This is a genomic window from Streptomyces sp. NRRL S-350, from assembly GCF_000719705.1.
Taxonomy (GTDB): domain Bacteria; phylum Actinomycetota; class Actinomycetes; order Streptomycetales; family Streptomycetaceae; genus Kitasatospora.
Genome location: NZ_JOHO01000042.1, coordinates 1 through 56,430, shown reverse-complemented (window position 1 = coordinate 56,430; position 56,430 = coordinate 1). Strand labels below are relative to the sequence as shown.

At 73.3% G+C, this 56,430-nt stretch carries 53 protein-coding genes and 1 pseudogene (1 of these 54 only partly in view); 33 read left to right on the top strand and 21 right to left on the bottom strand.

What is annotated here, in order from left to right; all coding sequences use genetic code 11:
• The 7 genes from IF30_RS0128805 to IF30_RS0128770 all read left to right on the top strand — a co-directional run.
• Positions 1-424: the 3' portion of a mycothiol transferase gene (locus tag IF30_RS0128805; protein WP_030243879.1), read on the top strand. Its footprint begins 83 nt before the window's first position; only the last 424 of its 507 coding nucleotides appear in the window; its start codon lies off the left edge, out of view; the stop codon is at positions 422-424.
• Between the two features lie 331 nt (positions 425-755).
• Positions 756-1,232 carry a hypothetical protein gene (locus tag IF30_RS0128800; protein ID WP_030243876.1) on the top strand — a complete coding sequence of 159 codons (477 nt, stop codon included), beginning with the start codon at positions 756-758 and terminating at the stop codon, positions 1,230-1,232.
• 53 nt (positions 1,233-1,285) lie between these two features.
• Positions 1,286-3,616: a hypothetical protein gene (locus IF30_RS0128795; RefSeq protein WP_051711435.1), complete on the top strand. Its 2,331-nt coding sequence runs from the start codon at positions 1,286-1,288 to the stop codon at positions 3,614-3,616.
• Between the two features lie 210 nt (positions 3,617-3,826).
• Positions 3,827-4,198 (top strand): effector-associated constant component EACC1, encoded by a 372-nt coding sequence (locus IF30_RS48125; protein ID WP_158835539.1) that lies wholly within the window; start codon positions 3,827-3,829, stop codon positions 4,196-4,198.
• A 2-nt stretch (positions 4,199-4,200) separates the two neighbouring features.
• Positions 4,201-6,156: a caspase, EACC1-associated type gene (locus IF30_RS44010; protein WP_051711431.1), complete on the top strand. Its 1,956-nt coding sequence runs from the start codon at positions 4,201-4,203 to the stop codon at positions 6,154-6,156.
• Positions 6,149-7,519 (top strand): protein kinase domain-containing protein, encoded by a 1,371-nt coding sequence (locus IF30_RS50365; RefSeq protein ID WP_051711429.1) that lies wholly within the window; start codon positions 6,149-6,151, stop codon positions 7,517-7,519. Before IF30_RS44010 ends, IF30_RS50365 begins: the two co-directional genes overlap by 8 nt.
• Before the next feature lie 249 nt (positions 7,520-7,768).
• Positions 7,769-8,689, top strand: coding sequence for an ATP-grasp domain-containing protein (locus IF30_RS0128770; RefSeq protein WP_051711427.1), 921 nt, complete (start codon positions 7,769-7,771; stop codon positions 8,687-8,689).
• Between the two features lie 42 nt (positions 8,690-8,731).
• Here the strand turns inward: IF30_RS0128770 and IF30_RS0128765 are convergent, their stop codons facing one another.
• Positions 8,732-10,066, bottom strand: coding sequence for an NAD(P)/FAD-dependent oxidoreductase (locus tag IF30_RS0128765; protein WP_030243856.1), 1,335 nt, complete (start codon positions 10,064-10,066; stop codon positions 8,732-8,734).
• Between the two features lie 221 nt (positions 10,067-10,287).
• A complete protein-coding gene (locus tag IF30_RS0128760) occupies positions 10,288-10,893 on the bottom strand; it encodes a TetR/AcrR family transcriptional regulator (protein ID WP_051711425.1) in 606 nt (201 codons plus the stop codon).
• 165 nt (positions 10,894-11,058) lie between these two features.
• On the opposite strand from IF30_RS0128760, the gene IF30_RS0128755 reads away from it, so the two are divergent.
• Entirely contained in the window at positions 11,059-11,985 is a 927-nt protein-coding gene (locus IF30_RS0128755; RefSeq protein ID WP_051711441.1) for an alpha/beta hydrolase, read from the top strand.
• Positions 11,986-12,178: 193 nt separating this feature from the next.
• On the opposite strand, the gene IF30_RS44005 is transcribed toward IF30_RS0128755, so the two are convergent.
• Positions 12,179-12,529: a hypothetical protein gene (locus IF30_RS44005; protein WP_051711424.1), complete on the bottom strand. Its 351-nt coding sequence runs from the start codon at positions 12,527-12,529 to the stop codon at positions 12,179-12,181.
• Positions 12,530-12,625: 96 nt separating this feature from the next.
• Between IF30_RS44005 and IF30_RS0128745 the strand changes: the two genes are divergently transcribed.
• The 4 genes from IF30_RS0128745 (at position 12,626) to IF30_RS0128730 (ending at position 15,602) form a co-directional block, all read left to right on the top strand.
• Complete coding sequence (locus tag IF30_RS0128745; RefSeq protein WP_030243846.1) at positions 12,626-13,222, top strand: helix-turn-helix domain-containing protein; 597 nt, start codon at positions 12,626-12,628, stop codon at positions 13,220-13,222.
• A 63-nt stretch (positions 13,223-13,285) separates the two neighbouring features.
• Positions 13,286-14,293 carry a signal peptidase I gene (lepB, locus tag IF30_RS0128740; RefSeq protein WP_078891797.1) on the top strand — a complete coding sequence of 336 codons (1,008 nt, stop codon included), beginning with the start codon at positions 13,286-13,288 and terminating at the stop codon, positions 14,291-14,293.
• A gap of 340 nt (positions 14,294-14,633) precedes the next feature.
• Entirely contained in the window at positions 14,634-14,849 is a 216-nt protein-coding gene (locus IF30_RS42120) for a hypothetical protein (protein WP_037901508.1), read from the top strand.
• A 93-nt stretch (positions 14,850-14,942) separates the two neighbouring features.
• Positions 14,943-15,602: a double zinc ribbon domain-containing protein gene (locus IF30_RS0128730; protein WP_030243843.1), complete on the top strand. Its 660-nt coding sequence runs from the start codon at positions 14,943-14,945 to the stop codon at positions 15,600-15,602.
• A gap of 116 nt (positions 15,603-15,718) precedes the next feature.
• Here the strand turns inward: IF30_RS0128730 and IF30_RS0128725 are convergent, their stop codons facing one another.
• A complete protein-coding gene (locus IF30_RS0128725; RefSeq protein WP_324605660.1) occupies positions 15,719-17,248 on the bottom strand; it encodes an LCP family protein in 1,530 nt (509 codons plus the stop codon).
• 481 nt (positions 17,249-17,729) lie between these two features.
• Between IF30_RS0128725 and IF30_RS0128715 the strand changes: the two genes are divergently transcribed.
• The 5 genes from IF30_RS0128715 to IF30_RS0128695 all read left to right on the top strand — a co-directional run bounded on the left by IF30_RS0128715 (position 17,730) and on the right by IF30_RS0128695 (position 22,866).
• Positions 17,730-18,140 carry a hypothetical protein gene (locus IF30_RS0128715; RefSeq protein ID WP_051711422.1) on the top strand — a complete coding sequence of 137 codons (411 nt, stop codon included), beginning with the start codon at positions 17,730-17,732 and terminating at the stop codon, positions 18,138-18,140.
• 125 nt (positions 18,141-18,265) lie between these two features.
• Complete coding sequence (locus IF30_RS0128710; RefSeq protein ID WP_078891796.1) at positions 18,266-19,498, top strand: trans-sulfuration enzyme family protein; 1,233 nt, start codon at positions 18,266-18,268, stop codon at positions 19,496-19,498.
• Between the two features lie 280 nt (positions 19,499-19,778).
• Positions 19,779-21,002, top strand: coding sequence for an ROK family transcriptional regulator (locus IF30_RS0128705; RefSeq protein ID WP_051711420.1), 1,224 nt, complete (start codon positions 19,779-19,781; stop codon positions 21,000-21,002).
• 236 nt (positions 21,003-21,238) lie between these two features.
• Positions 21,239-21,751 carry a hypothetical protein gene (locus IF30_RS42115; RefSeq protein ID WP_037901506.1) on the top strand — a complete coding sequence of 171 codons (513 nt, stop codon included), beginning with the start codon at positions 21,239-21,241 and terminating at the stop codon, positions 21,749-21,751.
• A 341-nt stretch (positions 21,752-22,092) separates the two neighbouring features.
• A complete protein-coding gene (locus IF30_RS0128695) occupies positions 22,093-22,866 on the top strand; it encodes a methyltransferase domain-containing protein (RefSeq protein WP_030243830.1) in 774 nt (257 codons plus the stop codon).
• Between the two features lie 144 nt (positions 22,867-23,010).
• Here IF30_RS0128695 and IF30_RS44000 read toward each other — a convergent pair whose 3' ends face one another.
• From IF30_RS44000 to IF30_RS43995, 3 genes are all read right to left on the bottom strand, one after another.
• The gene (locus IF30_RS44000; protein ID WP_158835536.1) at positions 23,011-23,382 is read right to left on the bottom strand and encodes a peptidoglycan-binding domain-containing protein; all 372 of its coding nucleotides are present in this window, start codon (positions 23,380-23,382) and stop codon (positions 23,011-23,013) included.
• A gap of 31 nt (positions 23,383-23,413) precedes the next feature.
• Positions 23,414-23,794, bottom strand: a complete 381-nt coding sequence (locus IF30_RS42110) for a hypothetical protein (RefSeq protein ID WP_051711416.1) — start codon at positions 23,792-23,794, stop codon at positions 23,414-23,416.
• A gap of 81 nt (positions 23,795-23,875) precedes the next feature.
• A complete protein-coding gene (locus tag IF30_RS43995; RefSeq protein ID WP_051711414.1) occupies positions 23,876-24,265 on the bottom strand; it encodes a peptidoglycan-binding domain-containing protein in 390 nt (129 codons plus the stop codon).
• Positions 24,266-24,842: 577 nt separating this feature from the next.
• On the opposite strand from IF30_RS43995, the gene IF30_RS0128670 reads away from it, so the two are divergent.
• Positions 24,843-26,009 carry a damage-control phosphatase ARMT1 family protein gene (locus IF30_RS0128670; protein ID WP_030243825.1) on the top strand — a complete coding sequence of 389 codons (1,167 nt, stop codon included), beginning with the start codon at positions 24,843-24,845 and terminating at the stop codon, positions 26,007-26,009.
• 144 nt (positions 26,010-26,153) lie between these two features.
• Here the strand turns inward: IF30_RS0128670 and IF30_RS0128665 are convergent, their stop codons facing one another.
• Both IF30_RS0128665 and IF30_RS49715 read right to left on the bottom strand, forming a co-directional pair.
• Complete coding sequence (locus tag IF30_RS0128665; protein WP_051711412.1) at positions 26,154-26,711, bottom strand: hypothetical protein; 558 nt, start codon at positions 26,709-26,711, stop codon at positions 26,154-26,156.
• A 157-nt stretch (positions 26,712-26,868) separates the two neighbouring features.
• A pseudogene (locus IF30_RS49715) lies at positions 26,869-27,071 on the bottom strand (TetR/AcrR family transcriptional regulator); the annotation flags it as partial.
• 280 nt (positions 27,072-27,351) lie between these two features.
• Here IF30_RS49715 and IF30_RS0128655 point away from each other — a divergent pair.
• Positions 27,352-27,945 carry a DinB family protein gene (locus IF30_RS0128655; protein WP_030243820.1) on the top strand — a complete coding sequence of 198 codons (594 nt, stop codon included), beginning with the start codon at positions 27,352-27,354 and terminating at the stop codon, positions 27,943-27,945.
• Positions 27,946-28,168: 223 nt separating this feature from the next.
• Here IF30_RS0128655 and IF30_RS0128650 read toward each other — a convergent pair whose 3' ends face one another.
• Entirely contained in the window at positions 28,169-28,744 is a 576-nt protein-coding gene (locus IF30_RS0128650; protein ID WP_063752815.1) for a hypothetical protein, read from the bottom strand.
• Positions 28,745-28,858: 114 nt separating this feature from the next.
• The gene (locus tag IF30_RS0128645) at positions 28,859-31,054 is read right to left on the bottom strand and encodes an MMPL family transporter (protein WP_037901503.1); all 2,196 of its coding nucleotides are present in this window, start codon (positions 31,052-31,054) and stop codon (positions 28,859-28,861) included.
• A 243-nt stretch (positions 31,055-31,297) separates the two neighbouring features.
• On the opposite strand from IF30_RS0128645, the gene IF30_RS0128640 reads away from it, so the two are divergent.
• From IF30_RS0128640 to IF30_RS0128620, 5 genes are all read left to right on the top strand, one after another.
• The gene (locus IF30_RS0128640) at positions 31,298-32,470 is read left to right on the top strand and encodes a sensor histidine kinase (RefSeq protein WP_199807945.1); all 1,173 of its coding nucleotides are present in this window, start codon (positions 31,298-31,300) and stop codon (positions 32,468-32,470) included.
• Between the two features lie 17 nt (positions 32,471-32,487).
• Positions 32,488-33,168 (top strand): response regulator, encoded by a 681-nt coding sequence (locus IF30_RS0128635; RefSeq protein WP_051711411.1) that lies wholly within the window; start codon positions 32,488-32,490, stop codon positions 33,166-33,168.
• 617 nt (positions 33,169-33,785) lie between these two features.
• The gene (locus IF30_RS0128630; RefSeq protein ID WP_030243811.1) at positions 33,786-35,183 is read left to right on the top strand and encodes a condensation domain-containing protein; all 1,398 of its coding nucleotides are present in this window, start codon (positions 33,786-33,788) and stop codon (positions 35,181-35,183) included.
• A gap of 229 nt (positions 35,184-35,412) precedes the next feature.
• Complete coding sequence (locus tag IF30_RS0128625) at positions 35,413-36,345, top strand: hypothetical protein (protein ID WP_051711409.1); 933 nt, start codon at positions 35,413-35,415, stop codon at positions 36,343-36,345.
• Positions 36,346-36,733: 388 nt separating this feature from the next.
• Positions 36,734-36,949, top strand: a complete 216-nt coding sequence (locus IF30_RS0128620) for a hypothetical protein (protein ID WP_030243808.1) — start codon at positions 36,734-36,736, stop codon at positions 36,947-36,949.
• An 18-nt stretch (positions 36,950-36,967) separates the two neighbouring features.
• Here the strand turns inward: IF30_RS0128620 and IF30_RS0128615 are convergent, their stop codons facing one another.
• Together IF30_RS0128615 and IF30_RS0128610 are read right to left on the bottom strand one after the other, a co-directional pair.
• Positions 36,968-37,498, bottom strand: coding sequence for a GNAT family N-acetyltransferase (locus IF30_RS0128615; protein ID WP_030243806.1), 531 nt, complete (start codon positions 37,496-37,498; stop codon positions 36,968-36,970).
• Between the two features lie 228 nt (positions 37,499-37,726).
• Positions 37,727-38,392, bottom strand: coding sequence for a TetR/AcrR family transcriptional regulator (locus IF30_RS0128610; protein ID WP_030243805.1), 666 nt, complete (start codon positions 38,390-38,392; stop codon positions 37,727-37,729).
• A 139-nt stretch (positions 38,393-38,531) separates the two neighbouring features.
• Between IF30_RS0128610 and IF30_RS0128605 the strand changes: the two genes are divergently transcribed.
• Positions 38,532-39,113 (top strand): NADPH-dependent FMN reductase, encoded by a 582-nt coding sequence (locus tag IF30_RS0128605; RefSeq protein WP_030243803.1) that lies wholly within the window; start codon positions 38,532-38,534, stop codon positions 39,111-39,113.
• Complete coding sequence (locus IF30_RS48795) at positions 39,062-39,472, top strand: MFS transporter (RefSeq protein WP_030243801.1); 411 nt, start codon at positions 39,062-39,064, stop codon at positions 39,470-39,472. The genes IF30_RS0128605 and IF30_RS48795 overlap by 52 nt, the downstream gene beginning before the upstream one ends.
• Before the next feature lie 106 nt (positions 39,473-39,578).
• Here IF30_RS48795 and IF30_RS0128595 read toward each other — a convergent pair whose 3' ends face one another.
• The gene (locus IF30_RS0128595; protein ID WP_051711407.1) at positions 39,579-40,178 is read right to left on the bottom strand and encodes a TetR/AcrR family transcriptional regulator; all 600 of its coding nucleotides are present in this window, start codon (positions 40,176-40,178) and stop codon (positions 39,579-39,581) included.
• Positions 40,179-40,428: 250 nt separating this feature from the next.
• Between IF30_RS0128595 and IF30_RS0128590 the strand changes: the two genes are divergently transcribed.
• Both IF30_RS0128590 and IF30_RS0128585 read left to right on the top strand, forming a co-directional pair.
• On the top strand, positions 40,429-41,601 hold the full coding sequence (locus IF30_RS0128590; RefSeq protein WP_030243798.1) for an FAD-dependent monooxygenase: 1,173 nt from the start codon (positions 40,429-40,431) through the stop codon (positions 41,599-41,601).
• Between the two features lie 721 nt (positions 41,602-42,322).
• Entirely contained in the window at positions 42,323-43,183 is an 861-nt protein-coding gene (locus tag IF30_RS0128585) for a PHB depolymerase family esterase (RefSeq protein WP_324605659.1), read from the top strand.
• 102 nt (positions 43,184-43,285) lie between these two features.
• Here the strand turns inward: IF30_RS0128585 and IF30_RS0128580 are convergent, their stop codons facing one another.
• The 3 genes from IF30_RS0128580 to IF30_RS0128570 all read right to left on the bottom strand — a co-directional run bounded on the left by IF30_RS0128580 (position 43,286) and on the right by IF30_RS0128570 (position 46,401).
• Positions 43,286-44,107: a 2OG-Fe dioxygenase family protein gene (locus IF30_RS0128580; protein ID WP_051711403.1), complete on the bottom strand. Its 822-nt coding sequence runs from the start codon at positions 44,105-44,107 to the stop codon at positions 43,286-43,288.
• Between the two features lie 124 nt (positions 44,108-44,231).
• Entirely contained in the window at positions 44,232-45,359 is a 1,128-nt protein-coding gene (locus IF30_RS0128575; RefSeq protein ID WP_199807944.1) for a carboxylate-amine ligase, read from the bottom strand.
• Between the two features lie 310 nt (positions 45,360-45,669).
• Positions 45,670-46,401, bottom strand: coding sequence for an SDR family NAD(P)-dependent oxidoreductase (locus IF30_RS0128570; RefSeq protein WP_030243790.1), 732 nt, complete (start codon positions 46,399-46,401; stop codon positions 45,670-45,672).
• A 95-nt stretch (positions 46,402-46,496) separates the two neighbouring features.
• On the opposite strand from IF30_RS0128570, the gene IF30_RS0128565 reads away from it, so the two are divergent.
• Positions 46,497-47,348 carry a LysR family transcriptional regulator gene (locus IF30_RS0128565; protein ID WP_030243788.1) on the top strand — a complete coding sequence of 284 codons (852 nt, stop codon included), beginning with the start codon at positions 46,497-46,499 and terminating at the stop codon, positions 47,346-47,348.
• Between the two features lie 201 nt (positions 47,349-47,549).
• Positions 47,550-48,056, top strand: coding sequence for a nuclear transport factor 2 family protein (locus IF30_RS0128560; protein ID WP_030243786.1), 507 nt, complete (start codon positions 47,550-47,552; stop codon positions 48,054-48,056).
• Between the two features lie 272 nt (positions 48,057-48,328).
• Here IF30_RS0128560 and IF30_RS42100 read toward each other — a convergent pair whose 3' ends face one another.
• A complete protein-coding gene (locus tag IF30_RS42100; RefSeq protein ID WP_051711396.1) occupies positions 48,329-49,009 on the bottom strand; it encodes a VC0807 family protein in 681 nt (226 codons plus the stop codon).
• A gap of 573 nt (positions 49,010-49,582) precedes the next feature.
• Here IF30_RS42100 and IF30_RS0128545 point away from each other — a divergent pair.
• Positions 49,583-50,038 (top strand): hypothetical protein, encoded by a 456-nt coding sequence (locus IF30_RS0128545; RefSeq protein ID WP_158835530.1) that lies wholly within the window; start codon positions 49,583-49,585, stop codon positions 50,036-50,038.
• Positions 50,039-50,152: 114 nt separating this feature from the next.
• Here the strand turns inward: IF30_RS0128545 and IF30_RS0128540 are convergent, their stop codons facing one another.
• From IF30_RS0128540 to IF30_RS0128530, 3 genes are all read right to left on the bottom strand, one after another.
• Positions 50,153-50,572: a hypothetical protein gene (locus IF30_RS0128540; RefSeq protein WP_030243777.1), complete on the bottom strand. Its 420-nt coding sequence runs from the start codon at positions 50,570-50,572 to the stop codon at positions 50,153-50,155.
• Between the two features lie 150 nt (positions 50,573-50,722).
• Positions 50,723-51,094 (bottom strand): hypothetical protein, encoded by a 372-nt coding sequence (locus IF30_RS0128535; protein ID WP_030243775.1) that lies wholly within the window; start codon positions 51,092-51,094, stop codon positions 50,723-50,725.
• A gap of 222 nt (positions 51,095-51,316) precedes the next feature.
• Positions 51,317-52,498, bottom strand: a complete 1,182-nt coding sequence (locus tag IF30_RS0128530) for a cytochrome P450 family protein (protein WP_030243772.1) — start codon at positions 52,496-52,498, stop codon at positions 51,317-51,319.
• A gap of 290 nt (positions 52,499-52,788) precedes the next feature.
• Between IF30_RS0128530 and IF30_RS0128525 the strand changes: the two genes are divergently transcribed.
• Positions 52,789-54,873, top strand: a complete 2,085-nt coding sequence (locus tag IF30_RS0128525; protein ID WP_037901500.1) for a SpoIIE family protein phosphatase — start codon at positions 52,789-52,791, stop codon at positions 54,871-54,873.
• A gap of 195 nt (positions 54,874-55,068) precedes the next feature.
• Positions 55,069-56,430, top strand: a 1,362-nt coding sequence (dnaK, locus tag IF30_RS0128520) for a molecular chaperone DnaK (RefSeq protein ID WP_030243768.1), incomplete at its 3' end; no start/stop codon positions are given.

Sequence of the window (56,430 nt, the reverse complement as noted above, 5' to 3'; positions counted from 1 at the left end):
GCAGCTGGCGTTCCGGGTGCAGGACTCCGCCAACTCGATCGCCTGGCTGGTCTGGCACCTCACCCGGGTGCAGGACGACCACCTCGCCGACGCGGCCGACCGGGAACAGGTGTGGACCGCCGACGACTGGGCGGGCCGGTTCGCCCTGCCGTTCGCCGCGTCGTCCACCGGCTACGGGCACCGGCCTGCGCAGGTCGCCAAGGTCACCGCCACCGCGGACCTCCTCGTGGGCTACCACGAGGCCGTCCACGCACGGACCGTCGGCTACGTGCGCGGCCTCGACGACCGGTCCCTCGCGGAGATCGTCGACGAGTCGTGGCAGCCCCCGGTCACCCTGGGGGTGCGTCTGATCAGTGTGATCGCCGACGACCTCCAGCACGTCGGCCAGGCGGCCTACGTACGAGGCCTCCTGCCCCGCCGCTGACGCCCCGGCCCCCGAGGCCTGCTGCCCCGCCGCTGACGCCCCGGCCCCGAGGCCTGCTGCCCCGCCGCTGACAACCCGCGCCGCGAGGCGGGCAGGGTGCGCGACGGGCCGCCCGACAGCCCGAAGGCCTCGAACCCGGCGCCGCTCCGTCGGAGCCCGGCCGTGCGCGACGGTGCGGCATGTCGCCTTCAGGGTGACGACTCGTCCCGCAGCGGCTGACGGCCGGTCACGCTCCTTCACCCGCAGGCACGTCTGCGTGAAAATCCGCCTGGGCACGGTGCCCGGCTCGCGGTACGGTCGGGGTCACGGTTGTCGACAAGGGGGATTGCGCATGCTGCCCGAGGTGCTGAGCGCGCTGGCCATGTCCGGCGGGACGGCGGTGATGACCGCGGCCGGGACCGAGGCCTGGGAGGGGTTCCGAGGCCGGGTGGCCGCCTGGTTCGGGCGGGGGAACGCCCAGCGGGAGAGTGCCGAGCTGGAGCGGCTGGCCCGTACCGCCGCCGAGCTCGCGGCGGCCGAGGGCGGGCAGCTGGAGCGGCTCCGGATCCGCCAGGAGGCCTCCTGGCAGGCCCGGTTCGAGGCGTTCCTGGAGGACCTGCCGGAGGGCGAGCGCGAGCGCGCCGGCGAGGCGCTGCGCGAGCTGCTGGCTGAGAGCGCGGCCCAGGCCCAGGTGTCGGCCGGGGACGGCGGGATGGCGGTCGGCGGAAACGTGCACATCAGCGCCCAGGAAGGTTCGGTCGCCGCCGGTGTGATCCACGGGGGCGTGCAGATCGGCCACCCTCAGGTGCCGGATCCGTCCAAGGGCTGAACGGACCGGCCGCGCAAGGCCCGTCACAAACCTCGCCGCCGCCTTTCTCCGGGGTGCGGGCGAGCAACCACAGTTTCGCCGTCGGCCACGCCGACCAGGTGGCCTACTACGCCGGCCGACGTGCCCCGGCCGCCTGGCCGCACCAGGTCGGGGCGGTCCCGAACACCGCGCACTGCTTCCAACGCCGGGCCGTTCTCGATACTCCCGGCACTCCTGCGCGCTGCCGGATCCTGGTCGGTTCCGCCGGGGTCGGCAAGACCCAGCTGGCAGTGCACGAGGCCCGCACCGCCTGGCAGGCCGGGGAACTCGACCTGCTGGTCTGGGTCACCGCCGGCAGCCGTGCGGCGATCCTGGCCGCCTACGCCCGGGCCATCGCCGAGATCACCGGGAGCGAGCCGGCCGATCCGGAGCAGGGCGCGCGGGAGTTCCTGGCCTGGCTGCGCCCGGGCGGGGCCGGGGAGACGGTTCGCCGGCTGATCGTCCTGGACGGTCTGGTCGACCCGGACGACCTGCGCGGCCTCTGGCCGCCGGACCAGCCCGCGGGGCGGACCCTGGTCACCACCTGGCGCCGGGATCTGGCCCGTGAGGGGCTTGGCCGACAGGTGGTCACCGTGCCGTCGTTCAGCTCCGCCGAGGCTTTCGGCTACCTCACGGCGGTGCTCGCCGCGTCCGGCCGGTTCGAGCCGCCCGAGCGACTGGAGGCCCTCGCCCGCGAGCTGGGGCACCTGCCGCTCGCGCTCGCGCAGGCGGCCGCCTACCTGGGCGGTACCGGTCTGAGCTGCGCCGACTACCTCCGCCTGCTGAGCGACGCCGGTCGACGGCTGGCCGACCTCGTGCCGGATCCGGGTGGACTGCCGGACGGGCAGAGCCTGCCGCTGCCGTACGCCTGGGACCTCGCGCTGGAGCGCGCCGACGCCCTGGCACCGGTCGGGACGGCGCGGAGGCTGATGGAGCTGGTAGCGCCGCTGGCTTCCGACGGCATCCCGGCCGCGGTGCTGACCGCGGCGGTCGGGTACCTGGACCAGCAGCGGATCGACCGCCCGGCCGACGATGTGGAGCCGGACGGGCGCGCCGCCCGGACGCTCGCGCTGCTGCACCGGTGGAGCCTGCTCGACTACGACCCGGCGGACCCGCACCGGTCGGTGCGCGTCCACCCGATGGTGCAGCGAGCCGTCCGGGAGGGCGTGCCCGCGAGTCGGGCCGCAGAGCCGGTCGGCGTGGCCGCCGACCTACTCCTCGTCGCGTCCAGGAAGTCGGCGGACGAGGCGAACTCGATGGCGTTCTTCCTGGTTCCCCCGCGGGAGCAGGCCCCGCACCTGCGTTCGCGCGCCCTCGATTTCCCTCCGGACGTGCTGCGGTCCAACGTCGAGGCGCTGACCCGCAACGACCCGGCCCTGATGCTGGGCTCCGGCGAGCCCGGGGTCCGGTACGGGTGGAGTACCGGTCGGGAACTGCACGGCCTCGTGTTCCGGGTGGGCGACACACTGGCGGACGACGGCCGGCCGCAGGCCGCACTGGACTACTTCGAAGCACTGCTGCCGACGACGGCCGACCGGCTGGGAGCCCGGCACGAGTCCGTGACGAAGCTGCGCGGCCGGATCGCGAGGCTGCGGGCGGAGTCCGGCGACCCCACCGCCGCGATCACCGGGTACCGTCGGATGATCGACGACCAACTGGCGCTGCTGGCACCGGAGTACGAACTGTACCCGGCCCAGCGGATCCGCCTGGTCGAGGAGGTCACCGAGCTGCGCTACCGCCTGGCCCACTGGCTCGAACAGGCCGGCGACGTGCCGGGCGTCGCACGCGTCTACCGCGACCTGCTCGCCGATGACGGCTACCTCGCGGCCGTCGGCGGACGGTCGGGCCCGCCCGACTTCACGCTGCGCCGCGACGCCGCCGAGTGGCGGGGAAAGGCGGGCGACGCGGCCGGGGCGGTGGTCGCGTACCGCGGGCTCGTCGACGAGCAGTTCCGCATGCGCGGGCGGGAGGACCCGGGCACCTTCGACACCCGGTTCCGCTTCGGCCACTGGCTGGGCGAGTCGGGCGACGCGCGAGGGGCCGTGACCGTCCTGACCGACCTGCTCGACGACCAACTCCGCCTGGAATCGCGGGAGATCGCCCAGGGTGCGCGGGACACGAGGTCCAACCCGTACGCGGTGGCCACCGACAGCGACCGGTCCGCGATCTTCCGCACCCGCGCCGCCCTCGCCCGCCGGCGCGGCCAGTCCGGCGACCCTCGCGGCGCAGTGGCCCTGCTCTCCGACCTGCTGAACGAGCAACTGCGCGTCCTCCGCCCGGACCATCCCGACCTCGCGGCCACCCGGCAGGCGCTCGGGTACTGGCAGGAGCAGTCCCGGAGCAGGAGGTGGCGACGAGGGAGGTAGCCCTGGCCGGCGGCCTGCCACATGACGGCCGTGGCGGCCGGCGTCGCCCTGGTGGGCGGACTCCGGACCGGGAAGTAGATCTTCCCGGCAGCACGGACCTGACGTACGGTCATAACATTTTGAGTGCACGGGGAACAGGTCACGTCGCGCCGTCGTCCTATCGGATACCGAGCGCCTGAGTCGGTTCGATCCCGAGGGGGAATCACTGTGGTGGAATCCTGGCTCGCGGTGGAAGCGGGCGGTCCCGACGCCGTCCTCGACCTGCGCGACTGGCTGGCCGACGAACCGGTGCTCCGCGGCCGGGTCCGCGTCACGGCGACGACTCCCCACCAGGGTGAACTCGGATCCTGGTCCGACACCCTCGTCGTGGCGCTGGGAGCAGGAGGCGCACTCACCACGCTCGCCGCCTCGCTGAAGGTGTACCTGAGCCAGCCCCGCACCAGCACGGTCAGGCTCAAGACCGTGAAGCCGGACGGCACCCGTACCGAGGTGACCGCCGAGAACGTCGCGCGATCCGATGTGGAGACGGTGCTCAGGGCCGCCCTGCACACCGACCCCCGGACCGACGGCGTCGCGGACTGACCGTGTACCGGCTTCCAGACGCCTCGCGCTCGTGGGCCGTTCTGATCGGTACCGCCCGCTACTCGCACCAGGACGGCCCCGCAGACGTACCGTCGATCGAGAACAACGTGCACGACTTCCGCGACGTCCTGATCGACGGACAACCGGGCGCGTTCGCCCCCGAGCGCAGCATGACCGTCCTGGACCCGCGACAGCCCAGGGACTTGGGGCTGCCGCTGCTGAAGGCGGCCGCAGCCGCCGAGGACGTGCTCCTCGTCTACTACTCCGGCCACGGCCTGATCGGCTCCAAGAAGGGGGAGCTCTACCTCGCCCTCACCGAGACCGACCTGAGCATGCCGTCCCTGACGGCCTGCCCGCTCGACGTCATCCGGGAGGCCTTCCAGGCGAGTCCGGCGCGCGTCCGGGTGCTCATCCTCGACTGCTGCTTCTCCGGCCGTGCGGTCGCGGGCGGACTGTCCGGGAGCCCCCCACCCGTGGCCGAACAACTGGAGATCGCCGGCGCGTACACGCTGGTCTCGTCGCCGCCCAACTCGCCCTCCCACTTCGAGGAGGGCAAACGGCACACCGCCTTCACCGGCGAACTCCTGCGCGCGCTGCGCAACGGCGTCGAAGGCGCCGGCCCCGAGGGCGTGTCCCTGGGGGTGCTCTTCCCCCACCTGCGGCTGGCGCTGCGCTCGCGGGGGTGGCCGGAGCCCGAGCAGTGCGGTACCGACACCGCCGCCTACCTGATCCTGAGCCGCCCACGGACCAGGCGCCCCACCCGGGTGGGGCGCGAGGAACCCGCCCGCACCGATCAAGGGCCGGCCACGGAACGGGAGCGCTTCCACGCCCTCGTGGAGGCCGGACGGCAACTCGGCCGGGGCGGCCACGCGCGCTCCGCCGCATCGGAGTTGGGCACCGTCCTCGACCGGATGACGCAGGTCCTGGGCTCGGACGACCCGGACACCCTGGCCGGAAGGATCGAGTACGCCCAGTGGCTGGGTGCCGCCGGGCAGGTCCGCGAGGCACTCGACCTGTCCACGGCGGCAGTGGGCGCGCTGACCCGGGTGCTCGGTGCCGACAACCGGGTGACCCTCGTCGGCCGTGCCCAACTCGCCCACTGGACCGGGGAAGCCGGGCAACCCGGGGAGGCGGTCCGGCTCACCGGCGAGGTGGTCACCGACCTGACCCGTGCCCTCGGGCCGGACGACCGCGAGACCCTGCTGGGCCGAGGCCGACTCGCCCACTGGATCGGGGTCTCCGGCGACACCGGATCCGCCGCACAGCTCACCGACCTCCTGGTGACGGACCTGCACCGGGTCCTCGGCGCGGAGGACCGCGACACCCTGGTCGGACGCATCAACCAGGCCCAGTGGAGCGGCCGGGCCGGCCGGACCCGGCAGGCCGTCCGCCTCCTCGACTCCCTCGTCCCCGACCTGTACTGGCTGCTCGGTGCCGACGACCTGCACACCTTGATCGGCCGCGCCAGGCTCGGCCAGTGGACCGGGCTGTCCGGTTCGCCCAAGGGCGCCCGCGGACTGTTCGCCGCCGTGGTGCCCGATCTGAGCCGGGTGGCCGGGCGGGACGCCCGCGAGACGCTCCTCGCGCGCAGCCAGTACGCCCACTGGACCGGCGAGGCCGGCGACCCGCGGACGGCGATCGCCCTGTGCAGGCAACTGCTCGACGACCTGGACTGGATCCTGGGCGAGGAGGACCAGGTGACCCTCGTGAACCGGGCTCGACTCGCCCACTGGACCGGAGCGGACGGGGACGTCCGCACCGCCCTGCGCATCTTCCACGAGGTGCTGCCGCAACTGCGCCGAGCCCTCGGACCCGACCACCCCGAGGTCCGCGCGAACGAGGCGCTCCTGGCCCGCTGGCGCCGCCGGGCCGACCGGCGGCTGCGGCCGGAGATCCTCTTCGGGCGCGGGCACCGGACCACCGACCGGCGGGGCTTGGGGAAGTGGAGCGATGGGTGAACCCGAGGACCGGACCGGCGTACCCGACGGGCTGGAGCCCCTCTCGTCCGGCGACCGCCGCGAGCTGGGCGGCTACCAGCTGCTGGGCCGCCTCGGCTCGGGAGGCATGGGGATCGTGTACCTCGCGCGCTCCGCCACGGGACGGACCGCGGCGGTCAAGGTCCTGCGTCCGGAACTGCTGAGCGAGCCGGAGGCGCAGGAACGCTTCCGGCGCGAGAGCGCCGTGGTTTCCCGGATCCCCCGAAGGTTCACCGCGCCCCTACTGGACACGGACGTCGGCGAGAACGGCGTCTGGATGGCCACGGCCTTCATCCCGGGGCTCTCCCTCCAACAGAGCGTCAACGCCTTCGGCCCGTTCCCGGCCGACTCGCTGTACGCGCTGTGGTACGGACTCCTCAGGGCCCTGCACTCCGTCCACTCGGCCGGCGTGGTCCACCGGGACCTCAAACCGTCGAACGTCCTGCTCACCGCGCAGGGCCCGCGGCTCATCGACTTCGGGATCTCGCTCGTGGCCGGATCCACCAGGCAGACATCGACCGGAGCGATCATCGGGACGCCGGGCTACCTCGCCCCGGAACAGGTCACGGGACAACCCGTGCGCGCTCAGGCCGACGTCTTCGCGCTCGGAGCGGTCATGGCCTTCGCGGCGACCGGATCACCACCGTTCGACGGGGACAGCTTCGTCAACGTGATCTTCAACGTGCTGCACGGCGATCCCCGGATATCCACGCTGCCCGCAGACCTCGACCGCTGGGTCCGGGCCTGCCTGAGCAAGGAACCCGCCCACCGGCCCACCGTCGACGGTCTGATCAGTGCGCTCTCCGACCACCGGGTCACCACCGCACAACGGCAACTCACCCAGGGGGACTGGCTGCCCGACGCCGTGTCCCGCGCCACCCTGCGCCGCACCCAGCTCGTCCTCGAACTCGACCACCCCTACCGGCCGGGAACGGGCCAAGCGCCGGAGCTGCCACCGAGCCCGCCCACCGCGGAGACGGTCCAGCGACCGGCTCCGGGAGGGCCGACCGTACGCCTCCGGCGACCCGCATCGTCCCCCGGGGCGATCCAGGCCCCGCCGAACCCGGGGACCGTCCACCTCCGCACCCACGGGGACCCGCCACCCGGGCCACCGCCCACGTCGCCGCCCCCGCTGCCGGGCCCTCCGCCGGAGCCCCCGCCGGCCCCCCTGCCGGTGGTGCTGCCACCGCCGCCTGCGGAACCACCGGGCGGAGCCGGCCCGGCCCCGGAGGCCCTGCCGCGCACCTTCGCCTCCCCCCTGGAGGCAGAGCTTCCACCGCCTCCCCGCACGGGCCTGCGCCGCCGTTGGCTCCTCCGCCTGCCGGTCCGGCGTGCCCGGGGATGACACCCCGTCCGGTCGCGCGCGGCGGGCACCCACGGGTGGCGGCACCGACCGAGAGCCTGCCGGGTTCGGCCGGCGCATCCGGCTGCGGCACGTGATCGGCGCGCCCGGGGTCTTCGGTGCACCCAACCTCCCGGTGCCCGCCGGGACGTGCCGTCGTCCGGTGGGCGGAGCGGTTTCGGCCATGGCACCCGGCGGATGGCCTGCGGGGCCGTCTTGTCGCCACCGTGGCACAGCCGCTTCCATGGCCGGATGGGCCCACGCGATCTCGTACTCCTGACCGATCACAGCTCGACCGAAGGGAGCCGGGACGTGCTCGCCGCCGCCGCGCGGAGGCTGACCGGCCGAGACTCCGTCCACGTGGACGCCCGGCACTTCATGACCGGCGGCAGCGGGAGGATCGAGGCCGACGATGCGGGCGGCCTGCGGCTGGTGGCGGACGGCCGGACCGTGGCCGCCGACACGGTGGTCGTCTACGAGATCCCGCCGCACCGCCGCCGCGCGTTCGAGGTCTGCCAGCGGCTGCTCCGCGGGTGCGGGGCACGCTCGCTCGGCACCGATGCCGCGGCGTGGCGGGCGGCCACCGAGAAGGACGCCACCGTTGCCAGCTTCCTCCGGGACGGCGTCGCACACATGCCCAGCATCGCGCTCTCCCGGCCGAGCCCGGAGGCAGCCGCCGAGGCCTTCGACGGGCTCGGCGGCGACGTCTGGGCCCGGCCCTGCGTCGGGATGGGTGGCGATGACGTCTTCCACGTCACCAACCATGACCAACTCGCCGCCGCCGCAAGCCACTACGACGGGACCGGGGCGGACTGGCTGATCGCCCGCGACGCCCGGAACTTCCTCCCGGACGGCCGGCGCCACCAGTACCGGGTGGTGGTGCTGCACGGCCGGGTGGTCCGCGCGGTCGAGCACGTCCAGGCGGACCCGGACGCGCCCTGCAACGAAAGTCGCGGCGCCGTCTCCGCCCTGCTGGACGGCGACGAACTGCCCGACGGCCTGGCGGAGTTGGCCGTCGCGGCCACCGCTTCCCTGGGGCTCGACCTCGCGGGCGTGGATCTCGCCGCCGAGAGCGGCGGCGTGGTCTTCGAGGTCAACGTCCACCCCGCCTTCGGCCGGCGGGCCCTGGAGCAGGTGGCGCTGCCGTACGTCGCCGCGCACCTCGAACGGTGACACCGGCCGGGCGCCCGGGGCGGAGGCACCCGGCCGCCCGGGTCAGCTCCGCAGCACGGCGGCGAGCACCGACGGGCGGAACAGCAGCGACGGCGGCTCCACCAGTGACAGCACCTCGTGGAAAGCCCGGGTGACCACCGGGTCGCGGGTGGCACCCGCCAACACCTTGTCCAGGAAGCGGTGCTGGAGTCTGAGCAGGGCGCCCGAGGGCGCGCCGGTGGTGGTGTCGAAGCGGGCGTCCTCGGCGCAGGACATCACCCACGGGTTCTTGGACGCCGTCGCGATCGCGCGCCGAGCGTCCCGCGCCGCAGCGTGCCCGATGCCGCCGTGGCGCACTGCGGTGCGGCGCAGCGCCCGGGCGCAGAACAGGGCCACGGTGACGCCCTGGCCGTACACCGGGTTGAAGGTGCTCGCGGCGTCGCCAACCGCCACCAGGCCGGCCGGACAGTCGCGTTCGTAGTGCCGGCGCACGCCCGGGCCGGGGAGGAAGCCGCGGACCTCGCCCGCCGGTTCGGCGTCCCGCAGGGCGTCGCGCAGGAGCGGATCGCGCAGCCCGGCCAGGTGCTTGGCGAATCCCTCCTCGCCGGCCTCGGGTCGGGAGCCGCGCATCCCGGCGAGGCTGACGATCCAGCGGTCGCCCTCGACGGGCAGCAGGACACCCATCCGCGGCGCATCCGGCGCCTTGGTCTGCAGGTACACGGCCTGACCGCCGAGGTCGGCCCCGGCGGGGCGGTGGAACAGCCGGGATGAGTAGGCGACACCCGCGTCCACCCGCTCCTCGGGCACCGGACGGCAGCCGAGTTCCGTCAGCCACTTCGGCACGGAGGTCGAGCGGCCCGCTGCGTCGACCACCAACTCGGCCGGGACGTCGCGGACTTCGCCGCGCTCAGGGCCCCGCTCCCGTACCCGCACGCCGGTCACCGCCCCGGCCGAGCCGCGCAGGCCGACCACGTCGGTGCCCTCCAGGAACTCGATCGAGGCGTCGGTGCGGACCCGCTCCAGGACGAGCTGGTCCAGCACCGGCCGGGTGCAGGAGAGGAAGGCCATCCGGGTGGGGTACTCGGCCATCCACCCGGCGGAGCTGAGCCACTTGACCTCCGAGGTGTTCACCCGGAGCGCGCCCGCGGCCGCCAGCTCCTGTTTGATTCCGGGCATCATCTCCTCCAGGGCCCGGTGCCCGGCCTCCAGTACCAGGTGCGCGTGCCGCCCCTGCGGCACGCCGGCCCGGAACGCCGCCTGCGCCGGATAGTGGTCCCGTTCCACCACGACGATCCGCTGGGCGTAGCCGCGCAGGGCCCACGCCGCCGCCAGCCCGGCCAGTCCGCCGCCGATCACCACCGCGGTGCCCCGCCCCGGGGCCCTCTCCGAAGAACTCATGACACGTAGCGTAGTGCGGTCGGCGGCGCTCCGTGATCGGTTCCCCTGGGTGAAACCCCCTGCGGGTGGCGGCCGTTGGGAGTCGGCCGGGCTCGTTCGGGGCGGTGCCGGCCGCTTCGGGCCGGTGGCGGCTACGGCTCGGTGGGTGGCGCACCGCGCAGCCGCCGTGGCTCCGGGCGGCGGTCTCGCCGTCGCACGGCGGGCGGTCGCGGCCTCCGCCGTCAGGCCGGACCGGCGCCGTCGGCGAAGTGCGGCAGCACCATCGCGACCAGGGCGTCGACATCGGCATCGACCATCGGTTCGCCGGTCATGCCCATCCGGTGGAGCATGGTGCCGACGACGACGTCGATGAAGAACAGGACCCTTTGCTCCGGCTCGTCGAGCGCGTCCTGGAGGGCGAGGCGGTAGGGGTCCTGCAACCGGGTGGAGAGGATCCCGCGCAGGGCCGGGTCGCTGACGGCGTCGCTGAACACGCCCGCGAACGCGTCGCCCACCCCGCGCTCGCCGATCGTCGCCGCGATCCAGCGGATGGTCGAGGCCATGAGCTCGGCCCGGTCGGCGCCGTCCTTCAACGGCACCGGGCCGAAGGCGTCGAGGAGGCAGTCCACGATCAGCGCGCCCTTCGACGGCCAGCGCCGGTAGATCGTCGACTTCGCGATGCCGGCGACAGCGGCGATGCGCTCGACCGTGGCTCGCGCGTAGCCGAGCTCGTGGACCGTGTTCAGGGTGGCGGTGAAGACCTCGGCGTCGAGGCCGGCGCGCGGGCGTCCGGGCGGGCGTCCGGACGTTCCGTCAGGCGTTCGGGCGGGAGGGGGCGTACGAGTCATTCCCTCACCATAGCCAGTTGCGATACTTTAGGTATCGATACCTGAGGTATCGAAACCATTCGGGGAGGAGAAGGCATGAGCGGGGACAGCAGTGCGCGGCAGCCGTCGGCGACGAGCGGCGGGTTGCGGCAGCAGGCATTGGGGGGCGAGCTGGACTGGGAGGCGATGACCGCCGAGGACCTGGCCGCCTACCGCGAGGCGGAGAACGGCAGGCGGGCGTCGGCTGCGATGCGGGCGATCACCGGGATGCCGGACCCCGGGGCCACGATCGACTGGCAGTCGCTGGCGCTGCCCGGCCGCCGTCTACCGGTCCGGGTCCACCGGCCGGTGCTCGGACGCGGCGCCGGCTCGGCCGACCGGGCGGCGGCCCTGCCCCTCGTACTCCACGTCCACGGCGGCGGATTCGTGGGCACGGCGGTACAGAGCGACTGGATCACCAGCCATCTCGCCGCCCGGTTGCCGGCCCTCGTCGTCTCCGTCGAGCACCGCCTCCTCGCCCCGGACAGTCCGCTGTCGGCTGCCGCCGACGACGGCTGGGACGCGCTCGACCACCTGGTGCGGCACGCCGCGGACTGGGGCATCGACCCGGCACGCACCGCCGTGTTCGGCGAAAGCTGCGGGGGACTGATCACCGCCCTGGCGGCCATCCGCGCCCGGCAGGCCGGCCTGCGACTGCGGGCGCAGGTGCTGGTCAACCCGGTCACGGACGTGACCGGGACGATGTTCGACCACCCCTCGGCCACCCGGCACGCCCACAGCCCGACCCTGACCCTTCCCCAACTGCGGCTGTTCCGACGCCTCGCCGTCCCCTCGGGGACCGATCCCCGTCCGCTGTCTCCGCTGCACGCCGACGATCTCACCGATCTCGCCCCGGCCCTGGTGGTGGTGCCGAACCTTGACCCGGTGGCCGATCACGGCCGCCGCTACGCCGAGCGCCTGCGCGCAGCCGGGACGTCCGCACGGCTGACCGAGTTCCCCGAGGCCACGCACGCCTTCGTCAGCATGCCGGGCGTCGTGCCGCAGGCCGAGGCGGCGCGGGCGGAGATCACCGAGTTCCTCCGCAACGCCCTGGACCGCCCTGGCGGCTGCTGACCCAAGCGGGTGCGGCGTGCGCACCGGCGGCGGACGCCGAGCGCGGGCGTGGCCGCGTCCTGCCGGGCGGGCCGGGAATGAGGACCCGGCAGGGACCGAACCGGAGCAGACCGACCCGGAGCGGACCGACCCGGAGCGGTCCGACCCGGAGCGGACCGGGTCGGACCGGGTCGGACCGGATGCGCGGCCGGCCTCAGCGGAGCCGTTCGTACTCGGCGTCCGGGTCCGACTGGCGCCGGTACTCGACGTGCAGCCGGACGGTGCCGTCCGGGCCGGCCAGCGCGGCGAGCGGGCCGTGGCCGGCCGGGAGCGGGTGCGGCTGCGGCCACTGCTGGGCGAGGACGGCGAGCGCCGTGCCGTCGGCGCCGCGCACCACCCAGGTGGCCCGGCCGCCGCCGATCAGCGGCAGGCCGGGCCGGGGGAGGCCGAGGGCGGCGAGGGCCGCCGGTACGTCGAGGTCGTCCGCGAGGGTGACCGTCGCGCCGTGCGGGGCGTCGGCGTCGTCCCCGGCCGCGACGCTGTCCCGGGTGAGGTGGATGCGCATGACGTGAGGATAGGGCTCCGGGGGGCGCCCGGGCGGACCGGTCTCACCCGTGTGCCGGATTGACAACGGCCGTTGCCGTACCGGCAAATGGCAGGCATGGCCGACGAAGAGTTCGAGAACGTCCTCACCACGGTGGGCCCCCGGCTCCGGGCCCTGCGCCGGGAGCGCGGAACCACCCTCGCCAAACTCGCCGCCGTCACGGGGATCTCGCTCAGCACCCTGTCCCGGCTGGAGTCCGGGCAGCGCAAGCCGACGCTGGAGCTGCTGCTCCCGTTGGCCCGCGAGTACCGGGTGCCGTTGGACGAGTTGGTCGGGGCGCCGGCCACCGGTGACCCGCGGATCCATCCGCGTCCGGTGGCCAGGAACGGTCAGACGATCATTCCGCTCACCCGCCACCTGGGCGGCATGCACGCGTTCAAGCACATCGTCCCGCCGGGCCGGAACACCGAGCCGGAGCTGGAGCTGAAGGTGCACGAGGGCTACGAGTGGCTCTACGTGCTGGCCGGCCGGCTGCGGCTGGTGCTCGGTGCGCGGGACCTGGTGCTGACGGCGGGTGAGGCCGCCGAGTTCGACACCCGGACCCCGCACGCGTTCGGCAACGCCGGCCCGCACCCGGTCGAATTCCTGAGCCTGTTCGGCCCGCAGGGCGAGCGCATGCACGTCAGAGCGCGCCCGGGAACCTCTGTTCGGTAGGTTCGTTCCTGACAGGGGGTCTTCCATGGGGCACCCGTCGGGCGGTCGGGAGGGGCCGAGTTCATGAGTGTGCAGCAGAGCGAAGAGTCCGGCGAGAGCGGCGGAACAGGGGAGCGGGGGCACGCCGCAGGCGCCCGGGCGGAGGCGGGCCCGGGCACCGCCGCCGCCATGGGCGCGGAACCGGGCCCGGAGGCGGGCCCGGAGCCGGGTGCCGATTCGGGGGCGGAGGCGAAGCGCCCCCGGAAGAAGCGCCCGTTCTGGCTGGAGCTGCCGATCCTGCTGGTGATCGCGCTGCTGCTCTCGCTCGGCATCAAGACCTTCTTCGTGCAGGCCTTCTCGATCCCCTCCGGTTCGATGGAGCGGACCCTGGCGATCGGCGACCGGGTGCTGGTCGACAAGTTCACCCCGTGGTTCGGCGCGGAGCCGGAGCGCGGCGAGGTGGTGGTCTTCCGCGACCCGGGCGGCTGGCTGGAGGGCACGCCGACGAGTTACGACGACTCCTTCACGGGCACCGTCCAGAAGGCGCTCAGCACCGTCGGCCTGATGCCTTCGGCGGACGAGAAGGACCTGATCAAGCGGGTGATCGCGGTCGGCGGGGACACCGTGGACTGCGAGGCGGGAGGCCCCCTCAAGGTGAACGGCGTCGCGCTGGACGAGCCGTACCTGTTCCCCGGCTCGAAGCCGTGCGACGACGACCCGGTCGGCACCGTCACCGTTCCCAAGGGCAAGCTCTGGGTGATGGGTGACCACCGCAACAACTCGCGGGACTCCCGCTGGCACCACAACCAGACCGGTGACGGCTTCGTGCCGGTGGACAACGTGGTCGGCCGGGCCTTCGTGGTGGCGTGGCCGCTGTCGAACTGGTCGACCCTCCCCGTCCCGGACACCTTCGACAAGGTGCCGGCCCGTGCGGCCGGTGCGGCCGCTGCGGACGGGCCGACCGGGACGACCACCGGGACGGCCGGGGCGACCGTCGTGCCCACCGAAGCGCCGTCGGTGTCGGACGCGCTCGCGCTGGCCGGGGTCGTGCCGGTCGCGCTGTGGCGGCGGCGGCCACGGCGGCGGCAGTGACAGAGGTCCGGTGGTGACTCGGCCGGCGGGTCGGCGGTGCGCACCAGCTCGTCGCGCAGGGGCTGTTGAGCGCGGGGGGCCGGTGGCCCGGTCCGGGGAGCCCGGCCTGACCTGATCGGGTCGGCCGGCTTCGACGAACTCCTCACGTCCGGTTCTACACGCCTGTAGAGTCCCGGGGAGGAGCTGCACCCCGGCCCTTGCGGCCGCCTCCAGCCGGGCGGCCGCAGCCGGGGCCGGACCGGGAGGCGGAGCCGTGATGGAGAGTCAGTGCGGTCCCCGGGGCGCCGAGGAGAAGGCGGCCCCGGTGGCCTCGCCAGCTCCGGGAGCCTCGGTAGCTCCGGTGGAACCGGGGGAGCCGGACGTCCGGTGGGTCTACCAGCCGGTCGAGGTGGACCTCGGCGACGGCGCCTGGGCGCTCGGTCGGATCAGTGGCTGGTGGCAGGACACGGCCGGTCGGCAATGGTGCCGGCTGCGGATCGGCCGCAGCGGACAGCCAGCCCGCTGGGAGCGCTTCGACCCCGCACGGATGCTCCTGCTCCCCGTCTCCGGGCTCTGAGCCGCCCCGGCGAACTTCCCGCGGAACCGTTCGACGAGCCCCGTCGTCCCTGCGAGCGACCGCCGACATGCCACTTCAGCGACCGGGGACGACGTGACTTCGGAGATCTACTTCAGCAGCAACCACCGCGACCTGTGCGAGCAGCACGGCACCGGTGCGGGCTTCCAGTTCGAGTTCTACTGCTACCGCTGCTCGGACACCTGGCGCTCGCCGTTCGAGGCGTTCCGGACCGGTCAGATGGCCGGCTGGATAGGCAAGGGCGTCAACGCGGCCTGGAACCTGATCGGCGGCAACGCCAACACGATCAGCAACGCCGCCGACGGGCTGGCCGGCCACACCTGGGGCACCTCGCGGGACGCCGCCTTCCAGCGTGCGATCGCCAACGCCCGGACGCACTTCAACCGTTGTGCCCGGTGCACCCACTACGTCTGCGGCCGCTGCTTCGACTCCGCGCAGGGCCTGTGCCACAACTGCGCCCCGGACACCGCGGCGGAGGCGACCGCGGCGCAGCACCGGGGCCTCAACGACTCGGTCACCGACCGCGCGTACCGGGCCGGGCAGCAGTCGGGTGCCGAGTGCGACGTCAACGCGCCGCGCCAGCTGGTCTGCCCGCAGTGCCACACGGAGACGCACGGCACGCCGTTCTGCCCGGGGTGCGGCTTCCGGCTGGCGCAGCCGGTCCAGTGCACGAGCTGCCACAGGGACGTCCCCGACGGCGCCGCGTTCTGTCCGTCCTGCGGGACGAGACGCTGACGGCACCTCGCAAGGAGACGGCGGGGCGCTCCCGGAACCGGCGGTCGGGGGAGCGCCCCGCCGTCGTCCTGTGCGGAGCCTGCGGTGCCTCGGCCCGCGCGGGGGCCTGCCGCTGCTCAGCCGTAGGAGACGTTGGCGCAGGGGTCGTCGTCCGCCGAGCGGGCGGTGCCGCTGACGCTGGTGGGCAGCGGGGCGGGGGCGCTGGCCGCGCCGCCGGGCGCGGGGGTGGCGGCGGTCGCCGGGTTGGCGGCCGCGAAGTCGTGGCCGAGGACGACGGCGACGCCCCGGCTGCCGGGCTGGACGGTCGCCCCCGGGAACAGCTTGGCGACCGCCTCGGCGGAGCCGCGCTCGCCCGTGCCGTATTCGACGACGGTGGTGCTGCGGGGCTTTCCGGTCGCGTTGCCGACGCTGGTGACGGTGTAGCCGGCGCCCTTGACGGTCTCCGCGGCCTTGCCGCCGAGCCCGGTCTCGCCGGTGCCGTTGAGCACCGAGACCTTGACCCCGGCGGCCTTGGTGTCGGTTGCGGCGCCCGGCGTGGTGGTCGGGGCGGGCGTGGCCTCGGTCGTGGGGGCGGCGGAGCCGGAGTCGCCCGGGGCGCTGGCGTCCTGGCCGTCGATGGTGCGGTCGGCCTTGAGCGCGGCCCAGAGCTGGTCCACGTCGGGGTGGACCAGGGCGACCCTCGGGCCGTCGTAACGCCAGGGCGCGGTCAGGAACTTGACGTCGTGCAGGTCCACGTCCTTGACGGACATGGCGAAGTCGAGCAGTTTGGCCGCCGAGCCGAGGTCCGGGTCGACGGTCAGTGACTTGGTGGCGGCGTCGGCGAGGGGCAGCAGGGTGGTCGGGTCCATGCCGCGCGACTTGACCTCCTTGATGAGGGAGGAGAGGAAGGCCTGCTGGCGCTTGGTGCGGCCGATGTCGGAGCCGTCGCCGATGCCGTGGCGCACCCGGACGTAGTCGAGCGCGGCCTGGCCCTCGACCTTCTGCTTGCCCTTGGCGAAGAGCAGTTTGCCCTTGTGGCCCAGATTCGGGTTGAGGTCGCCTTCGTGGATGTCGTTCGGGAGGCAGACCTCGACGCCGCCGACGGCCTTGGTCATGGCGGCGAAGCCGTTGAAGTCGACCACGATGGTGTGGTCGACGCGCAGGTTGGTCAGCTTCTCGACAGCGTTCTGGGTGCAGGCCGGGTTGCCCTGCTCGGTGTTGCCGACGGAGAAGGCGCTGTTGAACATCACGTTCGCCTGCGGTTTGGTCCACGTGCCGTTGGGGAGCTTGCAGGGCGGGAGGTTGACCAGCGAGTCGCGGGGGATGGAGATGCCGACGGCGTGCTTGTGGTCGGCGTAGACGTGGAGCAGGATCGCGGTGTCCGAGCGGGCGCCGCCGTCCCCGCCGCCGCCCAGGTCGCTGTTGCCGTTGCCGCGGCTGTCCGAGCCGATCAGCAGGACGTTGACCGGTGTGCGGCCCTGGGCGTCCGGGGCGGCCGCGTCGGGGCGGTCCTTGCTGACGGCGTCGCGGTCGAAGGTGCTGATGTTGCTGTCCAGGCGGTAGTAGAGGGCGCCGCCGGCGAGGAGGAGGAGCGAGGTGCAGCCTGCGGTGATCCAGAGCACCTTCTGCTTGGTGCTGCGCTTGGGCTTCTTCTTGGCCCGGCTCACCGGACGGGCGACCGCCGTGGCCTTCGCGCCCCGGGTGCCCCTGGTCCCCTTCGTGCCCCTGGTCCCTCTGGTGTCCCCGGCGCCCCTGGCGCTTGCGGTGCCCTTGGCCTCGTCGGCGCCGTAGGCACCCTCGGCGTCTCCGGCGCCCTTTTCGCCTGTTATGCCCTGTTCCGGGATGCCCGGTCGGCCTGCCGCCCGACGCCCGCCGGTCCGGTGCGGCGAAATCCCGGCTTCGGGGGAACCCTTGCGGCCAGACACGTCGTCATCCTCCACAGTTGCCACGGAGCCCCCGTCGGAGCGGTGGGCTTGCGGGGCCCGGGGCCGGAGCCGATCCGGGCGAGGCCCGTCGCGAAACTTTTACACCGCTGTAGAACGTAGTCGAGCATACTAGGCGCAGATGAGGAAACCGGCTGGTCAGACCATGAGAAATTGCTTTGACCTCGCCCGTCCCCGCTGTCCCGAAACCCGCACGAGGAGCACGATGACTCACCGGATCGCACGTTCGATAGCCGGCGCCCTGGTGGCCCTGCTGGCCGCCGCCGGCCTCACCGCCGCAGCGTCGAGCGCGACGGCGGTGGCCGCACCCCGAACCGTCGCGGCCTCCGCGACCACCGCCGACACCCTCGCAGCCGGGGCGGCCACCGGGCCGATCGCCGCGTCGGCCGCCCGGCAGGCCGCCTCGGGGACCGGCTCGTCGGCCGCCGCGGCGAGTGCCACCTCGACCACCGACGCCACGCACCTCGCGGCGAAGGACGGCAAGAAGAAGAAGGGCTTCTTCGCCAAGCTGGGCAAGTTCCTGCTGGTCGTGGTCATCCTGGTGATCCTCCTCTTCGTCCTGCTGATCGTCGGGATCGTCTACGCCGCGAAGCGGATCTTCGCCCGCCGCCGGTAGCGGAGCGGGGCCCCGGCCCCAACGGGGCCCACGACCCGGGCGGCGGTGGAACGGCCGCCCGGGTCGGGCCACTCGGACACGATTGGCCCTGGTCGGGGTGGACCCGACACCCGAGGATGGGCGGCATGAGCGACTTCCACCGCCCCGAGACCCAGGACCGCCGGCACCACGAGAACCCGGACGGGCTGCGCCCCGAGAGCCGGATCGTCCACCCGCCGCTCGGCGAGGTCGCCGGCAGCCGGCTGCTGGGCGTACCGCTGTACCAGAGCCACCTCTTCGCCTTCGACACCAGCGACTCCCTCTCACAGGCCTTCGAGGGACCGGACGGCGCGTACTTCTACAACCGCTACGGAAACCCGACCGTCCGCTCGCTGGAGGACGCCGTCGCCGACCTCGAAGGCGGCACCGGCGCCGTCGCCACCGCCTCCGGCATGGGCGCGATCAACACCGTACTGCTCGCCCTGCTGCGCGCCGGCGACCACGTGATCGCCCAGCGGAGCCTGTACGGCGGCACCGTCGGCCTGCTGGCCGACCTCGCCGAGCGCCGGGGCGTCGAGGTCACCCACGTGAGCGGCGACGACCCCGCGGAGGTCGAGGCCGCACTGCGGCCAAACACCCGGGTGCTGTACCTGGAGACCGTCTCCAACCCGATCACCCGCGTCACCGACCTGCCCGCCCTGATCGCCGTCGCCCGGCAGGCAGGCGTGGTCAGCGTGGTCGACAACACCTTCGCGACCCCGCTGCTGTGCCGCCCGATCGAGCACGGCGCGGACATCGTCATCCACTCCGCGACCAAGTACCTGGGCGGGCACTCCGACGTGCTCGTCGGGATCGCCGTCTTCGCCGACCAGGAGCTGCACCGCGAGGTCTGGCAGTACTCCCTCGAACTCGGGGCCTCGGTCGACCCGTTCGCCGCCTGGCTGACCCTGCGCGGCCTGCAGACCCTCGCCCTGCGGGTCCGCCGCCACTGCGACACCACCCTCGACCTGGCCGGCCGTCTCGCCGCACACCCTGCGGTCACCGCCGTCCACTACCCCGGTCTGCCCTCCCACCCCGACCACGAGCTGGCCCGCCGCCTCCTCCCCGACGGCCACGGCGGCGTCCTCGCCTTCGACCTCGCCGGCGGGCGCGAGGCGGCCCGGGCCTTCACCGAGTCCGTTCGCCTCGCGTCGCTGGCACCGTCGCTGGGCGGGGTGCACAGCCTGGTGCTGCACCCGGCGAGCACGTCCCACCGGATGCTGTCGGACGAGGAGTTGGCGGCGGCCGGGATCGGCCCGGGGACGGTGCGGATGTCGGTCGGGATCGAGCACCCGGAGGACATCTGGGCGGACGTCGAGCAGGCGCTGGCGAAGCTCTGAGCGGAGGCGGAGGCGACGGCGACCGCGACGGTGACGACGGCTGGCGGCTGGCGGCTGGCGGCTCGGTGCACGGGCAGGACGTCGGACGCCCTGCCCGGGGGAGAGCTCAGGTGACGCGGAGCGGACGCCCGGATGGCCGACGGTGAAGCGGCCCGGGTCCGGCGGGCGAACACCGGATGATCACCGGTCATACTTGGGCGGCGGCGCCCGACACCGGGCGCCGCAGGCCGTGCCCGGCCCCTGCCAGTGACGTCCGTGAGCCGCCAGACCGGAGGAACCGATGAGCCCCCACCAGCCGACCAGTCGCCCGGCGGCCGGCGCCCCCGGGGTGCCCTGGAACCGGCAGCGGCTGCGCAGCAACAACGAGTGGCTGCTGCTGGAACTGCTGCGCACCGGCGGCGGCTCCTCGCGCGCCCAACTCGCCCGGGACACCGGCCTGTCCAAGCCGACCGTCTCCGCCGCGCTGGCCGCCCTGGAGCAGGCCGGGCTGGTCCGCGAGGCCGGCCTGCTCGCCCCCGAACGGGGCCGCACCGCCGTGCTGTACGAGGTCGACCCGACCGCCGGGCACGTGCTCGGCGTGGACATCGGCCGGGCCCGGCTCCGGGTGGCCGTCGCGGACCTCGCCGGTACGGTCGTCGCCCGTCGGGACGTGGCCAACCGCGGCCGCTCGGCGAACGCCGTCGCGGACGCCGTCGTCGCCGCCGCGCAGGAGGCCATCACCGAGGCCGGCCTGGCCGCCGACGACATCGTGCACGCGGTGATCGGCACCCCGGGCGTGTGGGACGAGGAGCGGCGCGGGGTGCGCTACGCCTCCAGCCTGCCCGGCTGGGGCCGGCCCGGGCTGTTCGACCGGATCGGGGAGGGGCTGGGCACGGCCGTGTCGGTGGCCAACGACGCCAACCTGGCCGCGCTCGGCGAGTACACCCTCGGCGCCGGGCGGGGCAGCCGGATGTTCGCCTACCTGCTGGTCGGCACCGGCCTCGGGCTCGGGGTGGTGAAGGACGGCGAACTGCTGCTCGGTGCGCACGGCGCGCTGGGTGAGATCGGCCTGGTACCGCTGCCCGCCCGGCCGGGCGAGCCCGCCGGGACCATCGAGGGCCAGGCCGCGGCCGACGCCGTGGTGCGCTCCGCCCGGGACTTCGGGCTCGGCGGGGAAGGCACCGGACGGCAGGCGACGGCGAAGCAGGTCTTCGAGCGGGCCCGCGCCGGGGAGCCCGCGGCGGTCCGGGCGGTCGAACGGGAGGCGGAGCAACTGGCTTACGCCGTGGCCGTGGTGGCCGCCCTGCTGGACCCGGACCTGGTCGTGCTCGGCGGCGGGATCGGCAGCAGCGCGGACCTGCTCCTGGAACCGCTGGAGCAGGCCCTGCACCGCCTCGCCCCGATGCGCCCGACGCTCGCGCCGAGCCTCCTGGGCGAGGACGCGGTGCTCCTCGGCGCGGTCGCCACGGCGCTGGACACCGCCCGCCCCGAGGTGTTCGAACGTCGGACGGCAGGGCTGCGCTGACGACGGGCGGCGAAGCCGGCACGGTTGCGTGGAGGGCGCGGCTTCGCTGACGGCGGGGTCGGGCGTGGCGGGTGCGGCAGGTTCGGCGCCCGGGGCGGCGGCCGCCGGGACGGTGACGACGGTCGGTGGTCGGTAGGTCTCGATCTGCCAACGAGTGGGGAATCGGTGCACGGGACGTGTGCGCCCCCTGCTTGAATCGCACGACTCATCCAAACGGAACGGAGCGTCCTCCTCCCATGCCTTCACGGATACCCGGCCGCCGCCGGGCGGCCGGCCTGGCCGGATTCGCCGGACTCGTCCTCACCATCGGACTGACGCTGACCGGTTGCGACCCGTCGGCCGCCGGCGACGGTGCCACGACGACGGCTTCGTCGCCCGCAGCCACCACCGCCCCGTCATCCGCGCCCGTAGCAGCGCCGACGACCCCGGCGGCGCCGGCCCCCGCCGCACCCGTCACGCCGGCCGGCACGTCGGCGCCGCAACCCGTCGTCCCCGCACAGCCGCCGGCTACCAAGGCGCCGCAGCCGCAGCCCAAGGCCACCACCGCGCAGCCGCCGACCGACCCCCAGGGCGAGCACACCGCGGCAGCCGGTGGCGGCGGCCAGTGCGAGCTCCGCTCGAACGCGGGCAACTGCTACGAGGCCGGCCAGTTCTGCCGCAACGCCGACCTGGGGAAGAGCACCCACGAGGCCGGTGGCCGGGTGATCTACTGCCGGATGGTCAGCGGCAAGCCGCACTGGCAGGCCTGAGACGGCCGATGTCGGCCGGGGCGTGACCTGCGGGGTTGCGACCTGCCGGGTCGTGACCTGCAGGGGTTGCGACCTACCGGGCGTGATCTGCATGGGTTGCGACCTGCCGGGGTGTGGCCTGCGGGGCCTGTGACCGGCTGCGACCTGCCGGTGCCCCACGGCCTCAGGCGTCGAGAACGCCCGAGGGCGCCGTCGGAGCCCGCGACCGGACTGATCGCGGGAGGCAGCCCGGAGGTGCGGCGGCCTGGTGCTGCGGTACCAGCGCGGCGCGGAAAGCGACGGCCGGCCACCCGGCGTGGAATCGGGTGGCCGGCGGGAGGCCCCGCCGGGATGATGCGGGCATGCGCACCTTCGAAGAGCTGATCACCGAGGCCGAGGCCGTGTCCGTGGACGGCTGGGACTTCTCCTGGCTGGACGGCCGGGCGACCGAAGAACGTCCCTCCTGGGGCTACCAGCGGCTGCTGTCCGAGCGGCTGCGTTCGGCGACGGCGGCCCTGGACGTCCAGACCGGCGGAGGTGAGGTGCTCGCCGGCGCGCTGCGGCTCGCGGCGCAGCACGGGGACCGGCCGACCGTCCTGGCGGCCACCGAGTCCTGGCCGCCGAACCTGGTCCGTGCGACGCGGCTGTTGAACCCGCTGGGCGCGGTGGTCGTCGCGGATCGGGACGAGCCGCCGCTGCCCTTCGCCGATGAGGCCTTCGACCTGGTCAGCAGTCGGCACCCGGTGCGCGCGTGGTGGACGGAGATCGCCCGGGTGCTGCGGCCCGGCGGCAGCTATGTCGCCCAGCACGTCGGCCCCGCATCCGTCTTCGAACTCGTCGAGTACTTCCTCGGCCCGCAGCCGGAGGCGCGTGCGGGCCGCCGCCCCGAGGTGGAGAGTGCCGAGGCACGGGAGGCGGGGCTGGAGGTGGTGGACCTGCGCTCCGAGCGGCTGCGGATCGAGTTCCGTGACATCGGCGCGGTGGTGTACTTCCTGCGCAAGGTGATCTGGATGGTTCCCGGCTTCACCGTGGCCGCCCACCGGGACCGGCTGCGCGAGCTGGACGAGCGGATCCGCGCCGACGGGCCATTCGTGGCGCACTCGGCGCGGTTCCTGATCGAGGCGCGGAAGCCGTAGCCGCGGTAGGGGTGACCGCGGGGGCGGTTGGCGGAACTCGACAAGGGATTCGGAGCCGGGGTGGCGTTCCGGCACCCCGGCTCCGGCGCTCGCGGACGGCACCGCCCGTCCGGGGCGGTGCCGTCGTCGCGGAGCGGGGGGACCTCAGGACTGCGTCGGGAGGTAGTCGTAGCAGTAGTCCATGACGCGCGGGTAGACGTACGTGTTGTAGTAGTTCCACAACGCGGTGCCCGTCCGGGGACCGACGATGCCGTCGACCGGCAGGCCGTCCGCGCGCTGGAAGTCCTCGACCAACCCCTCGGTGTCCGGCCCGAAGTCGCCGTCGACCGCGATCCGGTGGCCGAGTCCCGCGAGGTTCAGGAAGGCCTGGAGGCACTTGACCGGCTGCCCGGACGACCCCGTCCGCAGGTAGGGGGCGGTCGTGGACGCCTGGGCCGTTCCGCCGAGGCCGACGACCACGGACAGCGCCAACACCGCACTCGCGGCCATCCGTGCCGCCGTCGCACCTGTCCTCATGACGTCACCTCCATGCTGTCGGAGCCGCATCTCAGCAGCTGGTGTTGGAGCTGATCATGATGCCCGTGAGCGTGCCGAGCGATCCGATGCTGTTCTGGTCGTGGCTGGCGTTGGAGAGGCAGGTGTAGGTGTCGCCGGCCCCGTAGTTGATGCGCAGCCACACCGTGTCCTGGTTGCGGGTGTTCACGACACTGAAGCCCGGGCCGTGGTACGTGCTCTGGTAGTAGGAGGTGATGTCCCGGAACTGGGCCACGATCGTGCTGCTGGAGGGGCCGTTGTAGATGCACACGTACGGGTAGGGGCAGCCGTCCTGGGAATCGGCGTGTGCCCCCGTGGTGCCGAGCAGTGACATGGCGAGTGCGGAGACGCCGACAGCGGCGGTCGCCGCAGACTTCCTGAGTCCGTTGCGCATGGTCTTCCTCTGTCCCTGGGGTGTCCGTCCGCCGGGTTCGGCGGGAACGGGGGTTCCTTCCGGCTTCTCGCAGCCGGCTGGTCAGTTGGTGGTCGGGATGAACGGCAGGCAGCTGCCGTTGGGCCCGGCGTACGAGTCGTGCCAGTCGAAGTTCATGAGCTTGCTGCCGGTCTTCGGGCCGACGACGCCGTCCGCCTGGCTGCTGCCGAGGACGTTCTGCTGGAAGTCGCGCACGGCGCTGTCGGTGTTCGGCCCCCACTGGCCGTCCTCGAGGATGGTCGCCTCACCGCTCAGCCGCAGGTAGTCGTTGACCAGGTGCTGCACGCACCACACCCCGGTGCCCGAGGTGGTGTGGTTGTAGCCGAGCCAGGGGGCGGTGGTCGACGCCTGCGCGGTGCCGGCCAGCGCGGCGGTGGAGAGCGTGAGGGCGGCAGCGGCGACCAGGCCGCGGCCGATCGACTTCTTGATCATGTGGTCCTCTCGACAGGGTACGGACGGTTCGCACCGGGCGGGGCGCACCGGCGGATCAATCGGGTTGCGGCCGCGCGGCGCTCTGCCCCGGCCGGGGACGGGGCGACGCCCCGACGACGCCGGCCGGTACGACGCGACCGGCCGCACAAGGGGCGCGCGGCACGGCCGGGACGGGGAGCTGTGCCCGTCCTGGCGCGGCGTCACTTCGGTTGGGCGGAGCCTTGATCACGGCCTCCGCTGGTCGGGAGCCTAGCCATCGACGGCCCGGCGCGCTCCTGTTCTCCCGGGGCCTGAGACCGTCTCACGCCGTCCCACCTCGTCCCATGCCGTCTCACCGCCCGTCCCAACGCGCGGCCCGGCGCTGACCGGAGGCACGGCTGGGAGGTGAAGCTGAGACGTCTCAATTCCCGCCCCGGTCGCCCGGTCGCCCGGCCGGCCAGGCCGCGACCGTGCCCGTCTCGTGCTCCGGCAGCAGCACCCGGTGGTTTCCGCCGCCGGGGCCTCCGCCCGGTGCCGCTGCTCGCGTAAGGTCGGGGCCGGTCCGCCTGGTGACGACGAGAAGGACGAGCCCCACACCGTGCCGAACGCTCCCGTGATCCGCAGCGACGTCCCCGGGTCCTTCGCCTGGGGGGTCTTCCACGAACGCCATCCCGCGCTCGTACGCCAGGTCCTCGACGCCCTGCCGTACGGCCCCGCCGAGCGGGCGGCGGTCGAGCGGCTGCTCGAGGAGAGCACCAGTGGCGTCCTGGAACCGCTGCGCGCCGACGCCCCGGACGCGGCCCGGTGGCTGGAGTGGGGCGAGGGACTGTGGGGCAAGCCCTGGGGCGAGGCGCCGTTCCTGTGGGCGGAGAGCTACTTCTACCGCAGGCTGCTCGACGCCACCGGCTACTTCGGGTCCGGCGCGTGGCAGGGCGTCGACCCGTTCGCGCCGTTCAAGGCCGCCGAGCTGGCCGGGACGGCGGTGGACGACGAACTGGCCGCGCTGAGCGGGCTCGACGGGCTGACGCAGCGCCGGCGGGCCGAGGCGCTGCTGTCGTCCGCACTGTGGGGCAACCGAGCCGACCTCAGCTTCCGGATCACCGCGCAGGCGGACGGGCCGGCCGCCCCCGACCTGGTCGCCGACGACAGCGCGCTGCTGTGGTCCGTGCTGGAGCGGGCTGCGGGCGGGCGGGTCTGCGTCGTCGCGGACAACGCGGGCCGGGAACTGCTGCCGGACCTCGTGCTGATCGACGACCTCCTCGTGCGCGGCCTCGCGGCGCAGGTCGCGCTGTTCGTGAAGCCGCAGCCGTACTTCGTGTCGGACGCGACGACCGCCGACGTGCTCGCCGCGCTCGGACGCCTGCGCACCGCGCCCTCACCGGCCGCCGCAGCGATCGGCGACCGGCTGTGGCGGGCGATGGGCAGCGGCACGCTCGTGGTCCGCACCCACCCGTTCTTCTGCGCGCCGCTGCCGTTCCACGGCATGCCCGCCGACCTCCGGGCCGAGTTCGCCGACGCGGCACTGACGGTCTTCAAGGGCGACCTCAACTACCGCCGCCTGGCCGGCGACCGGCTCTGGCCGCCCACCACCCCGTTCGCCGAGGTCACGGGGCACTTTCCGTCGGCCCTGGCCGCCCTGCGCACCCTCAAGTCGGACGTCGTCGTCGGCATCGACGCCGCCACCGTCGCCCGGCTCGACGGCACCGGCGGTCCGTGGCGGACCAGCGGGCGGCACGCCGTCATCCAGGTCGACCCTCGGCGGTGACCGTCGCAGCGGCTGGATGCCATCCGCCGGCTTCGCCGCTGTGACCACCTGTCGCCGGGGGTCCACTCGCCGCCGGGGGCCGGGGAGACGGCCAGGGGCCGGCACAGCGGTGGCTGCACCGGCCCCGATCCGCTGCGCCCCGGATCAGCCGAGCGTCACACCGCGTTCCTGCGCCAGGGCTTCCAGGCCGTAGCGGGCCACGTGCTCGGCGTTGCCCAGGTCGATCGTCCGGACGCCCTCGGCGGCCAGCCGCTCGTTGATCTCGTCGAGGTGCTGCCGGACGAGCTGCTTCTCGGCGTCGGTGGTGCGGCCCTTGTGCGGCCTGCCGGCGTGCTCCAGGCTGGCGTAGTTGACCCGTTCCCTGGCGCCGGCCGGCACCGCGGTCTGGCTCGGGAGGGTGCGGGCCACCTTCTTGGCGCCGCGCAGCACCTCGGCCATCGGGGTGGCGGACGCCAGCCGGTCGAACGCCGCGGCCTCCAGCACGACCGTCTCCGGCCCGTCGGCGTCGGGGTGGTGCAGCTCGATGGTCACCAGGTCGAGCGCCAGGTCCTCGACCGCACCCAGCTCACTGCTGAGCGCCTCGATCTCGACCGGACCGTCCTCCAGGTCGGGGTGCTGGTGCACCACGATGCGCACCAGGTCGCTCTCGTCCTCCACGTGCGTACCGGTCAGGTCCGAGAACCGGATGATCTTCTGGCCCATGTCTGCCTCTCGTGACGGCTGTGATCAGCCGAGAGCCTACGCCGGGGTCCGTCGGTGCCGGCCGTCGCGGTCGGTGGGATGCCGGCGGGACGTAGCAGTGCCCGCGGCGGAGCCGGGCGTACACGGCGCGGAGCCGCCGGCCCGGGGCGGCGGGCACTCACCGGGTGAGGTGGTGCAGGTCGTCGTCGTAGAGCAGGGCCGGGTCGAAGCCCATGCCGGTGAAGTGGCCGGCGAGTTCGAGGGAGAGGATGCCGTGGGGGCGGGTTCAGAAGTGGAGGGCGCGGCGGAGGGCGGCTGGTGGGCGGGGTGGTCGGCTGCCCAGTGGCGGTGTTCGGCGAGGTGGGTCTCCAGGCGGGCGTCGGCGCTCTCCTGGGTGGTGGCGGCGGGAGACTCGGTGCCGGTGGGGGACTCGGTCGTCCTGCGCGCCTGACCGCCAAGACCGGCGAACCGCCAGACGTCCGCCGCCCGCCCGTGCAACGACCCCAACCCGGCGTCCCACGAACCTGCTTCGACGCCACTGTCCACGGCTGGTTCAACGCATCCCGGCCGGTGAGTTGCGACCACCGTCACCTTGACGGCGCGTCAGCCCAGTGGACTCGAAATCAGTCCGCTGTCAGCAGGTGGTGCGAGACTCGGTCCCATGAAGCCCAATGACCCTAAAGACGACCTGCACCGCTACCTCAAAGGGGCCCGCGAAGCCGTCGTCTGGAAGCTGGACGGATTGTCCGAGTACGACGTCCGCCGCCCCCTGACGCCGACTGGCACCAATCTCCTCGGCCTCGTCAAGCACCTCGCCAGCGTCGAACTCGGGTACTTCGGCCCGACCTTCGGCCGCCCGCACGACGAGCCGCTCCCCTGGCACGAGGAGGGCGCGGAGCCCAACTCGGACATGTGGGCAACCGCCGACGAGTCGCGCGAGGACATCCTCGGCCTCTACCACCGCGCCTGGGCGCACGCGGACGCGACGATCGAGGCGCTGCCGCTCGATGCGATGGGCCACGTGGAGTGGTGGGGAGACAACGGCGACGCCACGCTTCAGCGGATCATGCTGCACGTGACGACCGAGACGCATCGGCACGCCGGTCACGCCGACATCGTCCGCGAGCTGATCGACGGCAAGACCGGCCTGCGGGAGACCAACAGCAACATGGATGGCGGCGACGAGGCCTGGTACCGGGAGTACTGGAACAGGCTGGAGGCGACTGCAAAGGCGGCTCAAACAAAGTCGAGCTGAACGGAGTTCGTTCGGGGAGGGGGCTTGCCATGGGCAGCTCGCGTTGTTGCCCACCCCCACCCGTCACTTCCCACCGGTCCGCGTCCGGCGCGGCGCGAGCAGCAAGCCGCCGCACCTCGATCGCCCGCCGCCGCTTCCGGTTCCCCTGCCCTGACGCCGGCCCGCAATCGCGGGCCGGCGTCAGGACGGCAAGGCAATTCGGACTTCGGTACTCCGGCAAACGCTACTCGGCGTACACCGGTATCGGCTCCGACCCCGGGCAGCAGACGGTGCCCTCATCGGCGATCGCCGTGACGCAGCCGCCGCAGAGCCACACCGTCTCGGGCTCCACGGGCCCGGACACGGTCACCTCGTTGTCGCGCACCAGCAGCTGCCAGGTGTCCCAGGACTCCTCGCCCTGGGCATCGATCACACCGTTGAGTACGTGGTCGAAGGTGAAGTTCCCGAACCCGGGCTCGCCTTGGGCATGGGCTCCGGGCTTCAGGAAGTGGCCGATCAGGTAGGCCATCCACTCGGACGAGTCGTAGAACTTCTCGTGCCCGTTCCATTCGATCGCGGCCCCGTCGTCCGTGGGCTCCCACTTGCACCACAGGCCGGGTTGGCCCGTCGGGGGAGTGTTGAACTCGCGGATGTCCCCGTCGTGTCCCTGCCCCAGGAAGCCGGTGCCGCCGACGTAGTAGGGGCCGTTGTCACGGTCCATGCGCCTGGTGCCGGCGAACTTCCGCAGGTAGGCGATCTCATGTCCGTTGAGCGGCGGTTCGACGGCGATCCGACCGGTGAATGTCGTGGTGTAGCCCATGCCCGGCATCGTAGCCACGCCCTCCGACAGCCGTGTCTCCGTTTGCCCTCGCGCACAGGGCCGACCGCCTACGAGCCGACCGCCTACCAGCCGACCGCCTACACGGCCGACCGCCTACGAGCCGACCGGCTCGCGGTAGCGGTCGGAAGCCGCCGGCTCCGGCGTCGGGCGCGGCCGCAGCGGCCACCAGAGGCTGCGGCCGAGCAGCGCGGCCAGGGCCGGGACGAGGACCATCGAGAGGAGGAACGCCGAGAGCAGGATGCCCAGCGCGGTGGCGAAGCCGACCTGGCGGCTGGCCGGGGTGGCGCCGAGGGTGGCGAAGGAGCCGGCCAGGACGAGGCCGGCGGTGGCGATGGCGGGGGCCGTGTGGCGGACGGCACGGGCCACGGCGGCGCGGGCCGGGCCGGGGAGGGCCATCTCCTCGCGGATCCGGTCGGTGATCAGGATGTTGTAGTCGGTGCCGAGGGCGACGACGAAGAGGAAGAGGACCAGCGGCAGGGTGAAGGCCACGCCGGGGCGGCCGGCGGCGTGTTGGAAGACCAGGGTCGAGGCCCCGAGGGTGGCAGCGAAGCAGAGGCCGACCGAGACCAGCAGGACGGCCGGGGCGAGCAGGCTGCGCAGCAGCATGAGGAGGATCAGCGCGATCAGTGCGGCGGCGACCGGGAAGACGATCCGCAGGTCGTGGTCGACGGCGGTGGCCACGTCCACGAGGACCGCGGCCGTGCCGCCGACGTGGGCGGTGAGCCCGGCGGGGGTGTGGGCCGCGACGGCGGCGCGCAGCGGGCCGCCGACCACGTCACGGGCCTGCTGGGACTGCGGGTCGGCGGTCAGGTAGAGGTCGATCCGGGCGGCGCGGTGGTCCGGGGAGAGGGTGGTGGCACCGACCTGGCCGACTCCGGCGACCGCACCGAGTGCCCGTCCCAGCCGGTCGAGCCGGCCCGCGTCGAGGGCGGAGCCGTCGGGCCCGGCCGTCACGTAGACCGTGGTGGGGTCGGAGACCCCGGCCGGGAGGGCGCGGGAGATCTCGGCGGCGGTCGCGGTGGCGGCCGTCTTGGGACCGTCCGCGCCGAAGCCGTAGTCCATCCTGATGCCGATCAGGCCGGCGGCGAGCAGCGCGAGCAGCGCGAAGGAGCCCAGGGCGGCGGCGACTGGGCGCCGGCTGGTCAGGGTGCCGAGGCGGGCGGCGAGGCCGGGCCGAGGTTCGAGGCACAGCGCACGGGAGGGCCAGAACATCTTCCGACCGCAGGCGGCGAGCAGCGCGGGCATCAGGGTGAGGCTGCCGAGCAGCATCACCAGGACGGAGACGGCGATCGCCGGGCCGAGCACCCGGAACTGTCCGAAGCCGGCCACCCCGAGGGTGGCGAAGGCGGCGACGATGGTCAGTGCGGCCGAGGTGATCGCGGTGCCGACCCGGCCGGTCGTCTCGGCGGCGAGCTCCTTGCGGTCGGCCTCCGGCCGGGCCCGCAGCCGCTCGCGGAAGCGGAAGAGCAGGAAGATCAGGTAGTCGGTGCCGATGCCGAGCAGCACGACCTGGATCAGTGAGGGCGTACTCGGGTCGAGCTTGATGCCGGTGAGCAGCGCCGTGCCGACGACGGCCCCTGCGGCGGCGCCGCCGATCAGGGTGACGGCGATCAGCGGCAGCACCGCGGCCAGCACGCCCCGGAAGACCAGCACGTTGAGCAGCACGATCAGGGCCAGCACCAGCGTTCCGCTGATCTTCGTGGTGAGTTCGTCCGCGTCGGTGGCGTCCACCGTGTCGGCGAGCCCGCCGGTGAAGCCCGTGCGCAGGCCCTGGGCGCCGAACTCGGTGCGGGCCGAGTCACGGAAGACCTTGAAGGTGCGCTGGAGGGCCGGGTCGGTGGCGTTGCCGACCAGGCCGGCGGAGAGCAGTTGGAAGCGGCCGTCGGGGGCGAGCATCACCGGGGTGAGGGTGGGGGTCTGCGAGTAGTCCTCGCCGAGGAAGGCCGGGGAGCCGTCCGCCGCGCTGGGGGTGGCGACCCGCTGCCGGGCCAGTTTCCCGGCGGTGGCGGTGATCCGCCGCCGGTCGTCCTCGCCGAGCGGGGCGCCGTCGGTACGGGCGACCAGCACGGTGACGGCGTCGGTGTCGGGCTTGACACCGAAGCTGTCCTCGGCGATCCGCAGCGCGGCCGCCGAGTCGTAGCTGCGGGGCAGGAAGTCGCCGGTCTGGTTCTGCGTGACGCGGTACATCAGTGTCCCGCTCACGCCGATCAGCGTGAAGCCGAGCACGGCCCAGACGATGATGACCTTCCAGGGGTGCCGGGTCGAGTACCCGGTGAGGGCGCGGATCACGGTGGTTCTCCAATGGCGACGGGGGTGACACCGGGTCGTCCCGGGCCGCTTCAAGACCATCAGCCCGCCACCCCCGGTCGCGTCCTGGCCACGGATGATCCGCCGCCGGGCCCCTGGCACCGGGTGCGGGCGGCCGACCAGGACCCTGGTCCTGGTCGAAAGCCCTCCTCCCGGCGCGGCCCGGGCCACCCGGGCCCTGGGAGACTGGACCGACACCGGACAGAAGGACAGGAGACGGGAATAGTGGACAAGGCTCCGTGGACGCGTTCGGACGCCCTGGTGGCCGTCGGCGTCGCGGCCGTCGACCTGCTGGGGTACTCGCTCGGCAACTCCCGTGAGGGTCTGCCGGTCAGCGTGTCCGGATACCTGCTGCTGATGCTGGCGGCGGTGCCGCTGCTGGTCCGGCGCCGGTGGCCGGTGCCGGTACTCGGCGCGGTGCTGCTGGTCTCGGCGGGGTTCGACCTGTCGGTGCCGCAGCCGACCCACTTCGGGGCGGTGCCGGCCGTGGCGCTCTACTCGGCCGTCCGGTTCTGCCGCCCGGCGGTCGGGGTCGCGGCGACCGCCGGGACGGCCCTGGCGACGACGCTGACCCAGACCCAAGGGCGGGGCCTGACCTGGCCGGACGCGCTCACCAACTCGGTGGCGCCCGCGTTGGTGGCCGTCGTGGCGGTGGCGGTGCGGCGCTGGCAGCAGCAGCTGGAGGCCAACCGGCGGCTGCTCGCCGAGCGCGCGGTGGCCGAGGAGCGGCGCCGGATCGCCCGCGAGCTGCACGACATCGTGGCGCACCACATCACCACCATGCAGCTGATGGCGGGCGGCGCCCGGGCCAACCTCGGCCGCGACCCCGACGTGGTCTGGGAGGCCCTGGTCACCCTGGAGTCCTCCGGCCGCCTCGCCCTGCGCGAGATGCGCCAGTTGCTCGACGTGCTGCGGGCGGACGACGAGCCGGTGCCGGGCGGCGGCCCCGGCAGCCCGGCGGCACCACAAGCCCCCGAAGCCCCGCAGCCCGGGGTCGGCGAGCTCGGCCGGTTGGTCGAGGACTCGGTCCGGGCCGGGCTGCCGACCGACCTGCGGGTGGTCGGCGAGGCCCGGCCGCTGGAGCCGACACTGGGTCTGACGGTGTTCCGGATCGTCCAGGAGGGCCTCACCAACACCCGTAAGCACGCCGGCCGGGCCCGGGCGGTGGTCGAGCTCACCTACCGGCCGGACGAGCTGCTGGTGGAGGTGCGGGACGACGGCGCGGGCGGCCCGGCCGCAGCACCCCCCGGCGGGGCGGCCGGGCGGGCCGGGTACGGTCTGCTCGGGATGCGCGAACGCGTCGCCCTGCACGGCGGCAGCCTGACGGCCGGCCCGCTGCCGGCCGGCGGCTACCTGGTCTGCGGGCGGCTCCCGCTGGAGACCACACCCACCGCCTGACCCGAGGGGCCCCGAGCATGACCGAACGGATCACCGTGCTGATCGCGGACGACCAGCCGCTGGTCCGGCGCGGCCTCGCACTGATCCTCACACCCGACCCCGGCTTCGCGGTGGTGGGCGAGGCGGAGAACGGCGAGCGGGCCGTCGCGCTCGCCCGCGAGCTGCGGCCGGACGTGGTGGTGATGGACATCCGGATGCCGGTGCTGGACGGTGTCGCGGCCACCGCCCGGCTGGCCGAGGAACTGCCGGGCTGCCGGGTGCTCGCGCTGAGCACCTTCGACCTGGACGAGTACGTGGTGGCCGCCCTGCGCGCCGGGGCTTCGGGCTTCCTGCCCAAGGACGTCTCGCCGGAGGAGCTGACGGCCGCGATCCGCACCGTCCACGCGGGCGAGGCGGCCGTCGCACCGCGCCTGCTCACCGGCCTGATCGCCGCCTACGTCCGGTCTCCGCAGCCCGCCCGCGCCACCGCCCCCGCCGCCGCACCCGCGGCCGAGGGGCTGACGCCCCGCGAGCTGGAGATCTGGCGCCTGATCGCCACCGGTCTGGACAACACGGCGATCGCCGCGGAGCTGGAGCTGAGCGTCTCCACCGTGAAGAACCACATCACCGCGCTGTTCGCCAAGCTGCGTGTCCGCGACCGCGCCCAGGCGGTGATCGCGGCCTACGAGACCGGCCTGGTCACGGCCCGCACGGGCTGACCGGGACCAAGCCGTTCGGTCGGCTGACTGGCTGCGGCGCCGGACTCGCCTCCCGGCCGGCGCCAACGCCCTCGGCGCTCCGCTGGCCACGGTCGTCGCCGGCCCTGGGCGGGAGGAACGAAACCGGTGAGGAGCAGGAAGCTCCCGGCGAGCGCGACGAAACAGCGCGCGCCGGGCGGTGGGTGAATCGCCCGAGCCCGAAGGACGCCGTACATCCTCCTTTCGTTTTCGGAATTCCCCGGTACCGCGAGTTCGTACTGAGGCTGCGTCAGTCGGCTCGCTCGGGCGGGCCCGAGCCCTGGTACGAGAACGCGCACGGAAGGCCGAACCGCCCCGAGCGTGCTGACGGCAGGACGGTGCGGCCGGGCAGGTCCGCCGCCGTGCCGCACCTGCGGGCCTCGGTGGACTCCTCCTCGGCGACTGCCTGCGACGGGCTGTCGCGGATCTCCGCCGACCGGCACTCACCCGTGTACGAGAAGGAGGCCCGACCCGGTCGGGCTCGATCGCACTCGATCGACTTGACTCATCGGGTAGGCCGTTTCCTGTCCCCGGGTTTCCTCGTTGGGCCGGGGTAGCACCCGATCGGGTACCCGAGACCAGCCACGAGGGAGCCTCCCGTGCGGATTTCCGACATCGAACGCTGCGAGGTCCGGCTTGGACGGCTCGTCGAGTTCACGCTCAGCCCGGCGACGGTGGCGGCGGCCGCCGCACTGCCGGAGGACGCCCGGCCCCCGGCGTACATCCAGGAGTCGCACATCCGCACGGCGAGATCGGTGTCGGACGACGGCCTGTCCGTCCCGACGTGGCTCGGTGCGGCGTTCGACATCCCGGAGCAGGTCGATCTCGACGTGCTGCAGGGCGCGCTGCAAGCCTGGACGCTCCGGCACGAGACGCTGCGCAGCGGCTTCCGCTGGACCGGTCCCGGCGGCGACGAGCTGCGTCGGTTCACCCTCGACGCCGACGAAGTGTCGCTGCACCGGACGGAACTCGGGGACTTCACCGATCCGGCGGAACTGGTCCGCTGCCTGCGGGAGCGCTTCGACGCCGGCGCCAACGCCCTCGGCTGGCCGAACTTCGTCTACGCGGCCGTCGTCCGGCCGGACTCCACCAGCGTGTACACGGCCTTCGACCACAGCAACGTCGACGCCTACTCCCTCCAACGCCTGCCCGCCGAGATCAACGAGCTGTACGCGGCGGGCGGGGCGGGCCGCGACGCGGGGTGCGCCCCGCCCGGCAGCTACGTCGACTTCTGCGAGCTGGAGCGGGCGGACGCGGACCGGATCGACGGGGCCCACGCGATCGTGTCCCGCTGGCGGGAGTTCATCCGCCGCTGCGACGGGAGGCTGCCCGCCTTCCCCCTCGATCTCGGGCTGGAACCGGGCGCCGGGCTGCCCACCCAGCGGCTCGCGCGCGAGATGCTCGTCGACGCGGACACCGCCGCCGCGTTCGAGACGTACTGCCGGCCGTACGGGGGCTCACTGGTCGGGGTGCTGGCGGCCACGAGCATGATCGTCCAGGAGATCGGCGGCGCATCCGTCTACCGCACCGTGGTGCCGTTCCACACCCGGACGAAGTCCCGCTGGTCGGACTCCGTGGGCTGGTACGTCGGCGGCGCCCCCATCGAGGTTCCGCTGACACCCACGCTGGACTTCCCCGGCGCGTTGGCGGCCGTACGCGACGAACTGCGCGCCAACCGGGCGCTGGCCCGGCTGCCCCTGGCCCGGGTGCTGCGGCTGCTCGGCACCGACTTCCGCCCCACCTCTCCCGACCTGTACTCGATCGTGTCCTTCATCGACGCCCGGGGCCTGCCCGGCTCCGAGCTGTGGACCGAGTGGAACGCCTACGGACTGGTCAGGGTGTCCTACGGCGACCAGGTGTGCGCGTGGGTCAACCGGCTGCACGAGGGCCTGTGGTTCGCGAGCCGCCACCCGGACACCGAGATCGCCGGCAAGAACATGCGCCTGTACACCGAGCGGCTGCGGGACATCGTCATCTCGGCGGCACGTCGGCCATGACCGGCGGTCAGCGGCACCGCGGCTCACGGGCCGACCCGGTCGACACCGCGGACGGCCCCGGGCACCAGCAGACCGCTCCGGGGCGTCGCGTCAACGCGACGCTTACTGTTGCCTTTTGGCATAGGCACCGCAAAATCTTCGCCTCCGCGCTGCCCGACTCATGGACGTGCACCGCTCCCGGATGCTGGGGTGACTCCCGCCCCCCACACCCTCGTTCGGGAGGAACCAGATGCGCGTGTCCCCCATCAGGGCGATCGCCCACGCCACCGTCGCCCTGGCCCTGGCAGCCCTCGTCACCACCTCGCTCACCACCGGCGCCGAGGCGCACGGGAACACCCACCGCGGCGTCAAACCGCTGACCCACGCGGGCCAGTCGCAGCCCCCTGCCCGCCGCACCAACACCCTCGCGGTCGGCTCCAGCGCCAGCCAGGGCGTCGTTTCGCCCACCCCGAAGGTCTACCTGGTCTTCTGGGGCTCGCAATGGTCCTCCGACCCCGCCGGGGTGGCCCCCGACATGCAGAACATGTTCAAGGGCCTCTACGGCGGCAGCGACACCTGGGGCACCATCCTCGACCAGTACTGCGAGGGCGTCCCGAAGGGCACCACCACCTGCGGCACCAGCGGCATCCACGTCAACCACCCGGCCGCCTCCCCGCTGGCCGGCGCCTGGTTCGACAACGCCGCCGCCGCGCCGGGCAGCGCCACCGCCGCCCAGCTCGCGGCCGAGGCCGCCAAGGCCGCCGCGCACTTCGGCAACACCACCCAGGCGCCCAACCTCAACGCCCAGTACGTGATCGTCTCACCGACCGGCACCCACCCGGACGGGTTCCCCAACAGCGGCTTCTGCGCCTGGCACGACAAGACCAGCTCCTCGTACGGCACCCTCGCCTACACCAACCTGCCGTACATCCCGGACAGCGGAGCGGGCGCCTGCACCACCCTCACCGACGGGCGACTGCTCTCCGGCATCGAGTCCACCGAGACCCACGAGTACGCGGAGACCGTCACCGACTTCTGGCCCAGCACCGGCTGGAACGGCGGCGGCGGCGAGATCGGCGACGCCTGCGTCCAGCTCGACGCCTACCTCACCCTGAGCACCGGCACCTTCGACGTCCAGGGCCTCTGGTCGAACAGCGCCAACAAGTGCGTCACGCACGGTTGATGGCGTGAGCGCGGGCCCGGCCGGTGAGCCGGTCGGGCCCGCGCCCCCGGTGCGACGGGTCGTCGGTCCGTTGATGGACCAGGGCATCAAGGGCCCTCGGAGCGGATGCTCCGGGGTGCCTCCGCATGAGCGCTGCCCGCAGCACGGCTCGGCGGGCTGGGAACGCTGGTTCGTGACCGGGGCAGGGATCGGCTCACTCGGCCCGCAGCGGTTCGGCGAGCGGCTGCGGCACGAAGGCCGGCTCGCCGACCTCGGCATGAGCGCATGGCCGACGAGCCCTGCGAAGGCCCGGGCCGTCCTCGTCGGCCCTGCAGGCATGGCCGGACCGTTACCCCCGGGGATTGCGATCTGGTCCACCTTGCCCGCCCGGGCTGCCAGACTGGTGATCATGACTGACCGCCGCAGCCTGTCGCTGCCTGCCTTCTCCGAGTCCGCCGCCGATGCGCCTCTTCCCTTCCAGGGCGGTGGGCACCGGCTGCCTCCGGTCGGGCAGGGCGCCGACTTCCGCCAGCCGCCCGGCGAGACCGTGGCCGTCCCCGCCCTGGTCCGGCCTCCGCTCGCGGCCGGCGGACTGACCTTCTCCGATCCGGACCGGCAGATCTGACCGGCTCGGGCCCGAGTGTCAGGGCCTCAGCAGTCCGCCCACCCACCAGTCGTGCGGCTTGCCATCGTTGGTGATGCCGCGATTGCGCAGTGTCCCTTCAACGGTGAAGCCGAGTTTCTCGGCGACGGCGCGCGAGCCGGTGTTCCCGGCCATGGCCCACCACTCGATGCGGTGCACGTCCAGGGTGGCCCAGCCCCAGTCGCACAGGGCCCGAGCGGCCTCCACCGAGTACCCGCGCCGGCGCTGCTCCTTGACCGCCCAGTAACCGAGCTCCCAGACGCCGCGGCTGATGAGGGTCAGGCAGAACGAGCCGACCAGGGCGCCGGTGTCCTTGCGGAACGCGCCGAGGGTGTAGTCGCTGTCCTCGGCCCACTGGGCGGGCAGCTTCTCGTTGACGAGCTTCTCCGCGTCCGCACGCCGGTACGGCACCGGCACCGGGGTGTAGAACTGGATGTCCTCGTCCTGGCAGGCCTGGTACACCGCATCCACGTCCGCAGCTGCAAAGGCCCGCAGCACCAGACGGTCGGTCTCAAGGGTCACTGGATCCATCGCGGCAGTATGACCACCATCAACAAGCGGCGACCAGCGAATATCCCGGCCGAGCACCGCCCGTCGCAGCGCCCCGAGCTGGTCGGCGGTCGTGGCGACACCGCAGTTCGGCTACCGCCGAGACGAAGCTGCGCCCACCATCAGGTGCGGACCCTCCCGTAAGGTCCGGGACCGCCGGTCGGCCCCGGCGTGACCCGGGGCCGACCGCCTTCGAGGCGTGCGGCAGCGTCACCGGCGGGGTGGCGCGTAGGCGCGGAGGAAGGCCCGGACGCCGGTGACGACGATCTCCTCGGTCTCAGCCCGGTCCAGCGGGTACGCGCCCCAGTACGAACGCTGGGTGACGTCCGTTGCTGTGAGCAGCACGAAGTGCGTGGCTGCGCGCCCTGGGTCCGGTGCCTCCAGCCACCCGTCGTCGGCCAGTTCCCCGAACCGGCGCCCGAGGGCGGCGAACACCCGGCGCGGCCCGGTCTCCTGCCAGGCGTCCAGGGCTGCCTTGGGGAGGTGCCGGGCCTCGGCGTTGATCTGGCGCACCAGCCCGAAGTGGTCGGCGAACTCGGTCAGCGGGGTCACCCAGGCCAGGGCGAAGGCGGTGAGGTCCGCCTCCAGGTCGGTCACCTTTCCGAGCCGGCGCTCGATGATGTCCAGTTGGGCGTCGGCGACCTGCGCCGCGCTCTCCCGGATGACGGTCTGGAAGAGCAGGTCCTTGCTCGTGAAGTGGTTGTAGATGGTGCGGGTGGACACCCCGGCCTCCGCCGCGATGGCGTCGATGCTGGCGCGGGTGTAGCCGTCCCGGCCGAAGACCGTGCGGGCGGCCCGGGTGATGGCCTGTCGCTTCTCGGCCAGTCCCCGGCGGGGCCGGTCCGCTGTGTCCCGGGTTTCCTGCCGGCTGGTCATGGGCTCTCCTTCGTCTTCATTGCGGCTCCTCCCAAAAGTTACAGCCACCGTTGTACTCACTGCCATACACGTTGTACTTTACCTGACGTGCCGTCCGGACGGGCGGTCACAGAACAGCAGCCCACCCCTGGAGACAGCCATGTCCGAGACCCCGTTCCGCGTCGCCGTCATCATCGCCAGCACCCGGCAGGGCCGGTTCGCGCCCACCGTCGCCGACTGGTTCGTCCGCACCGCCGGACAGCGAGCGGACCTCGACATCGACGTCGTCGACCTGGCCGAGCACCCGCTGGCCCACGTGGGCGAGGAGCCCACCTCCGAGCAGGCCGAGCGGCACGCCGCCCTCTCGCCCCGGCTGGCCGCCGCCGACGCCTTCGTGGTGATCACCCCGGAGTACAACCACAGCTTCCCGGCCGCCCTCAAGAACGCCATCGACCTGCACGGCGCCGAGTGGCGGGCCAAGCCGGTCGGCTTCGTCTCCTACGGCGGCCTCGGCGGCGGGCTGCGCGCGGTCGAGCAGCTCCGGCTGGTCTTCGCCGAGCTCCACGCCGTCACCGTCCGCGACACCGTCAGCTTCCACAACGTCTGGGGCCTGTTCGGCGAGGACGGCGAACCGGTCGACCCGACCGTCCAGAACGGCGCCGCCAAGGGCATGCTCGACCAGCTCACCTGGTGGGCGCACGCGCTTCGGGACGCCCGCACCGCCCGCCCGTACGGCGTCTGAACCCCGCCCGGGGGGCAGAGACGACAAGCACCGCCACCCAGCCGGCCACGGCCGAGGCGACCACCCGCCCAGCGGCGGCCGCACCCGGCCCGCGCACCGCAGCCCTGGCCGCCGTCATGGTCCTCGGCTCGCTGATGACCGTCCTCGACACCACGATCGTCAACGTCGCCCTGAACCGCCTCGCCCGGGACTTCGGTGCCCCGCCGGCCACCATCCAGTTGGTCGCCACCGCCTACACCCTGGCCCTCGCCACCGTCACCCCGGTCACCGCCCGCGCGAGCGGACGGTTCGGCACCCGCCGCCTCCACCTGTGCGGACAGGTCCCCACCTTGCCCAGACCTTCACCGGCTCGGGCCTGAGCGCCCAGGCGCGCTTCCATCGCACCCTCGGCACCCTCGGCACCCTCGGCGTCCTCATGGTGGGCCACGCCGCCGAGTCGGACCGCGCCGGGCGGTGCCTGACCGCTCAGGCGCCGCCCGCCGCCGGGCGCAGCGCGGCCGCCACCAGCCCGTCGATCTCCTCGGCCCGGACCTCTCCTCCGCCCACCAGGCGGTCGAAGACCAGGCCGTCGATGCAGGCCAGCAGGGTGGCGGTCCGGCCGTCCGGGTCGGGCACCCCCTGCGCGGCGAGGAAGGCGCGGACGGCGGCCCGGCCCGCGTTCTCCCGGGGGACGAGGATCTCCCGCAGCTCCGGGTCCCGCACGCTCTCCACCGCGCAGGCGTAGCGGGCGAGCGAGCGCCGCCGCCCCTCGCCGGTCAGCCGCCGGCGCATCAACTCGCCGATTCCTCTGGACAGTTCGTCCGCCGATCGGACCGGCGTGCGCTCTCCGGCGGCCTGCAGCTCGGCCTGGTCGAGTTCGACCAGCCGACGCACCAGTGCGGTGAGCAGCGCCTGCCTGGTCCGCAGGTAGGCCGAGGTGGTGCCGACCGGCAGCCCGGCCGCCGCGTCGACGGCTCGGTGGGTCAGGCCTCGCACGCCGGCGTCGGCCAGCACCCCGATCGCCGCGTCGGCGAGCACCGTCCGCCGATCCGGCCGCCGCGCGCCCTGCCCCTCGTCTCTCCGCATGCCCCCTTTCTACCGGCACCGGTTTCCACCGGCACCGACCGCCCCCGGCGGAACGTGCCCGGGTGCGGGTCGCGCCCCTCGGCCCGTTGGGCGCCGCCCGGTCGACACCATGCCCGTGCTCGCCCGCCCCGGGCACCCGTGCAGTGGCCCGCGCCTCGGGAACCCACCCCGCTGATCGCCGCGAGCTGAGCCCGAGTACCCTCCTTCTACACCTGTAGAAAACGGCGACACGACACGGAAAGGACCGGGTATGAGCAGCAGCAGCGCGGTGGTGGTCGGCGGCGGGATCGGCGGCTTGGCGGCCGCGATCGGGCTTCGCCTGGCGGGGTGGGACGTCACCGTGGTCGAGCGGACGGCCGTCCTGGACGACGCCGGCGCCGGCATCTCGCTGGCCGCCAACGGGATGCGCGCGCTCGCCGCCCTCGGCGTCGGCGAGCGGGTCGGGGCGGCCGCGCGCCGCCAGTACACCGGCGGCACCCGCACGCCGGACGGCCGACGGCTGGCGGCGATGGACGGCCGGGCCCTGGAGCGCGAGTTGGGCGCCCCGATCGTCGGCATTCCGCGCGCGGACCTGCACCGCATCCTGCGGGAGGCGCTGCCCGCCGGGGCCCTGGTGGCCGGCGGAGCGCCCGCCGAGCTGGACGGCACCCCCGGCCGCCCCCGGGTGCGCTTCGGTGGCACGACCCTCGACGCGGACCTGGTGGTGGCCGCGGACGGCATCCACAGCCGCATCCGACGCCGGCTCTTCCCCGCTCACCCCGGCCCGGTGTACAGCGGATCGACCGTCCTGCGGGCGATCACCGCCCACCCGGTCGAAGGCCTGGCCGCCGACTTCGAGCTGACCTGGGGTCGCGGCGCCGAGTTCGGCCACATCGCGTTCCCGGACGGCCGGGCCGAGTGGCACGCCGTTCTGAACGCCCCGGCCGGGGTCCGCTACCGGGATCCGCTGGCCGAGGTCCGCCGTCGCTTCGCGCGCTGGCATGAGCCGGTCCCGTCGCTGCTCGCCGCGACCCGCCCCGAGGCGGTGCTGCACCACGACATCAACGAGCTGGTCACCCCGCTGCCCTCGTACGCGGCGGGCCGGGTCGCGCTGCTCGGCGACGCCGCGCACGCGATGACGCCGCACCTCGGCCAAGGCGCCTGCCAGGCCCTGGAGGACGCGGTCACCCTGGCGGCGACGCTGGCCGGGAGCCGCACGGTCGAGGGCGGGCTGGTCCAGTACGACGCGGTGCGCCGCCCGCGCAGCCAGGCGGTGGCCCGGGACGCCCGCCGTGCGGGCCGGATGGGCCAGCAGCTGGCCAACCCGCTCGCGGTCGGTCTGCGCAACGCAGCCATCCGCCTCACCCCGCCCGGCGCGATGGTCCGCACCGTCCTGCGGCACGCCGACTGGACCCCGCCCCGGATCGTGGAGCCCGCCGCGTAGCCAGGGCGCGGATCGAGTCGTGACCAACGGGCGGTTCTCGTGGGGGCGGTGAGTCGGATCATCGAGCCATGCGCCTGTCGATGAGGTCGTCGATGCGCTTGTCCACCGGGGCGCGAGGCTGCGGGACAGCACCCGCTCGGCGGCGGGCAGGAGCGGGGAACTCGCGCGACGATCCCCCCGCCAGGTGGAGCGTTCAAGCGCTTCGAACGCTCGGAACGCAGCACCCGGTCCGTCAACGACCTTGGAAAGCTGAGGATTTGATTCATCGAAACGTTTGTCGAACGGCAAGGTGTGTCGCTAGCCTCGTGGCACGTTCAAGCGCTTCGACACTTCGATGAAGAAGGGCCGCTGCAGTGGGGCCAACGCTCGCCGCCGGATCGCCGCGGCAAGGTGCAGACCAAGCGAGCAGCATGCCTCCCGACTGATGTGCCACGGTCGGACAGCCCATGGGCAGCGCCGCCTTCACGGCGCCCGACGCGGGCTGCGACTCAGGATCCGACGCTGATCCGGCCACACCGAGCAGGCATCGGCGGACAGCGCCTCCCGTAAGACGAATCCGCACGTTGGAGGAACCATGAGCAGACGACGACGTCGATTCACGGCCGCGGCCGCGGCTGCGGCCGCTGGCCTGGCGCGGGCGACCCACGTCGGCAGGATCGGAGGGTGGCTGGCGAAGGCGGCCACAGCGACGGCCGTGGCCCTGAGCGTCATAGCGGGCGGCGTGGCGTTCGCATCACCGGCGTCCGCGGCGACGTTGACCCAGGTCGACGACTTCGGCTACAACCCCACGAACCTCCGGATGTACGAGTACGTGCCGGCCAAGCTGCCCCGTCATCCGGCAGTGCTCGTGGCCGCGCACTGGTGCGGCGGCTCCGGCCCCGACATGTTCAACGGCAGCGAATTCGCGTCACTGGCCGACCAGTACGGATTCATCGTGGTCTACCCCTCGATCACCGGTGAGATCAAGTGCTGGGACGTCGCGTCGGACGCCGCGCTGAAGCACGACGGCTCCAGCGACCCGGCCGGCGTGATGTCCATGGTGCGATGGGAGATCGCGAACCGCGGCGCCAACCAGCACCGGGTCTACATGACCGGCATCTCCTCCGGCTCGATGCTGACCAACGTCATGCTCGCCGACTACCCGGACGTGTTCAAAGCCGGAGCGGCGTTCATGGGCGTGCCGTACCACTGCTTCTACACCGGCACCTTCCGCGGCTGGAACAGTGACTGCTCCACGGGCAACATCACCAAGACCCCGCAGGAGTGGGGCGACCTGGTCCGCGCCGCCTACCCCGGCTACCACGGGCCCCGGCCGCGGGTCCAACTGTGGCACGGCACCCAGGACACCGCCCTCGACCACCACAATCTCGGTGAAGAGATCAAACAGTGGACCGACGTCCTCGGTGTCAGCCAGACCCCGGTCCTCACCGACCAGCCCCAGCCGATCTGGACACGGACCCGCTACGGTAGCGCCGGCCCGAGACCACCGGTCGAGGCCAACAGCTTCCAGGGGTACGGCCACGAGCTGCCCAAACCCGGCATGGCACTGCTGGCCCTCAAGTTCATGGGCCTGGCACCTTAGGGTGCGTACGAGTGGGATCAGCGGTCCCTGGGCCGGATCACCGCGGGGGTGGACCGAGGCCGGCGAGGCAGCTGTCCGGGGTCTTGTCCTCGGGGTTGTGGCCTAGAGGCGGGGGCCGTAGGGGGCCAGACCGATGATCAGGATGCGGCGCTCGCCCGGTCCGGGTCCGGCGCCTCGCCGTACGGGGGCGACGTAGTGGCTGACCCGGTGATCGTGGACGGCGTAGCCGTCGAGGGGGTCGCTCAGGGTGAAGCGTGCGTGCACCGCGGTGTCGGGGAGGTTGCCGGGCTGACGGCCGGCGGACTCGGGCGTGGCGATGACGTTCTCGCCGCCGCTCATGTTGGTGGAGCCGATGAAGTGGGCGAAGGTGAACGTCGCCGGGGAGCCCCCGTCCTGGTGGAGGCAGTCGGGGGACGACACGGCGGTTTCGGCGTCGGCGTCGACGGCCAGTTTCAGCAGGTGGATGCCGACGTAGACCGGTGTGCGGTGGAGGTCCTCCAGCCACATGGCGTGCGCGAGGTCGGTGTGGATCAGGCGCAGCAGGAGTGCGTTGGCGTGCAGCGTGGTGGGCAGGTCGGGCAGACGGCGCCGCACGTCCGGGAACTCCGGATTGTGGTCGTCCTGCCAGTACTCGGTGACCGTGCCGTGGGTGGGGTCGGGGGCGCCGGGGATGAAGTCCAGCTGCCCGGTCCACGGTAGGTAGACGGCGTGGGAGTAGCGGCGGAACCGGTGCGTGCCGGGAGCGTAGGGGTCGAGCGGGAGAGCGGCGAAGACGTCCTCGATCTCCGCGAGGTCCGCGCGGTGCGCGGTGACGTCCAGGTCCAGGTCGGCGGCGCGGTAGCGGGCGAAGCCCTGGCCGCGCAGCGCGTCGGTGACGGTGCTGGTGGCGTGCGGGTGGTCGGGCACGGTCGGGGCTTGCTTCACGGGGGCCTCCTGAGTCACAGCGCACAGCTCGGCCTCGGCCGGTCGTGCGGCCACGGGTGGTGGCGTGTCGTGGGGATCCCAGGCTGACACGAGCGCGGGTCCGGCGCCGTCGCACACCCGCCGGTCAGGTGGCGGGCGGTTTCGCCGCCGGCGCGGCGTCCACGCCGGGCGCGGGTGTGCCGGGCGGCCCGGCCAGGTCGTCCACCACCGCGGCCAGGCCGCCCGGCCGGCGGGAAGCGGCACGCTGGCGGTGCGCCCCCGACCCGCGGTCCGCCAGCCGCCGCAGCAGCGCCATGACCGTCTCGGTGTCGCCGTGTTCCTCCAGCGCCGGGCGGATGTGGTCCAGCAGTCGGGAACCCCGGACCGGCGCGGGCAGGATCTCCCCGGTCAGGGCGTCCGGGCCGCGGCCGCTCCAGCCGTCCCGGGTGGCACTCCAGTAGGCGCAGCGCAGCAGCTCGGCCGGCGGATGCGGGGCCGCGGTGCCCCGGCTCGCGCTGTCGGCGGCCGTGGTCACCAGGGCCCGGGTGACCGCGGCCAGAGCCGCGGAGTCGGCGGGATCCGCGGGGACGTCCATGCAGCGCACTTCCACGGTGGGCAGGTGCGGGTGCGGGCGGATGTCCCAGAACGGCAGATCCGCGAACGGCATGCCGCCCACGTCCGCGATGGCGGCGGCTTGCCGCCGGTAGTGCTCGAACGACTGCGCGTACGGCGGGGGGCCGAGGCAGGGGAAGCGCAGCCGGATCACCGAGCGCCAGCTCGCGTACCCGGTGTCGCGGCCGTCGCAGAAGGGCGAGTTCGCGCTCATCTCCACCAGCAGCGGCAGCCAGGGCCGCAGGTGGTTGGAGACCTCCACGGCCAGGTCCCGGTCGGGCAGGTGAACGTGGACGTGCAGTGCGCTGACGGCGAAGTCGTCCATCATCGATCTGAACAGGTCGGTGCTGGCCCGGTAGCGCGGATGTTCCGCTACCGGCATCGGCCCGGGCGGACGCAGCACCGGCGTGCCCGAAGGACACACCCGCAGTCCCTCCGCCTCGGCCGCCGCCGCGACGCCGGCGCGCAGGCTCGTCAGCTCCCGGTGCAGCTGCGACACGTCGGTGCACGGCGGCGTCCTGATCTCGATCTGGAAGTCGGTGAACTCACCCGAGACGTCCTGCCCCAGCGTTTGAGCGGCCCGGGCCAGCACCCGCCCCGCGGCCGGCTCGACGAACCGGGATTCGGCCCCCACGACGAAGAACTCTTCTTCCACTCCCACCGTGGGCACCGACGGACGAGAGCCGACCGATCTGTCACCGTTGCCGTTCACCTGCCCAGCATCACCCGCCCGAACGGAACGCGCGCCTCCGACACGGCATGCAAGGCGCCGAGCTGCCGGCCCTGGTCGACCGCACCTGTTCTGCACACCGACGCACCGCAGGCCGAGGGGACGCCGGCCGCGGTGACCCCGCCCAGCGACCGCGGTGCCCCTGCCCTTGACGCGCCGGCCTCTGCGCGCACCGACGCCGACCACCGGGCCCCAGCCCGTCCGCGACCTCTCCCCGCGCGGGTGTCGACCGCCGTGCGCTTCACCAGGGCACTGCGCCGGCGTCCTCGAAGAACCGGCCTGTCGGGCCGTCGTCGGGCAGGGTCGCGAGTTTGACGGCGATGGCCGCGCCCTGCGCGGGGGTGCGCACGCCCCGGAAGCCGTTGAGGTCGGTCGCGACGTAGCCGGGGCAGCCGGCGTTGATCAGGATGTTCGTGTCGCTCAGCTCCCGGGCGTACTGGAGGGTGACGGCATTCAGGAACGTCTTCGACGGTGAGTACGCCGCGGACACCGGACCTGTGGTCAGCTCACCGGCGGTTCCTGACTGCCGGGTGAGGGAGCCGACACTGCTGGACATGTTCACGATCCGCGGTGAGGCGGAGCGGCGAAGCAGCGGCATCATCGCGTTGGTGACGCGGATGACGCCGATGACGTTGGTCTCCACGACCGTGCGGACGGTGGCCGGGTCGACGCGGGTGGGCTCCTGGGGCATCCCGCCTGTGATGGCGGCGTTGTTGACGAGCACGTCGAGGCGCCCGGCCTGTTCCTCGATCAGCCCTGCGGCGGCCGTCGCGCTCGCGTCGTCGGTCACGTCCAGCGGTACGCCGAACGCGTCGACGCCGGCCGCGCGCAGTCCCTCCACCGCGGCCTCGCGGCGCCGATCGTCGCGGGCCCCGACACCGACGCTCCAGCCGAGGGCGCCCAGGCCTGCGGCGATCTCGTAGCCGATTCCCTTGTTCGCGCCAGTGACCAGCGCAATCGTTCGTTCGCTCATGGGGACCATGCTGCTCCCGGACCCCGACGGGGGTCCAAGACCGATCGGGTGGGCAACGATACCTTCCGGGTATCGATCCGGAGTACCGTGGCCCGATGGAGACCAGGGAACTGCGCTACTTCGTCGCCGTCGCCGAGGAGTTGCACTTCGGGCGCGCCGCACAGCGGCTCGGAATCGCACAGCCGCCTCTGTCGCGGGCGATCCAGCAGCTCGAACGCCGACTCGGGGCAGCGCTACTGGATCGGACCAGCCGCACCGTCACGCTGACCGAAGCCGGCTCGGTGCTGCTGGCCGAGGGCCGGGCGGCCCTCGACGCGGTCGAAGCGGCCGAGCGCCGGACCCGCCGCGCCGCCCTCCCCCCGACCGGCCGCCCCGGCCTGGTCCTGGTCACGAAGGCCAGCGCGTCCCGCGAACTGCTGGCGAACCTGCTGGACGCGTACGCCGCCGAACCCGGCGCGGCCCCCGTCGACGTCATCCTGTGCGGCCCGGCCGAACAGGAACGACTACTGCGCGAGGGCCGGGCCGACGTGGCGCTACTGCACCGGCCGTTCGACTCGACCGCCGGGTTCCACACCGAAGAACTCGGCACGGAGGGTCAGGTGGTGGTCCTACCGGCCGGGCATCCGCTCACCGTCCGGCCCCATGTGCACATGGCCGACATCACCCGGCTGCCCGGCCTGCCCCTGCCGCGCTGGCCCGACCCCGACGGCACCTACCCGCCCGGCCCCGGCCCGCAGGTCCGCGACCACGCGCAGTTGCTGCAACTCGTCTCGCTCGGCCGTGCTTGCGCGGTCTCACCGGAATCCTGCCGAGCCCAACTGCCCGGTGACCTCGCCGCCGTGCCCGTACTGGACGCGCCGAAAGTCGTCACCGTGATCGCCTGGCCGCCGCACAGCCGGTCCAGAGCCGTCGCCGACCTCGTCCGGACCGCGACCCGCCTCCGGTAGTTCCGATGCGGGCCACCCGTGCACCGTGACCCACCCGCCCGCGGCCAGCAGCGGCACGCACTCGTGTCGCTCCGTCACCCCCGCACCCGTCTTCGTTGATCGAGGCTTCACGATCGTTGCGAAAGTGCGCGTTGATGCCCCATCCGGTCCGCAGCAGGATGAGAGGCGCCGGAACACACCTGACCTGCACGGGAGAACATCATGTACGTCACCCACGATCACGCCCTGGCTGCGCCCGCGCACGACACCGCCGCCGTAGCCGCAGAGCTCAGGGACCGTGCAGAGATCACCGACGCGCTCTACCGCTTCGGTCTGGGGCAGGACCTCAAGGACAAGGACCTGTTCGCCTCGTCCTTCGCCGCCGACGCCGAGCTGGACTTCCGCCCGGCCGCGGCCAAGTGGGGAGCGAGGCCGCCGGTGATGTCCGGGCGCGACACCATCGTCACGACCATCCTGGCCATGTTCACCGGCCGGGTGGACACCACCCACCAGGTCACCAACCCGCGCATCACGGTCGACGGCGACACCGCCCGGCTCACCGCCGTGGTGGAAGCCCAGCACCTGCTCACTGCCGACCCCGCCACGCGCGCACTGCTCAAGAACCTCTACGACGTCGAGTTGGTCCGCCACGGCGACCGCTGGGTCATCCGCCGGCTCCGCATCGACAACAGCTGGTTCACCGGCGAACCTGCCGCGATCTTCGGCTGACAGACGTTCCACGGCCGGACCGTACGAAAGGGCCCTGCCGGCACCGGACTTCGTGGCCATCGCACTGCGCGGCCCCGGACAGGCCCCGGCCGCCCGGCCCGGCCCGTCCGCGCGTCACAGCCGGTCCTGACGGGCCGCCAGACGTCGTCGGGCACCGCCGGGCACCGTCGGGCACCGAGGGGAAGCCGGCCCGACCGGCAGGCCGTGCTCCCGGGCGCCTCGCACGCCGAGTGATGGCCCCGGACGGCGGGTTGAGCGCGGCGGGCGGTCGTTCACCCGTCCGCCGAGCGGGCGGCCGTGCCGGAGGTCAGCCGCCAGAGCCCGGCCAGCTCGTAGTAGACGCCGTTGACCAGTTGCAACAGCAGCAGCGTGACCGGCCAGAGCAGCGCGCCCAGGCCGGGCACCAGGTCCACCGGCAGGGTGTAGGCCATCACGACCCGGACGGCGGCGTCGAGCAGCATCGCCACGCCCCAGATCGCGGTCGAGACCCGCCAGATCCGCCGGAAGGCCGGTTCGCGTTCCCACAGCACGTCCCAGGAGGTGCCGTCGGAGCGGAACCGCCCCTCCAGCAGGGGGCGGCCGGCGTGGAAGAGCAGCGGGCGCCTGGCCCTGATCGAGATCAGGAACCAGAGCCCGGCGACGCCGGTCAGCCAGCCGTCCTTGGCCAGCAGGAACCGGGGGCTGCCGCTGACCAGCGCGGCTGCGACGCCGAGCAGCATGGTCCCGGCGACGAAGCCCGCCATGCCCTCCAGGCTGCGGGTGCGCAGCCACTGCACCGCCGTAGTGAACGCCGGCAGGAAGGCGCCGGCCAGCAGCGCGACGAACACGCCGACGCCGGCGGCTCGCAGGCCGTAGTACAACGCGATCGGGACCACGATGTCCCAGACGACACCGAGCAGCAGGCGTCGGCCGCTCGGCCGCGGCGGTGCCTCGGGGGTCGTCACCGCCGACACGTCGCGTGTGTGGTCATGACGTCCTCCGGTTCGCGGGAAGGGCCCGAGCGGTGGTCTCGCGGACGCGGTCGTCCACGCTCAGGCGAGGCTGCTGAGTCCTGCGCACGATGGCGGAGTCGATCGCGGACTTCACGGCGAGTGCCATCAGCGTGGTCTCGACCTCCCGGAACTCCCCGCCCTGCCGGCGGCCCCGCAGGATCGGTTCCGGTTCCGCGTCGCCGGACTCGGCCGACGTCTGGGGTCGTTGCCCGCATTGACTGCCACGTGTTACCTGCACAGATCACTTCTTCCGCGCCGGGCGACGGCTCAACCCGAGTCCCCGTCAGCCGGTCGGAAGTCCGCCAATGATCCACCGGTTCGCCCGCGCGGCCGGCACCAAGCCGTCCGCACGACGCATACTCCGCACTGGTTACGGACTGTGGCATGCCGAGGCCGCGCGGCGGTGGCCATCTCGACACGGGCGCGCGGCGGCGGCCGCGATCGGTCGCCGCGGACAACTTGCCGGGAGGATGTGGAACCGTGACGGTGGCGCGGTGAGTCCAACGGTGCGTGTCCCAAGCGCTTCCTGTGATCGTGACGGCCTCCGGGGCCGCCGACGCCCAGATGGTCCTCATCGGTCTTGTCCTCTTCGGCCCGGTGATCGCGCCGGTCCTGTTCCTGACCGGTGTGGTCGTGGTGGTGAGCCGGGCGGTGCGTGCCCGGCGTCAGCGGCGGTCGTCCTTCGACGCCGGCACGTTCGTCGGGCTGTCGTTCCTGGGAGTCTGCACGGCGTACGGGGCGTTCACCACCGGTCTGACGTCGGGGCCGGGGTGGATGTCCGCCCTCGAGTACTGCGCCGCTCTGGGCTTTCCCGGGCACACGATCACCACCCGGATGTTTCCGGTGAGCGTGCGATGCGGGCCGGACGGTGAACTGGTGGAGTCCTGGGTCAACCCGGTCCTGGTGGGTGGTCTGGTGCTCGCGCTGGCCGCGTTCGGTGCCGCCGCGGTGGCGGTGTACCGGGCACGCCGTCGGCACTTCCCGTCGTGAGCCGGTGCCACCCGCCGCGGCCTGAGCGCCCGGTCGCACCGGGCGGGGTGACGCCCTCCCCGCGGTGTGCCGGGGGAGGGCGTCGGTGACGTCAGGGTGGTGCGACCACCGGGGTCAGTTGTAGGTCACCACACCCGTGGAGTAGTAGGTGGGTGCCTTGATGTACCCGATGTACGCGTGGCCGTTGGTGCCCTTGATGAAGAACGACTCGCAGCCGCCGGCGTTGAAGTTGATGTTTGTGCCGTACGTCTGCCAGCCGGTGATGGTGTCCTGAAGCAGCACGTTGTTGCCGGACCCGTAGTCCGTGACGCCGACGTAGACCGTGTTGGCACCGGACTGGTGGTTGCAGACGGTGTAGTACGGGTTGTTGCCGTTGTTGCTCACGTAGAGCTGGAACCAGTCCGTGGTCGCCTGGTTCGGGCTTCCGACGGCGGCGTCGGCGGTCCCGCCGAGGCCGACGGTTGCACCGCCGGCGAGGGTGAGGGCGGCGGCGGACATGGCGATGGCGCGCCCGGTGGCTCGGAGTTTGAACACGGTTCCGGATTCTCCTCGATCTGACGAGTCGTGTGCTGGGGGAGTGGTGCGGATGGTTCCGAGGGCGCCGGCTGTCCGTTGTCGTCCAGCCGGCGGGCAGCAACCCGTGGTGGTCGAGCCGAGTTCCCGTCACGGGGGGCGCGGCTCAGGCTAGTTGCGCACGCCCGACCACTTCACGATGCCGGTGCTCCGGTCATAGATCTGCGGGCAGAGGAGGTTGCCCGGCCCGTCGTAGAGCCAGCCGGAGCCGGCACCGGTGGAGTCCCAGAACGACGGGTCGCCGTTCCTCACGATCCTGAATCCGCAGTTGGCGCCGGTTCCGGTCGGGAAGAACTCCATCCAGTCGTGGGTGGCGCCGCTGACGGTCCGCAGCTGGATCTCCTCCGTGGCGGCGCAGCTCCCCCAGTTGCCCGAGTAGGTTCCCTCGTTGGCGGCGGAGGCGGGCGTGGAGGTCAGGACGATCGCCGCGCCGACGCCGAGGGCGGCGACGGCGGAACGCAGCGACGTGCGGCGGGTCGGCATGAAGCGGCTCCCTCGTGCGGACACGACGGGAGAGCCTGTGCCCCCCGTCGGCTACGGAGGACCCTAGGGGAGGGCCGTACCGCGATGGGGAGATCAATACCGGCCATTCGGAAGGTAGTTGGTCCATGAGAGGGCGTTCGAGGCGGGCGGATCGCCCTTCATGTCCGTCGCCCACCCGGCCGCAGGCTTGGGGGCGGGGCCGGCCGACCGCCGGCCGCCCGGCTACAGCAGGACGGGGAGTGATTCCAGCCCGCGGATGAGCCGCGAGTGGCGCCAGCGCAACTGGTCGGCGGGTCGGCCGAGTCGAAGCCCGGGGAAGCGCGTGAGGAGCACGCGTAGCGCAGTGGCCACCTCGGCGTGCGCGAGCGGTGCGCCGAGGCACCGGTGGATGCCGTGGCCGAAGGCCAGGTGCGCGTGCGCGTCCTCCCGTGCGAGGTCGAGCCGGTCCGGGTCGGCGAAGCGGGCGGGGTCGCGGTTGGCGGCGCCCGGGCTGACGGACACCGGGCTGCCCGCCGGAACGTCCGTCCCGCCCACGCGGACCGGTTCGGGGGCCCAGCGCCAGGTGGCGATGGCGACCGCGGAGTCGTAGCGGAGGAGTTCGTCGACCGCGCGCTCGATTCGGTCCGGGTCCGACCGCAGCCGCTCCGACTGACGGGGGTGCTGGAGCAGCGCCAGGACGGCGTTGCCGATCGCGGCGGTGGTGGTCTCGTGCCCGGCGACCAGGAGCAGCACCGCCAACGAGACGAGCTCCTGCTCGGTCAGGTGGTCGCCGTCGCCGTCCCGAACGGCGACCAGAGCGGACAGCAGCGCGTCGTCCGGGGTGCGGCGCTTGGACGCGACCAGCGCGGCCAGGTAGTCGGCCAGGGCGTGGGACGCGGCGTCGACACGCTGGTTGTCGCCGGCGGCGAACAGGTCCGTCGACCACGCCCGAACGCGGTCCCGGTCGGCAGTCGGGACGCCGAGGAGCCGGCAGATCACGGTGACGGGCAGCGGGACGGCGAGCCCGTCGATGACGTCGACCTCCTCCCCGGGCGCCCACGAGTCGACCAGGGCGTCGGCCGACTCGACGATGTACGGGCGCAGGCGGTCGACGGCGCCGGGGGTGAACGCCTTGGTGACCAGCCGCCGCAACCTGGTGTGGTCCGGGGGATCCGTGGCCAGCAGGTTCCGCGTGACGGCGGGGTGGAGACTGCGACCGGTCTCCTTGCCGGCGAAGAAGCGATGCGTGTCCTTCGACAGCCCGGGGTGGGCGAGTGCTTGCTTCGCTTCGTCGTAGCCGGTCACGACGAAGCCGGCCCGGTGCCCGGCGCCCGGGAGCTCCTGCACGGGCCCGCTGCGCCGGAGTGCCGCGTACGTCGGGTACGGATCCCGGAGGAAGTCGGGGTCCTGGAAGGGACTGCTCATGCTCATCCGTTCGCGGTCTCGGGGGTCTCGGGGGTCTCGGGGGTCTCGGGGGTCGCGGGGCGGTCGTGCGGATCGGAGGGTGCTGCGTGCGGTGGCGGCCCGCGCGACCGAGCGTAGCGAGGCCGCCTCGGCGGGGAGGCCTCCCGTGCGGGCCGCCCGGGGCTGCGTGGCGGGGCCCGCGGGGCCACGGTGGGGGAAGATGGAGGAACTGCTGCGAATGGCCGGGCGCGGGCTGCTCGGACGGGAGCCGCGGGCTGCTCGGACGGGAGCCGCGGGGCAGGAGGCGCGGGATGAGCACGGCACAGGGCGAGCCGACCGGTTCGGGTTCCGCTGCCGAAGGCCCGTCGGCGGCCGGCGGGCTTCTCGACGTGCTGGGAGTGGCGGCCGTCGTTCTGGACGCCGACGGCCGGGTCGCCCTGTGGAGCCCGCAGGCCGAGGAACTGTTCGGCTACCGCGCCGAGGAGGCCCTGGGCGCTCCGGCGGCGCGCCTGCTCGTCCACGAGCGGCACCGGGAGCTCGTGAGTGCCCTGTTCGCGAAGGTGATGGCGGGGGGCGGGCCGTGGGCCGGCGTGTTCCCCGTCCGGCACAAGGACGGCAGCACGCGGCTGGCGGAGTTCCGCAACATGCGCCTGCAGGACCGGGGAGGCCGCTTCTACGCCCTCGGGATCGCCTCGGACCTGGCCACCGTACGGCAACTGGAGCGGGAGCTGGCGCTGTCCGGACAGCTGGTGTCGCAGACGCCGATCGCGGTGGCGGTCTTCGACACCGACCTGCGCTTCGTCATGGTGAACCGGGCGCTGGAGGGCATCAGCGGCCGGCCCGCCTCCCGGCACCTCGGGCGGCGCGTGGGCGAGGTGCTGCCGTGTCTGGACGCCGTTCGCGCCGAGGCGGCCATACGCCGGGTGCTCGCGGGCGCCGGACCGGTGCTGGGGCAGAGCATGACCGGTCGGCCGCCCGGCGATCCCGACGCCGACCACACCTGGTCGGTGTCCGTCTACCGGTTGGAGGACCAGCGCGGGGCAGTGATCGGTGCCGCCGCCTCCGCCCTGGACATCACTTCGCAGCAGGAGGCGTCAACCGCGGCCGCCCGCTCCCGTCGGCGTCTGGCACTGATCGCGGACGCCTCCGTGCGCATCGGCACCACCCTCGACCTGGACACCACCGCCCGGGAACTCGCCGATGTCCTCGTGCCGGAGATCGCGGACGTCGTCGCCGTGGACATCCTCGACTCCGCCCTGCGCGACCCGGCGGCGGCCGCCGACCCGACCGGTGACGCGATGCGTTTTCGGGCGCTGGCCGTGAAGACCGCCTACCCGACGGAGGCCGCCCGGGCGGCCGACCCCGTCGGCGAGCTCACCCAGTACGGTTCGACCCGGCTGGTCACGCGGTGTGTCGCCACCGCCCTCCCGGTTCTCGTTCCCGACGTCGGTGAGGACGACCTCGCCCGCATCGCCCGCGACTCCGAGGCGGCCGACCTGCTCGCCCGGGCCGGCGTGCACTCCTATCTCGCGGTGCCGCTGACCGCCCGCGGTGAGGTGCTGGGCGCCATCGACCTCAAACGCGCCCGCACCGCCGAGCCCTTCGACAGCGACGACATGTTCCTGGTCGGCGAACTCGCCACCCGCGCCGCCGTGTGCATCGACAACGCCCGCTGGTACCAGCGCCAGCGCCACGCCGCCCTCGCCCTCCAACGCCACCTGCTGCCTCCCACACCCTCGTCCAGGCCCGGGCTGGAGATCGCCTACCGCTACCAGCCCGCCGCCGCCATCGGGGAACCCGGCGGCGACTGGTTCGACGTCATACCCCTGGCCGCCGACCGGACGGCCCTGGTCGTCGGAGACGTGATGGGCCACGGCATCAACGCCGCCGCGACCATGGGCCAACTGCGCCTCGCCACCCGCGCGCTGGCCAAGCTGGACCTCACGCCGGCCGAAGTCCTCGCCGGCCTCGACGACGTCACCGCCGACCTGGACGACATTCTGGCCACCTGCGTCCTGGCCCTCTACGACCCCCGCGATCTGTCCCTGCGCATCGCCACCGCCGGCCACCTGCCGCCCGTCCTGACCCGCCCCGGTCACCCGCCCGAGCTCCTGCGCCTGCCACCCGCCGCTCCCCTCGGCGTGAACGGCGCCCTGTTCCGCACCACCGAAGTGCAACTGGGCCCGGGCGACGAACTGCTCCTCTACACCGACGGGCTCGTCGAAGTCCGCGACCAGGACATCGACGTCCGTCTGGCCGCCCTCACCGATCTGCTCGGCACCTATCGGCGGCCCATCGAAGCCATCTGCGACCTCCTGCTCACCGCGCTGCCCCACGCGGCGTCCGGCGACGACATCGCCCTGCTCATGACCCGGATCCGGCCGGACCCCTCCTGAACCCGGCGGTGGCGGGCGCCCGGCAGGAGGGCGTGCCGGGGTATCGGGACGGGGGCGTTGACATGCGCGTGAGGGGAGACGTATCCCGGAAGGCGAAGGAGCGACGCGCGGTGCCCCGACCGCGATCCGGGACGGGCGCCACACCCGGCCGGCGGCCGACGGGCCGTGGGGACGGGGAGGGAAGGGAGCGGGATCATGGCACGCTCGGTCGGTATCGACCTCGGCACGACGAACTCCGTCGTCAGTGTCCTGGAGGCCGGGGAGCCCACCGTCATCCCCAACGCGGAGGGCGCGCGGACCACGCCGTCGGTCGTGGCGTTCGGCAAGGGCGGCGAGGTGCTGGTCGGGGAGATCGCCAAGCGCCAGGCGGTGACCAACGTGGACCGCACCGCCCGGTCGGTGAAGCGGCACGTGGGCGAGGCGGCCTGGCGCTTCCCGGAGCACGGCGACGTCGACGGCAAGCGCTACACGGCACAGGAGATCTCGGCCCGGGTCCTGCAGAAGCTCAAGCGCGACGCCGAGGCCTATCTGGGCGACGAGGTGACGGACGCGGTCATCACGGTGCCGGCGTACTTCAACGACTCCCAGCGCACCGCGACCAAGGAGGCCGGGGAGATCGCGGGCCTGAAGGTGCTGCGGATCGTCAACGAGCCCACCGCGGCCGCGCTGGCCTACGGGCTGGACAAGGAGAGCGACCAGACGATCCTGGTCTTCGACCTGGGCGGCGGAACGTTCGACGTGTCCCTGCTGGAGATCGGCGACGGAGTGGTGGAGGTCAAGTCCACCAACGGAGACACCCACCTGGGCGGCGACGACTGGGACCAGAAGGTCGTCGACCACCTGGTCAAGCAGTTCGAGAACGGCTACGGGATCGATCTCGCCCGGGACAAGATGGCCACCCAGCGACTGCGGGAAGCGGCCGAGAAGGCCAAGATCGAACTGTCCGCGGCCACCGAGACGACGATCAACCTCCCCTACATCACCGCCTCCGCCCAGGGGGCCCTGCACCTGGACGAGAAGCTCACCCGCGCGCAGTTCGAGCAGCTGACCGCGGATCTGCTGGAGCGCTGCAAGCAGCCGTTCCGCCAGGCGGTGAAGGACGCCGGGATCGAGGTCTCCGACATCGACCACGTGATCCTGGTCGGCGGCTCCACCCGGATGCCGGCGGTCACCGGCCTGGTGAAGGAGCTGACCGGCAAGGACCCGCACAAGGGCGTGAACCCCGACGAGGTCGTCGCCATCGGCGCGTCCCTGCAGGCCGGTGTGCTGAAGGGCGAGGTCAAGGACGTCCTGCTGCTCGACGTCACGCCGCTGTCCCTGGGCATCGAGACCAAGGGCGGCGTCATGACCAGGCTGATCGAGCGCAACACCACGATCCCGACCAAGCGCTCCGAGATCTTCACCACGGCCGAGGACAACCAGCCGTCCGTGCAGATCCAGGTCTTCCAGGGCGAGCGGGAGATCGCCGCGTACAACAAGAAGCTCGGGATGTTCGAGCTGACCGGCCTGCCGCCGGCGCCGCGCGGCCTGCCGCAGATCGAGGTCACCTTCGACATC

Coding starts and splice junctions, on each gene's coding strand:
- IF30_RS0128800 (WP_030243876.1), top strand. CDS start 756: ATGCTGCCCGAGGTGCTGAGCGCGCTGGCCATGTCCGGCGGGACGGCG.
- IF30_RS50365 (WP_051711429.1), top strand. CDS start 6,149: ATGGGTGAACCCGAGGACCGGACCGGCGTACCCGACGGGCTGGAGCCC.
- IF30_RS0128770 (WP_051711427.1), top strand. CDS start 7,769: ATGGGCCCACGCGATCTCGTACTCCTGACCGATCACAGCTCGACCGAA.
- IF30_RS0128765 (WP_030243856.1), bottom strand. CDS start 10,066: ATGAGTTCTTCGGAGAGGGCCCCGGGGCGGGGCACCGCGGTGGTGATC.
- IF30_RS0128760 (WP_051711425.1), bottom strand. CDS start 10,893: ATGACTCGTACGCCCCCTCCCGCCCGAACGCCTGACGGAACGTCCGGA.
- IF30_RS0128755 (WP_051711441.1), top strand. CDS start 11,059: ATGACCGCCGAGGACCTGGCCGCCTACCGCGAGGCGGAGAACGGCAGG.
- IF30_RS44005 (WP_051711424.1), bottom strand. CDS start 12,529: ATGCGCATCCACCTCACCCGGGACAGCGTCGCGGCCGGGGACGACGCC.
- IF30_RS0128745 (WP_030243846.1), top strand. CDS start 12,626: ATGGCCGACGAAGAGTTCGAGAACGTCCTCACCACGGTGGGCCCCCGG.
- lepB (WP_078891797.1), top strand. CDS start 13,286: ATGAGTGTGCAGCAGAGCGAAGAGTCCGGCGAGAGCGGCGGAACAGGG.
- IF30_RS0128715 (WP_051711422.1), top strand. CDS start 17,730: ATGACTCACCGGATCGCACGTTCGATAGCCGGCGCCCTGGTGGCCCTG.
- IF30_RS0128710 (WP_078891796.1), top strand. CDS start 18,266: ATGAGCGACTTCCACCGCCCCGAGACCCAGGACCGCCGGCACCACGAG.
- IF30_RS0128705 (WP_051711420.1), top strand. CDS start 19,779: ATGAGCCCCCACCAGCCGACCAGTCGCCCGGCGGCCGGCGCCCCCGGG.
- IF30_RS42115 (WP_037901506.1), top strand. CDS start 21,239: ATGCCTTCACGGATACCCGGCCGCCGCCGGGCGGCCGGCCTGGCCGGA.
- IF30_RS0128695 (WP_030243830.1), top strand. CDS start 22,093: ATGCGCACCTTCGAAGAGCTGATCACCGAGGCCGAGGCCGTGTCCGTG.
- IF30_RS44000 (WP_158835536.1), bottom strand. CDS start 23,382: ATGAGGACAGGTGCGACGGCGGCACGGATGGCCGCGAGTGCGGTGTTG.
- IF30_RS42110 (WP_051711416.1), bottom strand. CDS start 23,794: ATGCGCAACGGACTCAGGAAGTCTGCGGCGACCGCCGCTGTCGGCGTC.
- IF30_RS43995 (WP_051711414.1), bottom strand. CDS start 24,265: ATGATCAAGAAGTCGATCGGCCGCGGCCTGGTCGCCGCTGCCGCCCTC.
- IF30_RS0128665 (WP_051711412.1), bottom strand. CDS start 26,711: ATGGGCCAGAAGATCATCCGGTTCTCGGACCTGACCGGTACGCACGTG.
- IF30_RS0128655 (WP_030243820.1), top strand. CDS start 27,352: ATGAAGCCCAATGACCCTAAAGACGACCTGCACCGCTACCTCAAAGGG.
- IF30_RS0128650 (WP_063752815.1), bottom strand. CDS start 28,744: ATGGGCTACACCACGACATTCACCGGTCGGATCGCCGTCGAACCGCCG.
- IF30_RS0128635 (WP_051711411.1), top strand. CDS start 32,488: ATGACCGAACGGATCACCGTGCTGATCGCGGACGACCAGCCGCTGGTC.
- IF30_RS0128625 (WP_051711409.1), top strand. CDS start 35,413: ATGCGCGTGTCCCCCATCAGGGCGATCGCCCACGCCACCGTCGCCCTG.
- IF30_RS0128620 (WP_030243808.1), top strand. CDS start 36,734: ATGACTGACCGCCGCAGCCTGTCGCTGCCTGCCTTCTCCGAGTCCGCC.
- IF30_RS0128615 (WP_030243806.1), bottom strand. CDS start 37,498: ATGGATCCAGTGACCCTTGAGACCGACCGTCTGGTGCTGCGGGCCTTT.
- IF30_RS0128610 (WP_030243805.1), bottom strand. CDS start 38,392: ATGACCAGCCGGCAGGAAACCCGGGACACAGCGGACCGGCCCCGCCGG.
- IF30_RS0128605 (WP_030243803.1), top strand. CDS start 38,532: ATGTCCGAGACCCCGTTCCGCGTCGCCGTCATCATCGCCAGCACCCGG.
- IF30_RS0128595 (WP_051711407.1), bottom strand. CDS start 40,178: ATGCGGAGAGACGAGGGGCAGGGCGCGCGGCGGCCGGATCGGCGGACG.
- IF30_RS0128590 (WP_030243798.1), top strand. CDS start 40,429: ATGAGCAGCAGCAGCGCGGTGGTGGTCGGCGGCGGGATCGGCGGCTTG.
- IF30_RS0128570 (WP_030243790.1), bottom strand. CDS start 46,401: ATGAGCGAACGAACGATTGCGCTGGTCACTGGCGCGAACAAGGGAATC.
- IF30_RS0128565 (WP_030243788.1), top strand. CDS start 46,497: ATGGAGACCAGGGAACTGCGCTACTTCGTCGCCGTCGCCGAGGAGTTG.
- IF30_RS0128560 (WP_030243786.1), top strand. CDS start 47,550: ATGTACGTCACCCACGATCACGCCCTGGCTGCGCCCGCGCACGACACC.
- IF30_RS0128535 (WP_030243775.1), bottom strand. CDS start 51,094: ATGCCGACCCGCCGCACGTCGCTGCGTTCCGCCGTCGCCGCCCTCGGC.
- IF30_RS0128530 (WP_030243772.1), bottom strand. CDS start 52,498: ATGAGCAGTCCCTTCCAGGACCCCGACTTCCTCCGGGATCCGTACCCG.
- IF30_RS0128525 (WP_037901500.1), top strand. CDS start 52,789: ATGAGCACGGCACAGGGCGAGCCGACCGGTTCGGGTTCCGCTGCCGAA.